Raw genomic sequence first — 55533 nt, 5'->3', positions numbered from 1 at the left:
TCAGCTCCTTCCAGCGCTGCTTCCAGCTTTTGGCGGTCCTGCTCCAGCCCCACGTCGAGCGTGTGCCAGTCCACCCCTGCGTACGGAGCCTGGCTGGTATCCGGGAGGCGGCGGCTGATCCCGGCGAGCTGGAGGCTCCCGGGTTTCCTGGCGAGCTGGCCCTGCAGGTTCCGCAGGAGGGCCGTGCCGGCATTTCCACTGGCCCCGGTGATGACAATCCGCATGAGGGTGCTCCTGACGCAAGGTGGACAGAACTGCGTACCAGACGAGCCTATCGCCGAGAAGGATTGTTTTATAAGCAAGCTTATGATTTGCTGCTTCTAAGTCTTGCCGCAGGCTTTCGGAACCATCCCCGAGGGAACCAACGTCAATGCCAGAATCCTTCTCTCCAGTTGCCGTGGACGCTTCATTCGTCCACAGCCACCAGTCCACGCCGACGCAATCACCCGCTTCCCCCCACGATCCGCACGCCAGGTCGGGGCAGCTGCGGGAGACCTTCGAAAACGATTTGGTCCTGGGCTACCTTGACCTCGCCGAAGCACTGGCCGCGCGCTTCGAAGCCCGCGGCCGCGAGCGGGCGGACTTGAACCAGGTGGCCTACCTGGGACTGGTCAAGGCCGCCCGTGGTTTCGACCGGTCCAAGGGCGAGAGCTTTCCCGCCTACGCCGCCCCCACCATCACCGGGGAGCTGAAGAGGTACCTGCGTGACCGGACCTGGGTGGTCCGCCCGCCGCGGAACATCCAGGACCTGCGCACCCGGATGTTCAGGGCCGAACCGGAACTGACCCAGGCGCTGGGCAGGACTCCCAGTGTGGAAGAGCTCGCCGGTGAACTGGAAACAGATCCGGCGGAGGTACAGGAGGCCATGTCGGCATCCAGCAGCATGCACCCGGACTCCCTGGATGCGGTCAACCCGCATTCGGACGCGCCGTCCATCGGCGAATTGCTCGCCTGCCCGGACACGCCCCTGGAACGGCTGGAGGAACTGGCCTGCCTGCGCGATGCCATGCATGACCTGGACCCGGCGGACAGGGAACTCCTGTACCGCCGCTACTTCTGCGAGGAAACCCAGGTGCAACTGGGCAAGCGGCTTGGAATGTCGCAAATGCAGGTTTCACGGCGGCTGGCCCGCGTGCTGGTGGAACTCCAGCGCCGCCTCGAAAACAGTTCCCGGCTCGACGAACCATCCGCCGAATGCCCCGGCGCTGCGACCTCCGGGGGGCGGGCGCAGACCCAACGCGCCGCCCACTCCCACCGGGAGCCCGCCCGGCGCCGCGGTTTTGGCCGGCCGTCGATGCCGTGACCGGACTGCACTGACTTCCGGCCCGGCCACGGCCGGGCGCGCCACACCACAGATTTCCTATCTTGCCTGTTCAGCGGGCCGGAAACGTTGCTGTCCGACGCCCGGTGCGATGTCGGCCTGTTTAGGAGCAGCAGCAGGAGGGAACAGGACTGACATGGGAAGCCCCGCAACTGCCAAGATCCGCGCCGTGCTGTTCGACAGGGATGGAACCCTGGTGGTCGATGTCCCCTACAACGGGGACCCCGCCCTGGTACGGCCCGTGCCCGGTGCGAGGGAAGTGCTGGACAGCCTGCGGGCGGACGGCATTGCCACGGGCGTGATCAGCAACCAGTCCGGTATTGCCCGCGGACTCATCAGCGAGGACGACGTTGCCAGCGTCAACGCCAGGGTGGAAGAACTGCTTGGCCCCTTCGACGTGTGGGAAGTCTGCCCGCACTCGGACCAGGACAACTGTGACTGCCGCAAACCCGCCCCGGGAATGGTTCACAGTGCCTGCAGGAAGCTGGGTATTGACGCATCCGAAGCGGCCCTGATCGGCGACATCGGCGCCGACGTCCGGGCCGCCGAGGCTGCGGGAGCTACCGGAGTCCTGGTACCCACCCCGGTGACCAGGGCCGAGGAAGTGGCTGCCGCCCGGCTGGTGGCACACGACCTGGCCGGCGCCGTCGTCCTCCTCCGGGAGGCGCCGTAATGGGGCGCGTGCTGGTGGCGCGGCTGGACAGCATGGGCGATGTCCTGCTGGCCGGACCCGCAGTGCGGGCAGTCGCCAACGGCCGCGTTCCGGACGGCAGCGGCGCGAACCATGTGGTGATGCTGTGCGGCCGGCAGGGCGAGGCCGCCGCGGGACTCCTGCCCGGCGCCGCCGAGGTCTACAGTTGGGACAGCCCGTGGATCATGAACCCGGCGCCCAAAATGACGGGCCCCCACGCGGACCGCCTCATCGAGTACGTCCGCAACTCCAGGATTACCGAAGCCGTCATCCTCACCTCGTTCCACCAGTCCCCGCTGCCGCTGGCACTCCTGCTCCGGCTGGCCGGCGTCGAGCGGATCACGGGCGCGTCAACGGACTATGCCGGTTCGCTGCTCGATGTGCGGCTCAAACCCGGCGAGGACTTCCCCGAAGACCAGCCGGAAGCCGAACGTGCGCTGGGCATCGCCGAAGCCGCAGGATTCAGGCTCCCCCAGGGCGACGACGGCAAGCTCCACATCACTCCCGGCCCGGATGTCCGTGACCTCGTCGGCGACGGGCCGTACGTGGTGGTCCACCCGGGCGCGGCTGTGCCGGCAAGGGCGTGGCCCCCGCTCCACCACGCCGCCGCCGTCGAACTCCTCCAGGGCGCCGGCCACCGCGTGGTGGTGACCGGCGGCCCCGGCGAAACCTCGTTGACGGCCACCGTGGCCGGTCCCTCCGCGCTGGACCTCGGCGGCCGGACCGATGTGCACACGCTAGCGGGCGTCATGGCCGGCGCCGATGCTGTGGTCACCGGAAACACCGGCCCCGCCCACCTGGCAGCAGCGGTGGGCACGCCGGTGGCCTGCCTCTTTTCCCCCGTGGTCCCGGCCATCCGCTGGGCACCGTACGGGGTGCCGCTGGAGCTGCTGGGAGACCAGAACGCGGCCTGCCGGATGACCCGCGCCCGCATCTGTCCCGTCCCCGGCCACCCCTGCCTGGACTCCGTATCCCCCGAAGAAGTGGTGGCCGCCGTTGAACGCCTGATCAGCGGCGTGAGCTCCTTCAGCACCCACGTCAGCACCCGTAGAAAGGCCCGCAACAGATGAGAATCCTGCTCTGGCATGTCCACGGATCCTGGACGGACGCCTTCGTCCGCGGCAGGCACGAGTACCTGCTCCCCGTCCTGCCCGAGGGCGGGCCATGGGGCCTGGGCCGCGCCGGGCGCAACTGGCCGGACTTAGTGCGGGAGGTGGACCTGGCGACGCTGGACGCAGGCTCCGTTGACGCCGTCGTGCTTCAACGGCCCGAAGAAATCAGCGAAGTCTCCCGGGTCCTGGGCCGCACCCCCGGAGGGGACCTGCCCGCGGTCTTCGTGGAGCACAACACGCCCAAGGGTGATTTCCCCTTCACCCGGCACCCGCTGGCGGACCAGAACACCATCCCCCTGGTGCACGTAACCCACTTCAACCGGCTCGCCTGGGACAACGGATCAGCCCTGTCCACAGTCATCGAGCACGGCATCCCCGACCCCGGCCAGTTATATACGGGGGAGCTGCCGGACCTGGGCGTGGTGGTCAACGAACCCGTGCGCCGCGGCCGGGTGACGGGCACGGACCTGCTGCCCGCCTTCGCCGACGTGGCGCCCCTGCAGGTGTTCGGGATGAAGACCGAGGGATTGGCAGTTGCCGCCGGCATCGGGACGGACCGGCTCACCCCGCGCGGTGACCTGAAAACGCAGGAACTCCACCGGGAGCTGGCACGCTGCCGTGTCTACCTGCACCCCATGCGCTGGACTTCCCTGGGCCTGTCCCTGCTTGAGGCCATGCACCTGGGCATGCCCGTGGTGGTGCTGGCCGCCACCGAAGCTCCCCGGGCAGTCCCGCCGGAAGCCGGGGTAGTGTCCGCGGACATCGACGAGCTGCTCCGGTGCGCCCGCAGGCTGGTCGCCAACCCGGACGAAGCACGACGGCGGGGCGTCGCCGCGCGCGAGGCCGCACTGGCCCGCTACGGCCTGGGCAAATTCCAGGACAGCTGGGACGGGCTCCTGGCAGATCTCGGACGCAGCCCCTCTGCCCGTCACCGGCCGGACGGGCAGATCCTTGTTCCGGCGCAAGATAGGAAGACCGCATGAAAATCGCGATGATTTCCGAACACGCCAGCCCGCTGGCAGCCCTGGGCGGGGTGGACGCCGGCGGGCAGAACGTCCACGTCGCCGCACTGTCCGAAGCGCTGGCAAGGCGCGGACACCAGGTCACCGTGTACACCCGCAGGGACGCGACAGAGCTTCCCGCCCGCGTAAAGGTGGGGCCCGGTTTCGAAGTGGTCCATGTGGACGCCGGCCCTTCCCGGCACGTTCCCAAGGACGATCTGCTGCCGTTCATGGGTGAACTGGCCGACGGCGTGGCCCAGGACTGGGACCAGCGGCCCCCGGATGTGGTCCACGGACACTTCTGGATGTCCGGCCTGGCCGCCCTCGACGCCGCCCGCCGGGCCGGCCCTGGCTACCGGGTCCCCGTCATCCAGACCTTCCACGCACTGGGCACGGTCAAGCGCCGGCACCAGCGTGCCGAGGACACCAGCCCGCAGGAACGCCGCTGGCTTGAACCGGGCGTCGGGCGGTCCGCGGACCGGATCATCGCCACCTGCTCGGACGAGGTGTTCGAGCTCAAAGCCATGGGCATCGACACGGGAAAGATTTCTGTCGCACCCTGCGGCGTGGACCTGGATGTCTTCGGACCGGATGGTCCGGTGGACCCAAAGCCCAGATCCCACCGCATCCTTTCGGTGGGCCGGCTGGTGCCGCGCAAGGGCGTGGACCTGGTGATCCGCGCCCTGCCGCACTTGCGCGCAGCCGGCTTTGCCGACGTCGAACTCCTCATCGTTGGCGGCGGCGGGGACTCGGGTGCCATTTACTCAGACCCCGAGGTGCGCCGGCTGCTGGACCTCGCCGCAGAACTCGGCGTCCAGGACCAGGTGGTACTGGAAGGCCAGGTGCCCCGCAGGGACATGCCCGGCATCTTCCGCAGTGCCGATGCCGTGGTCTGCGCCCCCTGGTACGAGCCGTTCGGCATCGTCCCCCTCGAAGCCATGGCGTGCGGCGTGCCGGTGGTGGCCGCGGCCGTGGGCGGGTTGCGGGACACCGTGGTGGACCACGCCACCGGCCTGCACGTCCCGCCCCGCGACCCGGAAGCCATCGCGTCGGCCCTGGCCATGCTGTTGGGCAACCCCACCCTGCGGACCGAACTCGGCGATGCCGGCCAGCGCCGCGCCGGTGCCCGCTATTCCTGGGACCGGGTGGCCGCGGAATCCGAAAAGGCCTACAAGCTGGCGGTGGCGGCTGCCGCCGCCCGCCCGGCAGCCATCCCCATGGAAGGAGCGGCGCTGTGACTGCTGAATCATCCCTCCGCGACATCGACCTGGCGCACCTGGCCATGGCACCGGCCCTTCCTGCGGTGCTGCCCGGCGCCGCGTACGTGGATTCCGCCAGCGCCGACGCCGTCAGGCTGCACCTGGACAACGTGGTTCCCGCCCTGGAATCCCTGCGCAGCCAGTCCGGCCGGCTTGCCGCCTGGGGTGTGGAGCTGGCCCAGCGGATGCTCCGCGGGCAGCGGCTGCTGGCCGCCGGAAACGGCGGGTCCGCCGCCGAAGCCCAGCACCTCACCGCCGAACTGGTGGGACGGTTCGACGGCGAGCGGGTCCCGTTCTCCGCCATCTCCCTGCACGCGGAAACATCCGCCATGACGGCCATCGCCAACGACTACGGGTACGACGACGTCTTCGCCCGCCAGGTGCGCGCCCACGGCCGCTCCGGCGACGTGCTGGTCCTGCTGTCCACCAGCGGCAAAAGCCCCAACCTGCTGCGCGCAGCGGAGACCGCATCCCGCCTGAACATCACCACCTGGGCGCTGACCGGTGCAGGGCCGAACCCTTTGGCCAGCGTCTGCGATGAAGCCGTGATGATCGATGCCCTCAACGCGAACGCCCAGGAGGGCCACCTGATCGCCCTGCATGCCGTGTGCCGGGCCTTCGACCTCGAGGTGGCCCGCCACAGCCCCGCCATCCTGCAGCAGGGAGGCCTGCCATGAGGATCGTGGTGGTGGGCGACGTGATGCTGGACGTGGACCTCTCCGGCGAGGCGACCCGGTTGAGCCCGGATGCACCCGTCCCGGTGGTGGACGTCTCCGGGATCCGCAGCCGCGCCGGCGGCGCCGGCCTGGTGGCACGGATGCTGGCCGGGGAAGGCTGGCCCGTCACCCTGGTGACGGTGTTCGGCGATGACGACGCCGGGCGGCAACTTCGCGGCGAACTCGCCGGCGTGCGGCTGGTGTCCGGCCCCAGCGGCCACCCCACACCGGTGAAAACCCGGGTCCGGGCCGGCTCCCATGCAGTGGTCCGGTTCGACCAGGGGTGCGGCAAGCCACCGGTACCGGAGATGTCCCCCGCCATGCTTCGTGCCGTGGAGGAAGCCGGTGCCATCATCGTGGCCGACTACGGGAGGGGAGTGGCGGCCAGCCCGGAGCTGCGCCGCCTGCTTGCCAGGCGCACGGCCGAAGTGCCCGTCATCTGGGACCCGCATCCGTCCGGGCCGGAACCGGTGCCGGGAGTTGCCGTGGTAACGCCCAACCTGGCGGAGGCCACCAAAGCCGCCGCCACTTACGCAAGCCCCGCTTCAGGTGACGGCGCGCCCGGTGACCCGGCCGCCGGCGTCGGACGCATCCTGCTGGAACGCTGGCAGAGCAACGCGGTCCTGGTGACCAAGGGTTCGGACGGGGCCGTGCTGCTGCAGCGGGACAGCGTGTCCCCCCTGGATGTTCCGGCGCCGCGGGTGGAAGCCGGGGATCCCTGCGGGGCCGGCGACCGCCTGGTTGCAGGCCTGGCAGTCCACCTCTTGGCCGGCAGCGCCCTGCCCGAGGCGGCGGGGCTGGCAGTCAACGATGCCGCCGACTTCCTGGGCGCCGGTGGCGTCGCTGCCTTGCCTGACCGGAGCTCGGACCACGGCGTGGTCCGGGACGACGGCGGGGACGCATCGGGACCAACCGGTGCGTCGGTGGAACGGCCGGCGGACGGACCCACACGGCTCCGGCGCGCCACCGAACCGCTGCTGCTGGCCCGCGCGGTCCGCGGCAACGGCGGAACGGTGGTGGCCACCGGCGGCTGCTTCGACCTGCTGCACGCCGGCCACGTGCGCTCGCTGGCCGCCGCCCGCGAACTCGGCGACTGCCTCATTGTCTGCCTCAACTCGGACAGCTCGGTCCGGCGGCTCAAGGGCGCGGAACGCCCCATCATCGGCCAGCAGGACCGGGCTGAACTCCTGCTGGCCATGGAGTGCGTGGACGCCGTGATGGTGTTCGACGAAGATACTCCGGAAGTTGCCCTGGACCGGCTTCGCCCTGACATCTGGGTCAAGGGCGGCGACTACAAAGGTTCCCGGTTGCCCGAAGCGGAGCTCGTGGAGAGCTGGGGCGGCAGGTGCGTCACTGTTCCCTACCACCCGGCACGGTCCACCACCGGCTTGGCCGATGCGCTCGCCAAGGTGAGCTGACTTTCCCTATCCACCCAAATGCCGCACCACACAGATCAATCGCACAACACCCCGACGATTTGATTCCCCATTGAAAGGAACACCATGACTGCAGATGCCAACAACCCCGGACGCGTACTGGTTACCGGAGGCGCCTCCGGACTGGGTGCCGCCGTCGTCGACGCCGTCCTGAAGGCAGGCGGAACGCCCGTGGTCCTGGACCGCGATATCAGCAGCGTGTCCGGCGTCAAGGCGTTCGAAGTGGACGTTGCGGACCGGCTGGCCGTGGAAGCGGCCGTGCGTGAAGCGGCCGAAACGGTGGGCGGCCTGGACGGCGTGGTGACCGCCGCCGGCATCGACCGCTGCGGCAAGCTCGCCGACGTGGACGCCACGGAGTGGGAGAAGGTCATCGGGGTGAACCTGATGGGCACCGTCTCCGTGGTGCGCGCCGCGCTGCCCTACCTGAAGGCCAACCACGGCCGCGTCATCACTGTCGCCTCCACGCTGGGCAAACGCGCCGTGGCCGATGCCACCGCCTACTGCGCCTCCAAATTCGGTGTGGTGGGTTTCAGCCACGCCCTCGCGGCGGAAACCGGAGGCGAGATCGGTGTCACCACCATCATCCCCGGCGGCATGAAGACCCGGTTCTTCGATGACCGCACGGAACAGTACAAGCCGCAGGACGATTCACGCCTGAACGATCCCGCCAACACCGCCCAGGCCATCCTGTTCGCGTTGAACCAGCCCCGTGGCTGCGAAGTCCGCGAAATGCTGATCTGCCACGAGGAAGAAGGGTCCTGGCCCTAAACCGGCCACAGGCCACGTCCGCACACGACGGGAGGAACCCCATGCCCACCACAGCGATCGACACACCAGCAGGCCGGGACACGGCCGAATCCGGCGGCATCACCATCACTGACCCGCGCACCGGCGAGGTCCTTTGGACAGTCCACGAAGCAGGCCCTGAAGCGGTGAACCATGCCGTGGAGGTGGCCCGCAGGGCTGCCCCGGAATGGGCTGCCACCGCGCCCGCGGACCGCGGGGCGGCCCTCAAGGCTGCGGCCCGGGCACTGGACTCCGCCGCGCAGGAGCTGGCCGGGCTCAACGCCAGCGAAACCGGGCGGCCGGTGGAGGAAGCGCTGGCCGGCATCGGAGCGGCCGTTTCCACCCTTGAGCAGTACGCCGAGCTTGCCCCGGTACATCGGGGCCACAGCCTCCGGGGCAACCGGCTCGCCGCCGACTACACCGTGGCCGAGCCGCGCGGGGTCGCGGTCCTCCTGACTCCGTGGAACGACCCCGTGGCAGTGGCCTGCGGCCTGATCGGTGCCGCCCTGGCCACGGGCAACGCCGTCATCCACAAGCCGAGCGAACGCTGCCCGAGGCTGGGCGAGGCGCTCGGAGAGGTCCTGGCGCCGGCCTTCCCGCCCGGAGTGCTCCTCACCGTTTCCGGCGGTGCCGGGGTTGGCGCCCTGCTGTCCCAGGCCGAGGTGGACGTACTGGCGCACGTGGGTTCAAGCGCATCAGGTGCCAGGATTGCCCGTGCGGGCGCCCTGACCGGCGCACACGTGCTGCGCGAAAACGGCGGCAACGATCCGCTCCTGGTGGACCGCTATGTCGATCCCGCCTGGGCGGCGGAGCAGGCCGCCATCGGCGCCTTCAGCAACAGCGGCCAGATCTGCACGGCAGTGGAACGGATCTACGTGCACCGGGACATCGCGGAACCATTCACCGCGGCGCTCCAGGCGGAGGCCGCGCGCCGCAACGGCAACGGATCCGTGGCCCCGCTGGTGGACGGGCGCATGCGCGACGAGGTCCACGCGCAGGTCACCGAAGCCCTCGGGGCCGGCGCCACTGCAGTGGAGGGCGGAGACCTGCCGGACGGGCCGGGATCCTTCTACCCGGCCACCGTGCTGGTTGGCTGCACCGCACAGATGCAGGTGATGACTGAGGAAACCTTCGGCCCGGTTGCCCCGGTGCAGGTGGTGGACTCGTTCCACGACGGCCTGCGGCTCGCGTGCAGCGGCAAGTACGGCCTCGCGGCCACCGTCCTGAGCAGCAACATCGCCCACATCCAGCAGGCCGTGGCGGCGCTGCCGGTGGGCACGGTCAAGGTCAACGCTGTATTCGGCGGAGCCCCGGGCGGCGCAGCGCAGCCCCGCGGCGACAGCGGAGCCGGGTTCGGCTACGGGCCCGAACTGCTGGACGAATTCAGCCAGGTCAAGGTGGTCCACATCTCCGCGCCGCCCGCGCCCGCTGCCGAACAGGCCCGGCCATGAGCCTGCACCCGGACACTGCCGACCTTTCCACCCAGCGGGCGCTCGCCGAATGGCTGCCCGGACGCTTGGCGGCAGAACAGCCGAGCGTGCTGGTGATCGGTGACCTCATGCTGGACGGCTGGTGGAGCGGCACCATCGAGCGGCTCTGCAGGGAAGCTCCGGCGCCGGTGGTGGACATCGCCGTCCGGGACTCTTTTCCGGGCGGTGCGGCAAACACCGCCATGAACCTGGCCGCCCTGGGCGCCCGGGTCTCCGTTGCCGGCATCATCGGCACGGACGACGCCGGTGCGGACCTGCGCCGCCAGCTCGAGACGGCGGGCATCGACGTCCGGCACCTGCACTCGCACCCGGACATGGTGACCACCACCAAGATCCGGATCAGCAGCGGCGGCCAGGTGATGCTCCGCATCGACGACGCCGCCCGGACCGTGCCCGCCGAAGCGCTCGCCGAGCTGGCCTCCTCGGTGCGCGCCGCCGTCGAACGCCAGGATGCCGTGCTGGTGTGCGACTACGGCAACGGCGTGCTCGCGGACCCCGTGCAGGAAAGCCTGGTGGCAGCCCTGGCCAATGCCGGGACTGCCGGGAATGCCGGTAAACGCCGCCCGCTGGTGGTGGTCGATTCCCATGACCCGCGGCCCTGGGCGCCGCTGCGGCCGGACCTGGTCACGCCCAATGCGCAGGAGGCCGCACGGCTCCTCGATGTCCGGCTCCCCGACGGGCCCGACCGGGCGGACACTGTCACCGGGCAGGCACCGGCGCTGCTGGCAGCCACCGGCGCCGCGGCGGTGGTGGTCACCCTGGACCGGGACGGTACCGTGCTCATCAGGCCCGACGGCGCCACCCACCGCACGTGGGCACGCCCGGCGGCCGAAAAGCAGGCCTCCGGGGCGGGCGATACCTTCGTGGCGGCACTGACCCTGGCGCGCTCTGCCGGGCTGCCGCTGACGGCCAGCCTGGACCTCGCCCAGTCGGCCGCCGACGTGGTGGTGCACCAGCCCGGCACCTCGGTATGCAGCACCAGCCAGCTCAGCCGGTACCTGGCAGCCTTCGCGGACACCGCCCTGGGAGCTGACGAGCTGCAACAGCAACTGGACCTGCACCGGTCCGAGGGGCAGCGCATCGTGCTGACCAACGGCTGCTTCGACGTCCTGCACAGCGGCCACACCCGCTACCTGAACCAGGCCAAACAGCTGGGCGACGTCCTGGTGGTGGCGCTGAACAGCGACGACTCCGTCAGCCGCCTCAAGGGGCCGGGGCGGCCCATCAACGCCGTCGCGGACCGCGCGGCTGTGGTGGCGGCCCTGAGCTGCGTGGACTACGTGACTGTTTTCGATACCCCTACCGCCGAACCGCTGATCCGGCAGCTCCGGCCCGACGTCTATGCCAAGGGCGGTGACTACACGCCGGAAATGCTGGCGGAGACACCTGCAGTTGAGGAGTCGGGCGGCCGGGTGGCCATCCTGGACTACGTGGCCGAACGTTCCACCACCGCCGTGGTCAACCGCATCCGCGGCGGCCAGGGAGCTGCCACGGCACTCCAGGGCTCGGGGGAGTAGCCCCGCTGCAGTTCCACTAGGGTTGAATCCATGACTGAGGCGGGGCACGGGTAATGGCGAAACGCGGAAAGTCGGGTGGCCGCGGGCGTGCCGCGGCCGGCGTCGTGGAAAACCCGGGTCCCGGGTCCAAAGGTCCGGTGGAAGGCGTCTACTACGTTGATACCGGTGACTGCGAGCTGATCGCGGACCAGGACAACTCCACCGGCTGGCTCCTGAAAATCAACGGTGTCATGAGCTCGCACATCGACCTCGCAGACCCGCTGTTCCTCGACTTCGAATACATGCGGTGGATCGCCGCGCTCATCGAATCCCGCTGGCCGCCGTCGGACGCTTCGTCCACCCGGGGCGGGGCCGCCGATAACCCGGGGAAGTTGCGCGGCCTCCACCTCGGCGGCGGAGCCTGCTCCCTCGCCAGGTACTTCGCTGCTGCCTACCCGGACGCGCGGCAGGTGGTGGTGGAACTTGACGGCAAGCTCGCCGAGTACGTCCGCGGCTGGTTCGACCTGCCCAAGGCGCCGCTGCTCAGGATCCGGGTGGGGGAGGCCCGGGAGGTCACCGAAACCCTCACCGCGGACACCCGCGACTTCATCATCCGGGACGTCTTCGCCGGCGCTTTAACGCCGCGCCCACTGACCACCGCCGAGTTCAATCAGCATGTCCGCCGGGTCCTTGCCCCGGGCGGCGTGTACGTGGTGAACTCCGGGGACGCCCCGGACCTGAAGAGTGCCCGCGAGGACGCCGCCACGATCGCCGCTTCCTTCGAACACACCCTGATCATCGCCGATCCCGCCATGCTCAAGGGGCGGCGCTACGGAAACATGGTGATGGCCGGCAGCGACGTCCCCTTCGGTGACGATCCCAAACTGGCCCGCAGGCTGCTGGGCGGGGCGGTACCGGCGCACATCTGGGACGACGCCCAGGTCCGCGCCTTCGCGGCCGGCATCCCGGTGCGCCACGACCCCCCGGCACCTCCGGAGGATTAGCCCCTTCCCAGCAGCTTCTCCCGGTGCATCGTCATTTGTTCGCGCAGGGCCTGGACCACGGCGGCAACGGCCGGGCGGCGCATCGAATCGGGCCGCAGGACCATCCAGTAGGGGAGCAGTTCGGCGATCTGGTCCGGGAGCAGCCGGACCAGGTCATCGTGCAGGTCGCCCATGAAGCAGGGAAGGAAGCCGATGCCCGCGCCGGCGCGGGTCGCTTCAACGTGGACAAAGACGTTGGTGGACGTGAGCCCGTCCCGCATGGCCGGAACCAGGCGCCGCGGGGCGTCCAGGAGGTCCACCTGCAGCATGGAATCCACGAAGTAGACCAGCGGATGCCCGTTGAGGTCAGCCACGGTGCCAGGTGTGCCGTGCTCCGCCAGGTATGCGCGCGAGGCATACATCCCCAGCATGTACTCGCCCAGCCGGACCGCCTCCGCGCGGTGCACCTGCGGCTCACCCACCACCACTTCGATATCCAGGCCGGAGCGCTGCTGCAGCGCGCGCCGGGTCATGGTGACAACCTCCACGCTCAGCCCCGGGTGCGCGCGCCGGAGCCGGGCCACCGCGGGTGCGGCAATGTAGGCGCTGAAACCGTCCGTTGCGGTCATGCGTACGACGCCGGTAATGGGGTCGGGTGCGCGGCCGCCGGGTCCCAGCGTGGCCAGGACCTCCTCCACCTGCTCAGCCACGCGCACCGCCCGCTCGCCCAGTTCGGTCAGCTCCCAGCCGCCCGCCGCCCGCGCCAGGACGCGTCCGCCGAGCGACTTCTCCAGCGCGGCGATCCTGCGTGAAACGGTGGTGTGGTTCAAGCCCAAGGCCTGCGCCGCCGTCGTGAATTTCGCCGAACGTGACACCTCGAGGAGGACCAAAAGATCATCGGGGTTGGCATTCATATCTGCAATTGTGCACACAGCGGGTGCCTCTTTGGTCATTGAAGGCGCAAGATTGTGCAGCAATACTCAGGGTAGTCACTTGTGCTGGAGATCACAGCACGTGTCAACGTGGACACTAAAGGAGAAAACCAGTGAGCGTAGGAGAACGCCCGGCCAACCAGGGCGCCGGAACCCCCACAAAGGGTGGAGGACTAAAGAAGATCGTGGCCGCCTCCATGGTGGGCACCGTGGTGGAGTGGTATGAGTTTTTCCTCTATGCCACGGCCGCCACCCTGGTCTTCGGCAAGTACTTCTTCCCCTCCACCGGCAACGAGTTGGACGGCATCATCCAGGCCTTCATCACGTACGCGGTGGGATTCGTGGCCCGTCCGCTGGGCGGCATTGTCTTTGGCCAGATCGGCGACCGGCTGGGCCGCAAGCCCACCCTGCAGCTGACCATCGTGATCATCGGCGTCTCGACGTTCCTGATGGGCTGCCTCCCCGGCTTCGCCGACATCGGCTACCTGGCACCGGCCCTGCTGGTGTTCCTGCGCTTCATCCAGGGCTTTGCCCTCGGTGGTGAATGGGGCGGCGCCGTCCTGCTCGTGGCCGAACACAGCCCCAACAAGACCCGCGCCTTCTGGTCGAGCTGGCCGCAGGCCGCGGTGCCGGTGGGCAACCTGCTGGCCACGCTGGTCCTGTACATCATGTCCTCCACCCTCAGCAGCGAAGCCTTCCTCGGCTGGGGCTGGCGCGTGGCATTCTGGCTCTCCGCCGTGATCGTGTTCGTGGGCTACTACATCCGCCGGCATGTTTCCGAGGCCCCCATCTTCCTCGAAGCCAAGGAGCTCGTGGAGAAGGAAAAGGCCGTCAGCTACGGCGTGGGCGAGGTCATCCGGAAGTACCCCAAGGGCATCCTGCAGGCCATGGGCCTCCGCTTCGCCGAGAACATCATGTACTACCTGGTGGTCAGCTTCGCCATCGTGTATCTGAAGAGCGTCCACAAGTACGACACCTCGTCCCTGCTGCTGGCGCTGCTGATCGCGCACGTCATCCACTTCCTGGTGATCCCGCAGGTGGGCCGCCTGGTGGACCGCTGGGGCCGCAAGCCCGTCTACCTGGTGGGTGCCATCACCGGCGCCACCTGGCCGTTCTTCGCCTTCCCGATGTTCGATACCCGCAATGCCGTGGTCATCGTGCTCGCCGTGACCATCGGCCTGTGCCTGCACGCCTTCATGTACGCCGGCCAGCCCGCCATCATGGCCGAGCTGTTCCCCACCCGGATGCGGTACGCCGGCGTCTCGCTCGGATCCCAGGTGACGTCCATCTTCGCCGGCTCGCTGGCGCCGCTGCTCGCCACCCAGTGGCTCAAGGACACCGGTTCCTGGCTCCCCACAGCCATTTACCTGGTGGTTGCCTGCGCCATCACCGCGTTCGCCGTGCTGAGCCTGCGTGAAACCAAGGGGATTGCGCTGCAGGACGTGGACAAGGCCGACGCCGCCCGCGAGGGTCTGCTCAACGCCTCCGCGCGCTGAGCTGCCACGGCCCCACGACAGTCAGTGCGTACGAAGGGATTTTGAGATGGAACACGAACTGAATGGCCGGAAGGCCCTGGTCACCGGCGGTGCCGGCGGCATCGGTGCGGCCTGTGTCCGGGAACTTGCGGCCCGCGGGGCGAAAGTGGTGGTGGCCGATGTTGACGCAGCAGCGGCTGCCTCCCTCGCCGACGAAGTGGGAGGCACGTCCTGGGCCGTGGATCTGCTGGACGTGGACTCGCTCGCCACCCTGAGCCTGGACTGCGACATCCTGGTCAACAACGCCGGAATCCAGCGGATCAGCCCCATCGAGGAGTTCGATCCGGTGCAGTTCCGCCGGATCCTGGCCCTGATGCTGGAGGCGCCGTTCCTGCTCATCCGGGCCGCGCTGCCGCACATGTACGCCAACAAGTTCGGCCGCATCATCAACCTGTCCTCGGTGCACGGGCTCCGCGCCTCTCCGTTCAAGAGCGCGTACGTATCCGCCAAGCACGGCCTGGAGGGGCTGAGCAAGGTGACTGCGCTTGAGGGCGGGGAACACGGTGTCACGTCCAACTGCGTCAACCCCGGCTACGTCCGGACGCCGCTGGTGGAAAAGCAGATCGCGGACCAGGCGGCGGTTCACGGCATCCCCGAATCCGAAGTGCTGGCCAAGGTGATGCTCACGGAGGCGGCCGTTAAACGCCTGGTGGAGCCGGAGGAAGTGGCGTCCCTGGTGGCATGGCTGGCCTCCGACCATGCCGGCATGGTGACCGGTGCCAGCTACACCATGGACGGCGGCTGGTCTGCCAAGTAGGGCATCCGCTGCCCGCGAACCACCGCGTGAACCACTGAATGCCAGGCTGGGCTGGCCGCTCCGGCGGTCAGTCCAGCCTTCGCAGTTGCCGGTGGTCGTAGAAGAAGAGCCCGCGGACGGTTTTGACGCCAACGGTGGTTCCCTCCTGCGTTACCACTGTCCCTTCGTGCCTGCCGTTGAAGGGGTCGTCCCCCAGCACGGCATCCCCGATCCGGTAGGGGCTGCGGGGGCGCAGTGCCTCAACCGCCCTGCCCCATCCCAGCGCCACCGCCGAGCCAAGGCTGATGGGACGGCCCATGCCGGACAGGTCCTGGACATCACTCGTATCCATGCGTACCAACTCCCAGGCGGCAGCCTGCCGCTCAGTCGCGGTGCCTGGTGCCGGAACGCTCCCCAGCAGAGGATGGTCCTCGTAATCCCGGCATGCACCTTACGCCAAAGCTATGCGCTAATCACACCAGTCACACCAGTAACAGGTACTCAGGTTTGAAAGCAGCACTACCCGGAGGAGGACACGGGAAGGTCACGGAGCCTGGCGGCCCACGGGAGCCGGTTTGTTGGGGCTGCCTGGCAGCCCATGCCGGGGCCTTACCTCAGGTCCTGCCGTTGATGATTTCCTCGGCATTATCGAAGGTCCACGCCACCAGGGGCACCAGCAATGCGCTGAGTTCGTAGCCTTTTTCCGTCAGGCTGTAGTCCACCCGCGGCGGGATGACGGGCTGTGCGTCCCGGCTCACCAGGCCGTCCCGTTCCAGGGTTTTCAGGGTCTGCGCCAGCATCTTCTCACTGATGCCCTCCGCCCTGCGCCGCAGTTTGCTCCACCGTTGCGATCCCTCGGAGAGGGCAATGAGGATCAGGACGCCCCATTTGCTGGTGACGTGGTCCAGAAGCGTCCTGCTGGGGCATCCGGCGGGGAACACGCCGTCGGAAAAACTGAGCGGAAGGGGAGCGGGCTGGAGGGTTGCATCCATGGCACCAGCTTACCGTTGGGGCAGTACCTTACCGGTAGGTGAGTACCTTACTTCAAAGTGCGTACTCTCTTTCGGGAAGCAATCCCCTGAGGACATGGTTGTGACCTTTGACAGAGCAACCATCCCGAAAGGATCCACCCATGAGCATCGTCGTTACCGGAGCCACCGGACACCTGGGCCGCCACGTCCTCGAAGCACTGCTGGAGCGCAACGTTCCCGCAGGTGACATCGTGGCCGCCGGACGTTCCGTGGACAAGCTGGCAGATTTCGCCGCCAAGGGCGTCAGCGTCGTGTCCGTCGATTACTCGGACGCCGCCTCCGTGGCAGCTGCCCTCAAGGGTGCCACCCGCGTCCTGCTGATCTCGGGCAGTGAAGTGGGCCAGCGGGTGGAGCAGCACCGCACCGTCATCGAGGCCGCCAAGGCCGAGGGCGGCGTGGAACTGCTCGCCTACACCAGCATCGCCAACGCCGACACCACCGGCATGAAGCTGGCGGACGAGCACAAGGCAACCGAGGAGCTCCTGCGTGAATCAGGCGTTCCGTTCGCCCTGCTGCGCAACGGCTGGTACCTGGAGAACTACACGGAGCAGCTGCCCGGGACCCTCGCGCAGGGTGCCATTGCCGGCAGCGCGGGTGACGGCAAGGTCAGCGGTGCGTCGCGGCAGGATTACGCGCAGGCGGCCGCAGCCGTGCTGGTGGCCGACGGCCAGGCCGGCAAGGTGTACGAGCTTGGCGGCGACCACGCCTTCAGCATGGCCGACCTCGCCGCGGAAATCACCGCGGCCACGGGCACGGACATCAGCTACAACAACATGACCAGCGGCGAATACGCAGGCCTCCTGGCCCAGGTGGGTGTTCCGCAGGCATTCGCGGAGATCCTGGCAGACTCGGACCTGGGCATCGCCCGGGGCGATCTCCTGGTCAGCACCGGCGATCTGCAGAAGCTGATCGGACGCCCGACGACGTCCCTCGCCGAGGCGGTCCGGTCCGCCGCGGCTTCGGCCTAGCCAACGCAAACGGTGCCCGGTCCCTTTCGAGGGGCCGGGCACCGTTGCGTTCGGTGAGCTGTGTTTGCTGTGCTTCCCTGCGGGGCCGCGGGCGAGTCCTAGGATTTGCTGCCCGTCAGGGCCAGCGTCCCGCCGAGGCCGATCATCAGCGCGCCGCCTGTTGCCTTGACGGTGGAAACCCGGCGCGGCGACCTGGCGAACCATTCCCGGGCGGTTCCGGCGGCAACGGCCCACAGGCTGTCGGAAACCACTGCAATGACGAGGAACACCGCGCCGAGGAACCCCAGCTGCAGGGGAATCGCTCCCGACGGATAGTCGACGAATTGCGGGAGTACCGCCACGAAGAACACTACGGACTTCGGATTGGTGGCACCCACCACCGCCCCTTCCGCCACCAGCCGCCGCGGGCGTGTGGCGGTTGGGCGGCCTTCGGAACCGGCGGGGGCCTTCCGATGCCTGATGGCCTGGACGCCCAGGTAGATAAGGTAGGCAGCCCCGGCGAATTTAACTGCGCTGAAGAGCAGCAGCGACTGAGCCACCAGCACCCCAACCCCCAACGCCACCGCAGCCACCTGCAGCAGCTGGCCGCAGGCATTGCCCAGCACTGTCAGGACGCCGCCCCTCCAGCCCAGGGCCAGGGACCGGCCGATGACGAACAGGACGCTGGGGCCGGGGACGGCGATCAGCACCGCCGAGGCCAGTGCAAACGCCAGGAGGCTGGGGGCAGGAACCATGCCTGATCTTAGCCCCGGAAGGAGCCCACTGACGCTGCTTTGTCCCTCCTAATCCGCCGGGGTGTGCGCGGCTCGCTCCACCACCGGCAGCGGCGACGTTTCGTCCTCGAGGTGGGCCCGCCGTCGTCCGTCACCCTTGACCCACAGGCGGTAGCCGAGGACCAGCAGTCCCAGCCATGCTGCGCCGACGTAGAGGGCGATCCGGGTGTCCTCGAAGGCGCCCAGCACCACGATGACCAGTGCCATGAAGGCGATGGTCAGCACCGATGCCGCCGGCCACCACGGCGAGGGGAACTCCGACGCCGGGAGTCCGCCGTGCTTGATTTCCCGCTTCATTGCCACATGGGAAGCGAGGATCATGACCCACACCCACACGGTGGCGAACGTGGCGATCGAGGCGATGACCAGGAAGACGTCCTCGGGGATGACGGCGTTCAGGACCACGCCCACCAGGAGGATCGCGGTCATCATCACCACCGTCATCCACGGAACTCCGTGCCGGGAGACCTTGCCGAAGGCAGCGGGGGCATGGCCCTGCTGCGAGAGTCCGAAGAGGATGCGTCCGGCACCGAAGATGTCGCTGTTGATTGCCGAAAGCGCTGCGGTGATGACCACGGCGTTCAGGATATGCGGCGCGGCCGGGATGCCCAGCCCGCTGAAGATCTGGACGAAGGGGCTTCCGCTGCTTCCCACCTCGTTCCAGGGGAAGAGGCTCATGAGTACGCCGAGGGTGAGGACGTAGAACAGCAGTACGCGGACGGGAACGGTGTTGACGGCCTTGGGGATGACCTTCTTGGGCTCGGCTGCTTCGCCCGCGGTGATGCCGAGGGTTTCGATGCCGCCGAAGGCGAACATCACCACGGCAAAGGATGCCAGGAGCCCGCCGAATCCGTTGGGGAACAGGCCGCCGTGCTCAACGAGGTTGCCCAGGCCCGGTGCCACGCTGGAGCCGCCGGCCTGGAAGCCGAAGGCGATGATGGCTGCCCCGCCGGCGATCATCGCAACGATGGCTGCCACCTTGATCAGCGAGAACCAGAACTCGAGCTCGCCGAAGACCTTGACGCTGAGGAGGTTCAGGGCGGCCAGGAAGCAGATGATGGCCAGGATCCAGATCCAGCGGTCTACCTGTGGAAACCAGAAGCCCATGTAGATGCTGAACGCCGTGACGTCGGCGATGGCCACGATCGCCATCTCGAACACGTACGTCCAGCCGGTCACGAAGCCGGCCAGCGGGCCACGGTAGCGGCTGGCGTACTGGCCGAAGGAGCCGGATACCGGGTGCCGCACGGCCATCTCGCCCAGCGCCCGCATCACCATGAAGACCGCGGCGCCGCCGATGATGTAGGCCAGCAGGACGGCGGGGCCCGCCTTCTGGATGGCGGACGCGGAGCCATAGAAGAGGCCGGTGCCGATGGCCGAACCCAGGGCCATGAAGCGGATGTGGCGGACGTTCAGCCCGCGGTTCAGGACGCTTCCGACGGCGGCTGCCGGGGTCTGCTGTCCGGCGCGGCTTTCGTTCCGGGTTGGGGATGGTGCTTGTTGCATACACTTACCTTCTCGTCTTTGGGAGGGGAGCCGCTAACCAGCAGACCACTTCCGGGGACGCCGTGATGAGCCTCACGCAGGCTTGGTGTCTTTGATTTCAGACTGTCCGGGCGGCCCTGGTGGTTGGGCCCGGCGCCGGCTGTGTGTCGGTTACCCTCGCCCTTCAGCCGATGCTGTCCGCGCTGCACTTTCGATGGCGGCGCGGTGGCTGGCCCATTCCTCCGGGGTCCGGGACGTCAGGTTGGGATCGCCGGGACGCTGGCCTGCCGTCCCGTCGATCAGTTCGCGAAGGATGTCGGCGTGGCCCAGGTGGTGCGCCCGCTCGGCAACCATGTGCACCAGGATCTGGTGCAGCGTGACCTGGCTTCGCTCCTCCGGCCACCACGGCACGGACCCCGCTGCATCCAGCGGCAGGGCTTCGATGGTGGCATCGCTGTGCTCGCCGGCGAACCGGTGCAGCTCGAGGATGTCCGCGAGGGACTCGTCGGCGGCTGCCCACATGTCCGCATCGGGAAGGGCGTCGGCGTCCAGCCAGGGCAGGTGCCGCCCGCTGGGCCGGCCGAAGACCACGCCAAAATAGTCGAGCTCCACGCTGGCCACGTGCTTAACCAGGCCCAGCAGGTTGGTGCCGGTGGGTGTCAGCGGCCGGCGGGCGTCGTACTCGCTCAGCCCATCGAGCTTACCGAGCAGATTGTCGCGCCGGACGCGAAGGTACCGGTGCAGTGTCTCTTTCTCATCCATGCAAGGCACCCTACCCACATGGTCCGCCTATCGGTTCCGTGTCAGCGCGCCATCACGTCCGGGTCACACAGCGCGGCAGACGAAAACCATGATGGGCGCGTCATCCGTGAAGGGCGTACGCACCCAGTCGCCGTAGGTTGCCTCCACGGCGAAGCCCGCTTCGACAAGGTCATCGGCCATGGAGTTGCGGTCGCGGAATGCCAATAGCTGCGTGTCGTGGACGCGTTCACCGGTGGCGGCAAACGTGGTGGACGCCTGAAGCTTCACGACTCCCGGTTCCGGTGCGGAGACAGTCCTCCGCTCGATCAATGGCCCGTGCAGGCTGTCCCGTCGTTTGTCCACAAATGCCCAGTTGTCCCAGGCGCGCGCCGCCGGATTCCGGCTTTCGAAGGCCAGCGTTCCGCCAGTTGCCATGGCCAGACGGAGGTCGTGAAGTGTCCGGGACCAGTCATCGCCCGGAATGGCCTGGACAACATTTCCGGTCATGATGGCGAAGTCGTAGCCCGTCCCGGGGATGCTCCTGCTGTCGCCCACCACCCAGTCGACGTGTGCAGCGCCCGGCCGGTTGCGGGCGAAGCCGATCATCGCTGCTGACGGGTCAACTCCCACCACAGTGCGTTCTGCCGAGGCAAGGGTGACAGTGAGGATGCCTGTGCCGCACCCCAGATCCACCACGTTCCGGGCAGACACTTCGCTGGCCAGGCCGCGGTAGAAATCATGGTCCGGCCCGTCAGGATTGTCCTGGTCATATAAATCTACGAGCCGCGGGTGGTAGTCGGTCATGCTGGCCAGCCTAGGCCACGCAATACCCGGCCTGCGGATCCCGTTTGTCCGGAATACCAGACAGTCGGCTTCTGAACGGCCACTTTGCTGCCCCGATGGAGATGCATGCTTGAGTATGGGATCCCGGACACGGCCGGATCCCGGTGAAGGGAGTGCGGATGGTTGCCATGGAGGCGATGCCGGGGGCAGCGGAACAGCCGGCGCAGGATGCCAGGCCGGCGTCGAAGGTCCCGGCTGCCGAGAACACGCTCCGGATCCTCAAGCTGCTGGCCTCCCGCCGCGGCCCGATGGCCGCCTCCCAGATCGCCTCGTCGCTGGGCCTGCCGCGCTCCAGTGTCTACCACTTGCTGGGGGTGATGGAGGCGAACGGATTTGTGCTGCACCTGCATGAGGAGCAGCGCTACGGCCTGGGGATCAGCGCCTTCGAGCTGAGCTCCGCGTACTCCAGGCAGGCGCCGCTTTCCCGGCTGGGCCGGCCCCTGCTGGCGTCGCTGGTGGACGCGTTGGGGGAGAGTGCGCACCTGGCTGTCCTCCACGGCCGAGACGTGCTGTACATCGTGGAGGAGCGGGCCAAGAACCGCCCATCGCTGGTGACCGACGTCGGCGTCCGGCTTCCCAGCCACCTCACCGCCAGCGGCCGGGCCATCCTGGCGGCCCTCCCGAAATCCCAGGTCCGCGCTCTGTACCCCAACGCCGCCGCGTTCACCGCGAGGCACGAAACTGAATCGCCCATCATGAAGTACTCGGCGCTTTCCTCGCACCTGGACCAGGTGCGGCAGCGCGGCTACGCCACCGAACATGGCGAGGTGACCCCCGGTTTCGGCTCCATCGCCGCAGCCGTGACCGACCACCTTGGCTGGCCCACCGCCGCTGTGGCTGTCACCTTCCTGGAGGAGAAACTCGCCGCGGACTCCTGGCCAGTCCTGGCCGCCCGGGTGCAAAAGGTGGCCAACGAACTGTCCGTCCGCATCCACGGACGGCCCGCCACCTAGCCCCACTTGCGCCATCACTTCGGGTCCCTAAAGCCGCCTGTCAGGGCCTCGAGGTGATAGGGCAACGGACGACGGCTGGCATGTCTGGAATCCCGGACAGCACCCCCGCGAAACCCCTGTAAGGCCCGTTCCCAAAGGGCTTTAGTAGATACAGAAGCACTTTTCCATCCCGGACTTCCGCAGAACCAGACACACAATGAAAAGGAGCCATCATGGCACCCGCCGATTTCACCACCGGTGCCCGCCCGGTCAAAGCAGCCCGCGGCACTGAGCTCACCGCCAAGTCCTGGCAGACCGAAGCGCCGCTGCGCATGCTGATGAACAACCTGGACCCCGAGGTGGCAGAACGCCCGGATGACCTGGTGGTCTATGGCGGCACGGGCCGCGCCGTCCGTTCCTGGGCCGCGTTCGACGCCATCACCCGCACCCTGGAAACCATGGAAAAGGATGAGACCCTCCTGGTCCAGTCCGGCAAGCCGGTGGGCGTGTTCCGCACCCACGAATGGGCGCCGCGGGTGCTGCTGGCCAACTCCAACCTGGTGGGTGACTGGGCAACCTGGCCCGAGTTCCGCCGCCTCGAGGCCGAAGGCCTGCTGATGTACGGCCAGATGACGGCAGGCTCCTGGATCTACATCGGCACGCAGGGCATCCTGCAGGGCACTTACGAAACCTTCGCCGCCGTCGGACGCAAACTTGCCGACGCCCGGCAGGACACCGCCGGCCACCCCGCGCCGGCAGAGGAAGGGTCCACCGAAGGACCCCTCGCCGGAACCCTGACCCTGACCGGCGGCTGCGGCGGGATGGGCGGCGCCCAGCCGCTGGCCGTCACCCTCAACGACGGCGCATGCCTGATCGTCGACGTCGACGAATCCCGCCTGCGCCGCCGCGCCGGCAAGCGCTACCTGGACGAGGTTGAAACAGACCTCGACGCCGCCATCGCCAAGGTACTAAAGGCCAAGGAAGAGCGCCGCGGCTGGTCTGTGGGCTACGTGGGCAACGCCGCCGAGGTCTTCCCGGAACTGCTCCGCCGCCACCAGGCCGGCGAGTTGACCATCGACGTCGTCACGGACCAGACCAGCGCCCACGATCCCCTGTCTTACCTGCCTGAGGGCATCACGGTGGAGGAATGGCACACCGAGGCGGAGGCCGATCCCGAGGGGTTCACCAAGAAGGCCCAGGCCTCAATGGCGCGCCACGTGCAGGCGATGGTGGAATTCCAGGACGCCGGCGCCGAGGTCTTCGACTACGGAAACTCCATCCGCGATGAAGCCCGCAAGGGTGGCTACGCCCGGGCGTTCGAATTCCCCGGCTTCGTCCCCGCTTACATCCGACCCCTGTTCTGCGAGGGCCTCGGCCCGTTCCGCTGGGTGGCACTGTCCGGTGATCCGGAGGATATCCGCGTCACCGACGAAGCCATCAAGGAACTCTTCCCCGAGAACAAGCACCTCCACAAGTGGATCGATGCCGCCCAGGAGCGCGTCGAGTTCGAAGGCCTGCCCGCCCGCATCTGCTGGCTGGGATACGGCGAGCGCGCCAAGGCCGGGCTGCTGTTCAACAAGCTCGTCAAGGAAGGCAAGGTCAAGGCTCCCATCGTGATCGGCCGTGACCACCTGGACTCCGGCTCCGTCGCCTCCCCGTACCGGGAAACCGAAGCCATGGCCGACGGCTCGGACGCCATCGCCGACTGGCCGCTGCTGAACGCCCTCCTCAACACCTCCTCGGGTGCCACCTGGGTGTCCATCCACCACGGCGGCGGCGTCGGCATCGGCCGCTCCATCCACGCCGGCCAGGTCTCCGTGGCCGACGGCACCGACCTCGCCGCGGAAAAGCTCGAACGCCTCCTCACCAACGATCCCGGCATGGGCGTCATCCGCCACGTCGACGCCGGCTATGACCGCGCCGCCGAGGTCGCCAAGGAACGCGGCGTCCGCATCCCCATGAATGAGAGCAAGTAACCACCATGACTGCAATTACCCACGAACCGCTGACCGTCACCCTCGGATCCGCCGGCGTCACGCCTGAGGATGTGCTCGCCGTCGCGCGCCACAACGCCAAGGTGACCATCTCGCAGGACGCCCTGGACACCGTTGCCAGGGTCCGCGCCCACATTGACGGCCTCGCGGCCAGCGACATCCCGGCCTACGGCATCTCCACCGGCTTCGGAGCGCTGGCCAACCGGCACATCCCCAACGACCTCCGCACCCAGCTGCAGAAGTCGCTGATCCGCAGCCACGCCGCCGGCATGGGCCCGGCCGTTGAGCGGGAGGTGGTGCGCGGCATCATGTTCCTGCGCGCCAAGACCCTGGCATCCGGCCGTACGGGCGTCCGCCCGGTGGTCCTGCAGACTATGGTGGACGTCCTCAACGCCGGCATCACGCCGGTGGTCCGCGAGTTCGGCTCGCTCGGCTGCTCCGGCGACCTCGCGCCCCTCTCGCATTGCGCCCTGGTGCTGATGGGCGAAGGCGAGGCGGAAGGGCCCGACGGCGTCCGCTATGGCGGGCGCGGAGAGGAACCTGTCGCCGGGCTGTTGGCAGAGCACGGCATCGAGCCCGTCATCCTCGCCGAGAAGGAAGGCCTGGCGCTGGTCAACGGCACCGAGGGCATGCTGGGCATGCTGCTGATGGCCATCGCTGACCTCCGCAAACTGCTGACGACGGCGGACATCACCGCCGCGCTCAGCGTCGAGGCGCTGCTGGGCACAGACCAGGTGTTCCTGCCCGAACTGCACGCAGCCCTGCGGCCGCACCCGGGCCAGGCCGCCAGCGCAGACAACATGCTGCGGGTCCTTTCCAACTCCCCGATCGTCGCATCCCACCGGGTGGGGGATACCAAAGTCCAGGACGCCTACTCGCTGCGCTGCGCACCCCAGGTGGCCGGGGCCGTCCGAGACACCGTGGACCACGCCGAGCTGGTGGCATCCCGCGAGCTCGCCGCGGCCATCGACAACCCCGTGGTGCTGCCGGACGGGCGGGTCAGCTCCAACGGCAACTTCCATGGCGCGCCGGTGGCCTACGTCCTGGACTACCTGGCCATCGCCGTGGCGGACCTCAGCTCCATCGCCGAGCGCCGCACGGACCGGATGTTGGACCCGGCGCGTTCGCACGGTCTGCCCGCTTTCCTTGCCGCGGACCCCGGCGTGGACTCGGGCCTGATGATCGCCCAGTACACCCAGGCCGGCCTGGTTTCTGACAACAAGCGGCTGGCAGTGCCCGCCTCCGTTGACTCCATCCCCAGCTCCGCCATGCAGGAGGACCACGTGTCCATGGGCTGGCACGCTGCCCGGAAGCTCCGCAAGGCTGTGGAGAACCTCCGACGGGTCCTGGCCATCGAGCTGGTGACCTCTGCCCGGGCGCTGGACATGCGCACGCAGCTGTCCGGCGGCGCCCTCACGCCGGGGCCGGCGGGCACCGCCGTCGTGGCCGCATTGCGCACCGTGGTGGACGGTCCGGGGACGGACCGCTTCCTTTCGCCGGAACTCGAAGCGGCTGACCGCCTCGTTTCCTCCGGCGACGTGCTCAGGGCAGCCGAATCCGCCGTCGGAACGTTGGCCTGATACCGAAGAATCTTCAGCGTCTGCGCACTCCGCGTCCATCAGTTGGAATTTTGGCCGACACGGCGGCCGGTGGCACGCGGAGTGTAGTAGAACTGAAGGTGTAGTGAAAGTCACACCGAAGACGCTGTGACGGCAGAACGCATACAAAGGGGTAGTAGTTCAAATGAAAGCACGTGGGGCAGTCCTGTCGAGGCGCCATGCCCATTCCGCCGCGGTATCCGACTGGAAATCACTCCAGGTTGGCGACCACGTCGAGATCATGAAGCATGCGCATGTGGTAGCCGCCGGTGAGGTGGAAGAAGTATCCCAGAGCGGAAACGTCCTCTGGCTTGTACCTGCCGGGCCGGCGGAGAAGCAGCTCTTCCTCAAGTCCGACGGCGTGCAGGTGCGCCGCAGCTAGCATTACGGCCCGCACCACGGAACGGACCAAACGGAATCCCCGTCCTGCCTCACGGCAGGGCGGGGATTTTCGCGTTTTTAGGTTGTCTGCCGGTAGCGGCCGCAACGGCGGTGTCAGGCCGCGATGGCCTCGAACGTCTGGCCGAACGGCACCGACTCGTCCAGCGCAACCGTGTAGCGGCCGGGGTACAGGCGGGTCACCAGGATGCCGCAGGAAGCCTCCTGTGCTGCGACGCTGATCAGCTCGGCAACTGCGTCTTCCAGTCCGGCGTGGACTTCACTGGCACTGGAGAATTCCAGGTCGATGGACCGGTGCGCGGGCGCTTCGGCAAGGCCAAAAGCGGCGGGACGGCGTTCCAAGGTAGCTGTACTCATGTGCTGAACTTTCTGTGTTTTTTTGCCTGAAGCTACAACAGTTTACCGGTTGACGGGCCAGATGTCAGATGTCTGTTCTCTAAACGCCGGTCATAAACCGCCAGTTCACGGTGCACGGCAGCAATCCGCGACCATGGAGTGGGGCACGGAGCACCCGGCCCGCAACCCGCCATCAAAGGAGATCCGCCATGAAAATCATGCGCCTGGGCAACGCCGGCGAGGAGCAGCCGGCAGTACTGGTTCCCGCAGCGGACGGCACCGACAGGTACTTCAGCCTGCTGCCGCTCACCTCGGATGTGGACGGCGGATTCCTCGCCGCCGATGGCCTGGACCGGGTGCGGAAAGCCCTGGCGGCAGGGGAACTGCCACTCCTTGAGAATGCCGGGGACCTTCGTGTTGGTGCTCCGCTGGCCCGGCCGGGCTCGGTGGTGGGCATCGGCATGAATTACGCCGCCCACGCGGCCGAATCCGGCTCCGCGCCGCCGGAAATCCCCGTGGTCTTCCTCAAGCCAACCAACACTGTCACAGGACCCTGCGATCCTGCCCCCATTCCGCCGCACGCCCGGAAGTACGACTGGGAAGTGGAACTCGGCATCGTGATCGGCAAGGAGGCCAGCTACCTCACGTCCGAAGAAGAGGCCCGGGAGTGCATCGCCGGATACGTCACGGCCAACGACCTTTCCGAACGCGAATACCAGATCCCCGGAGCGGCGGGCCAGTGGACCAAAGGCAAGTCGCTTCCAGGGTCCACGCCGCTGGGGCCGTGGCTGGTTCCGGCAGGGGATGTTGACGCCGGAAACCTGTCCCTGGGCAGTTGGGTCAACGGGGACGTGCGCCAGGATTCGAACACGGGGGGACTGATCTTCAGCCCGGCCACGCTGGTCCACCACTGCAGCCAGTACATGCGGCTGGAGCCCGGTGATGTGATCATCACCGGGACTCCGGAGGGGGTGGCGCTGAGCGGCCGCTTCCCCTACCTCCAGCCGGGGGATGTGGTGGAGGTGGAGGTGGAAGGGCTGGGCCGCCAGCGCCAGGAGCTGTACCGCGCGGGTGCGTGACACGGTGCCGCCCGCGCCGGCGCCTGACGCCGGTGGGGCTAACCCGCCTTGACGGCCAGGACGGGGCAGTCGGCTTCCAGCAGGATCCGCTGCGAGACGCTGCCCATGATCAGCTTGCCCACCGGGGTCCGGCGGCGCAGGCCGATCACGATCAGCTCGGCGTTGTGCTCCTCGGCCGCGTCGAGGACTTCCGCTGCGGCATCGTGGCCACGGACCGGCTGCTTGATCACGTGGTCGATGCCCTGGGTGGCAAGACGGTCCTCGATGCTTTGGATCTCCTGCTCCTGGGCGTAGCGGTTATCCACCAGGGCGTCACCCTTGGAGGAGTTGATGACCAGCAGGGTGGTGCTGTTCCTGCGGGCCTCGGCGATAGCCTGGGTGAGGGCGGCTTCGCCTTCGGGTGTCGGGACGTATCCCACCACGATGGTCATGGTGTCTCCTTTGGTTTCTTGGACCGCGCTTCGGCGGTTCAGTCGCTGTAGTCTGCTGCGCCGGAGTTCGCCGGGAGCAGCGGGCTGTTCTTCGGACGGTTGCGGCGAATGAGCTTGTAGGCAAACGGCCACAGCAGGATCAGGCCGATGATGACGTAGATCCCGACGGCGATCGGTTCGCTCCACAGGCCGGCAGGATCGCCTGCGCTCAGCTGCAGGGCTTTGCGGAGCTGTCCTTCAATCCGCGGACCGAGGATCACGCCGAGGATCAGCGGCAGCACGGGAAGCCCGAAGCGCCGCATCATGAACCCGAGTGCGCCGAGCACCAGCAGGAGCACCAGGTCGAAGGCCTGCAGGTTCACCGAGTAGGCGCCCAGCGTGGCGAAGAACAGGATGCCGGCGTACAGGTACGGGCGGGGGAGCTGCAGCAGCTTGGCCCACATCGGTGCCAGCGGCAGGTTGATGATCAGCAGCAGGAAGTTGCCGATGAAGAGGCTGGCGATCAGCGCCCAGACCAGGGGTCCCTGGCTGGTGAAGAGCTGCGGGCCCGGCTGGATGCCATAGGACGTGAAGGCGGCCAGCATCACGGCGGCCGTGGCGTTGGTGGGCAGGCCCAGGGCAAGCATGGGGGTCAGGGTGCCGGCAGCGGCTGCGTTGTTGGCCGCTTCCGGACCGGCGACACCTTCAATGGCCCCCTTGCCGAATTCTTCAGGGTGCTTGCTGAGGCGCTTTTCCGTGACGTATGAAAGGAATGTGGGAATTTCGGCTCCGCCGGCAGGGAGTGCACCGAAGGGGAACCCGAAGGCGGTACCGCGCAGCCACGGTTTCCAGGAGCGCTTCCAGTCGGACTTGCCCATCCAGGGCTGCCCCACGGGGATCGCGTGCAGCGGGGTCCGGCGCAGGTGCGCCGCTACCCACAGTGCCTCGCCCACGGCGAAGATCGCTACTGCCACCACCACGATGTCCAGGCCGTCCGCCAGCAGCGGCTGGCCGAAGGTCAGGCGGCGCTGGCCGGTGACGGAGTCCATTCCCACCAGGCCGATGGCCAGGCCGAGGCCCAGCGAAGCGAAACCGCGCAGCCGCGATGAACCGAGCACCGCCGTCACGGCCAGCAGGGCCAGCACCATGATGGCGAAGTAGCTGGGAGCGCCGAGGCTGACGGCGAACTTGACCACGATCGGTGCGCAGACAGCGAGTAGCGCCGTGCCAATGGTGCCGGCGACGAACGAGCCGATGGCCGCCGTCGCTAGCGCCTGCGCAGCCCGGCCCGCTTTGGCCATCTTGTTGCCCTCGATGGCGGTGACCACTGAGGACGATTCGCCGGGGGTGTTGAGCAGGATCGAGGTGGTGGAGCCGCCGTACATGCCGCCGTAGTAGATGCCGGCGAACATGATGAAGGCACTGGTGGGTTCCAGGGCGTAGGTGACCGGGAGCAGCAGGGCGACGGTCATGGCCGGGCCCAGGCCGGGAAGGACGCCGACGGCGGTGCCCAGGATGACGCCGATGACGGCGTACATGAAATTCATGGGAGTCAGGGCGGTGGCAAAGCCGTCCATGAGGGAGGACCAGACGTCCATTTAGAGGATTCCTTCCAGGAGGCCGGCCGGCAGTGCGATGCCCAGGCCGAGGTAGAAGCCGTAGAAGGTCAGCAGTGACAGTGCCACGGAGATCAGTCCGTCCCGCACGTAGTGGCGGCTCCCGAGAGCCAGGACGCTGCCCCAAAACAGGACGGTGCCCGAGATGACCCAGCCGGCCCAGTCAACGAGCAGGATGTTCAGGATGAAGGCGCCCGCCAGCGGCAGGATGGTCTTCCAGTCGGCGGGGTGCTCCAGGTCGACGTCCTCGCCGCCTTCGGCCTCTCCCTTGCCGCCGCGCAGGACGTTGATGGCCAGCAGTACCGCGCAAACCACCAGCATTCCGGCCACGATGAACGGAACGGTCTTGGGCCCTACCGGGTCGGACTTCGAATACGGGGTTACCAGGCCGTTGGCGTCCAGGAAGACCAGGACGCCGGCCGCGCCGAGCAGGAGTGAGACTCCCAGCTCGGCGCGGCCTTTAAGGCCTGTGGTCAGGGATGTCACGCCAACCCAAGCTTGGTGAGGACGTCTGCCACCCGCTTGTCCTGCTCGGTGAGGAAGCTCTTGAACTCGTCACCGGTGATGAACGCATCGGTCCAGCCGTGGGTCTTCAGTGCTTCCTTCCAGCCTTCGGTGCCGTGCATCTTCTCGAGTGCCGCGATCAGGGAGGACTTGTCCTCGTCGCTGATGCCCGGAGGGGCCACGATGCCGCGCCAGTTGGTGAAGACGAGGTCGATGTTGGATTCCTTCAGCGTGGGGGCGTCGACGCCGTCGAGCCGCTTCTCACCGCTCGTGGCCAGTACACGGACCTCGCCGGATTCGATCTGCTTCAGGTACTCGCCGGCGCCGGAAGCCGCGAAACCAAGCTTGTTGCCGAGGATCGCGGGAAGAAGGTCGCCGCCGCCGTCGTAGGAAACGAAGTTGACCTTGGTGGCGTCGATGCCCACGGCACCTGCCAGCTGCATGGGCAGCAGGTGGTCCGGGCCGCCCGGGGAGGAGCCGCCGCCCACGGCGATGGAACCCGGATCTGCCTTCCAGGCCTTCACGAGGTCGTCGATGGTCTTGTAGGGGGAGTCCTTGCTGACCATGATGGCGCCGGGCTCTTCGATGAGCCGTGCCAGCGGAGTGGTCTCGGTCAGCTTCGACTCGGACTTGTTGGTGTAGCTGGCACCCACCACGCCAAGGCCCATCAGCATGGTCAGGTCGCCGTTGCCCTTTTCGTTGACAACGCGGGCCAGGCCCACGGTGCCGCCGGCGCCGGCAAGGTTGAAGACTTCGGTGTTGGTGGAGATCTTCTCGTCGTCGAGGACCTTCGCGGCGGCGCGTGCAGTGGTGTCGTAGCCACCGCCCGGGGTGTTGGGGACCATGATCTGGAGTCCGGTGACGGGCTTGGCAGCGGAGCCGGAGCTCTCGGCGCCGGTGGAGCTTTTGCCGGTGGCACCGCAGCCGGTGGCCATCAGGGCGATGCCGGCAGCGACGGCGGCAATTCGCAATGCGCGGATCTGGCGCATGGGGTTCCTCTTCTCATGAAAAACGATCAGCAAGACTGACTGGTGCAACCGATGCTATGGCCGGCCGTGATGCCGGTCACTCTTATGTACGCAGAGAAAGTTAAGTACATTGCGTTCACGTTTCCGAAGTCCCACTCCGCATTCTTCCGCGCTCCGGTGGCGCCGCAGGTGGGATATAGTTCCCACGTATTGTGGCCGGAACGGTGGCCGCATAAAGCCAAAAAAGGACCAACCACAGTGACTCGACGAAGAGGCATGTCCCTCGCGGGGCAGTACCTGGTGCTGCAGTTGCTGATCGTGTTGGCCGTGCTGGTGGCCGTGGTGGCCATCTCGCTGGCGCAGTCCGCCGCAGCTTTCGAACGTGTGGAGGGCCGCCGGGCATTGTCCGCGGCCGAAGCCCTCGGCGCCAACCCTGCGGTCCGCGAACTGCTTCCGGCGGCCGAACCGCGGGGCGGTGCCGCCCTCCCGGCCGTGGCCGAGTCGGTGCGGATCGTCTCAGGCTCCTCCCAGGTGGCGCTTGCCCGGAAGGACCGGACCGTGGTGACCGCGTCGGATCCCAGCCTGCTGGGACAGCAGCTGGCCCTCGGCGAAAGCCGGGTCATGGAGGGCAGGGCCTGGACCGGGGTGCTGACCACCAACGGAACGGCAGTGCTGTCCGCGCACGTTCCGGTACTGGACGATGACGGCAAGATGATCGGGATCGCCTCCATCAGCCGCAACTATCCCACCACGCTGGAGCGCCTGGGCGACGCCGTCCCCAACCTGCTGACCTACGTGGGGGTGGCCAGCGTCCTCGGTGTGGCAGGGTCCTTCCTGCTGTCCCGCCGGGTCAAACGGCAGACGCTGGGCATGGAACCGAGTGAGATCACGGGCCTGGTGGAGAACCGCGAGGCCATGCTGCACGGGCTGAAGGAAGGCGTGGTGGCGCTCGACCCGAATGAGCGGATTACTGTGGCCAACGACAGCGCCAGGGAATTGCTGGGCCTGCCCGCGGACTGCGTGGGCAGGAAACTGGCGTCCCTTCCGGTGGACCCGGCACTGAAGATTGTGCTCACCCGGGACCAGCCGGACCCGGACCAGCTGGTGCTGGTGGGGGAGCGGCTGGTGGTCCTGAACCGGGTCCCCATCCAGTCGCGGGGCCGTGGGATCGGATCGGTCACCACCCTGCGTGACCGGACGGAGCTGTCCTCGCTCGAGCGGGAACTGGGGGCCACCCGGACCGCCACGGACACCCTCCGCGCGCAGGCGCACGAGTTCGCCAACCAGCTGCACGTCATCTCGGGGCTGATCCAGATTGGCGATTACGATTCCGTGGTCCAGTTCGTCAACGGGGCAACCGTGGAACGGACCCGGCTCAGCGACGAGGTGACGGGCAGGATCAAGGACCCCGCCCTGGCCGCGCTGCTCATCGCTAAGTCCAGCCTCGCCACCGAGCGGGGCGTCGCCCTCCAGCTGGATCCGGCGTCGTCCTTGCTGCCCGTGGACGAGGAACTGTCCCGGGACCTGGTGACCGTGGCGGGGAACCTGGTGGACAACGCGTTCGACGCCGTCTCCGGGCTCCCGCAGGCAACCGTCCGGGTGCTGGTGGAAGACGGGGCGGATCAGGTAGTCGTCACGGTCCGGGACAACGGGCACGGGGTTCCCGCCGACGCTGCGGACCACATCTTCCGGCAGGGCTTCACCACCAAGGATGCCCGGCGGGAAGGCGGCCGCGGCTTCGGCCTGGCCCTCTCCCGCGTGGTGTGCCGCCGGTCCGGCGGGGACCTGTCGGTAGCCAACGACAACGGGGCGGTCTTCACCGCCCGCTTCAACAGAGGTGCACACGCATGATCAAGGTCCTGATCGTCGACGACGACTTCATGGTGGCCAAAGTCCACGCCGGCTTCATCCAGCGCACCGCGGGGTTCACCGTGGTGGGCGCCGCGCACACCGGTGCCCAGGCCGTCGTCGAGACCCAACGCCTCCAGCCGGACCTGGTGCTGCTCGACATCCACCTTCCGGACATCAACGGCCTGGACCTGATGCACCGGTTGCGGGAGGTGGCGCCGGAGCTCGATGTGCTGGTGATCAGCGCCGCCCGCGAGGTCGAAACGGTGCGCAAAGCGCTGCGCGGCGGGATCGTGCACTACCTCATCAAACCCTTCTCCCAGGCTGACCTGCAGGAACGGCTCGACCACTACCGCAGCGCCTACCACGGCCTCGATTCGTCCAAGGACGTGGCCGAGCAGTCGGACGTCAACAAGGTCTTCGGCCTGGACAGCGCTGCCGCCCAGCGGCCGCTGCCCAAGGGGTGCAGCGTGGAGACCTTGCGGTTGGTTGAAGGCGCCTTGAAAGGGGCCGACGGCGACCTGTCGGCTGCCGAGGTAGCCGAACAGTTGGGCACGTCAAGGGTGAGCGCGCGCCGCTACCTGGAGTACCTGCACGACGAAGGGCTGTTGGAAGTCCGGTTGAAATACGGGGTGGGGCGGCCGGAACGCAGGTACCTGCCCAAGGCCTGATCCCGAACCCGGTCTTGGAACGCGGCCCGGCGGGACGGCCGGTCAGCGGAGCAGCGTGTCCACCAGCCGCGCTGCAACGCGGGCGGTGCGGTGGTCAAGGTCGAACTCCGGGTTGAGTTCCGCCACATCGCAGTGCAGGAGCTTCCCGCTCCGGGCAACCTGCCGGCATACCGCGCTGATGACCGGCAACGGAACGCCGTAGGCTGCGGGTGCGCTGACGCCGGGTGCCACGGACGCCGGAAGCACGTCCAGGTCGATGGTCAGGTACAGGACATCGATGCCGTCGAGGAAGGACGCCACGAATGCCTCCACCCGGTCCGCTTCGCAGTCCTCGTCCAGCAGGTAGCGGACCCCCAGACGGTCCGCGGTATCGAACAGGGCCCGGGTGTTGTTCGCTTCGGAAATCCCCACCACGGCGTACCGGAATTCGCGGCCGGCGCCGGCTTCCGCGCGGGCCATCTGGAGGAACGGGGTCCCGGAACTGGGAACGGGTTCGTCGCGCAGGTCGAAGTGGGCATCGAGGTTCAGGACGCCCAGCCGGCGGCCGTTCCGGACGGCACCGGACGCGCTGACGCCGAGGTAGCTGGCGTACGCCGTCTCGTGGCCGCCGCCCAGCACCACTGTCAGGTGGCCGGCGTCGAGCAGGGCCGCTACAGCGCTGCCCAGCCGGTCCTGGCCGCCTTCCAGGTCGGGGCCCGGAACCATGACGTCGCCGGCGTCGTGCACTGACCGGTCCAGGTGGAAAGCCAGTGGGCCCAGTGCTTTCCGGATCGCGGCGGGGGCGGCGGCTGCACCCGGGCGGCCCTTGTTACGCCGGACTCCTTCGTCGCTGCAGAACCCCAGCAGGACCGCCGGACGGCCGTCGGCCAGGACTCCGGCCTGGCCGTTGGTATCGCTGCCCGCCGCGTGCGCGCAGGGTTCTACGGCCTGCCACCAGCGCCGGTGCTCCGGCCCGTCGCCATCGAACCTGCCGGTCCAGGCGCTGGGCGGGGTGTCGACGTCGGGGGTTAAGGAAGCCATGCTCCAAGCTCACCGCATGGCCGCCGCGAAAGCGAGCAGGACCGCCGTCGTCCTGTCTGGAATGCCGGAACCTCCCCCAATGCGAAATGGCACCTCGCGGCAATGTCTGTACAGAAACACTGCCGCGAAATGCCATTCCGCGAATGAAGGGGACTGGTTAGAGCATGCCCAGGGCGGCCTCGATGGGACCGATGGCGAAGAACAGCAGGAACGCTGCGGCCACGGCCCACATCAGGGGATGGATTTCCTTGGCCTTGCCCTGCACGGTACGGATCAGCACGAAGCTGATGAAGCCGGCACCCAGGCCGTTGGCGATCGAGTAGGTGAACGGCATCAAGGTGAAGGTCAGGAACGCCGGGATGGCGATGCCCCAGTCCTGCCAGTCGATCTTGCCCACCTGGGACACCATCATGAAGCCGACCACCACCAGGGCGGGGGCAACTGCCTCGAACGGAACAAGGTTGATGAGCGGGGTAAAGAACATGGCCACCAGGAAGAGCAGGCCGGTGACGATCGAGGCGAAGCCTGTCCGGGCGCCTTCGCCGATGCCCGCGCCGGCTTCAACGTAGATCTGGTTGGAGGACACAGACGCGCCGCCGCCAATGATGGCGCCGAGGGCATCCACCTGCAGGACGCGGTCGACGTCGGGAATGTTGCCGTGCTCGTCCACCGTGCCGGCCTCGTTCGCCAGGCCCACCATGGTGCCCATGGCGTCGAAGAAGATGCTGAGCAGGATGACGAAGGCCAGGAGGGTGGCCGCCACGAAGCCCAGGTGCTCGAAGGCGCCGAACGGGTTGGCCTTGCCGATCAGGGAGAGGTCCGGCGCGGCCCACTCGGAGAACGCGGGGGAAACCAGGGACCAGCCCTGCGGGTTGAACGGCTTGTCAGGCTGCACGCTGGGGCCGATGTGCAGGGTCATTTCCAGGATGACGGCCAGCACGGTGGAGGTGATGATGCCGATCAGGATGGCGCCCTTGACCTTGCGGACCACCAGGGCGATGGTGAGCACCAGGCCGAACACGAACACCGCGGTGGGCCAGCCGAGCAGCTTGCCGTCGAAGCCCAGGCCCACCGGGACGGTGGTGCCGGCGACGTCGGGAATGCGGCGGACGAAGCCCGCGTTCACGAGGCCGATCAGGGCGATGAAGAGGCCGATGCCCACCACAATCGCCGTCTTGAGCCCGTCCGGAACGGCTTTGAAGACCGCGGTGCGGAAGCCCGTGAGGACCAGGATGAGCATGGTCACGCCGGACAACACCACCAGGCCCATCATGTCCGGCCACGTCAGCCCGGGGTTGGTGGCGACGGTGACCGCCACGAACGCGTTGACGCCCAGGCCGGTGGCCAGGGCGAACGGGTGCTTGGCCCACGCCCCCATCAGGATGGTCAGGATGCCCGCCACGAAGGCCGTTACCGCGGCCACGGCGGTGAACCCGAGGGTGTTGCCGCTGGAGTCCGCCCCGGAAAGGATGAGCGGGTTCAGCACCACGATGTAGCTCATGGCGAAGAAGGTGGCGAACCCGCCGCGGATCTCGCGGGAGAGGTTGGAACCGCGTTCGGTGATCTTGAAATACCGGTCCAGGGCAGAGCCTTGCTTAAGCATTAGTCCTCCGGGGGAATGATGTGGGGATACCTGCATCCTATTGGGGAGGCGGCGGGACGGCCGCCAATTTCACCTAGTCTGTAAGGAAGCCAACACAAGGAGCAGTGCACCATGCGTCCCTTCCGCCATTTCCGCGCCCTTCTGCTGGGAGCTGCCGTCCTGGCCGCTTCGCTGGGCCTGGCCGGTCCGGCAGCCGCCCACGACGCCGCAGAATCCAGCAGCCCGGCCCAGGGCGCGTCAGTCCCGGTGCCACCCGGGAAGGTTTCGGTGACCTTCAACAACAAGCCGCTGGGCATCGGGGCGTCAATCTCGGTCAAGGATGCCGCAGGCGCCGAATGGGCTGACGGTGCGGTGGAGATCGTGGACAACGTGGCGTCGCAGAAGCTGCGGCCGGGCGGCCCGGCCGGTGGGTACACAGTGGCGTGGCGGGTGGTCAGCTCCGATTCGCACCCCATCGAGGGGACGTTCACGTTCACTGCTGCCGCGGCGGCGGAAGGGGCCGGAGCACCGGCCACAGGCGGTACGAGTACGACGCCGGGCGGCGCCGTTCCGGGGGCGGGCACCGCCCAGCCCGGAGCCACAGCGCCTGCCGAACCGGCAAGCTCCGGGCAGCCGTTCCAGTGGAGCATCGTCATCTTTGCGGTGGTTGCGGTAGGCCTGCTGGTTGCACTTGCCGTGATCGCCAGGCGCCGCCTATCCGGCGGCGGCGATGAGGAACCGGACGGCGAATAGGAACCCAGTTGCCGGGAGGCTGCTGCCTCCCGGTGCGTTCGGCAGGCCGCTAGCAGGGCAGCATGGCCAGGCTTCCCGTTGCCGGGAAGGCCGTGCTGTCCGGGTTGACCTTGGCGGAGATGGCCTGGCCCACTGTCTTTGCCTGGCGCAACACCTCCTTTGGCGAGGGCGTGATCAGCTCTCCCACGCCCACCAGGTAGATGCCGATGGCACGCATGGCTGCGGCGAGGTTCCGGCCAACAGCGATGCCAAAGTCATTGATCATGCGCCGCAGTTGGCTCTGCGCGCAGCGGGTGAGCACAATATGGTCCGCCATCAGCACACCGGTGGGGGTGTGCACTTCCCACTGCGGGCTTGCTGTGCTTTCCGGGTTGCCGTCTACCTGGGTCAGCTGCACGGCCCGGGTGCTGCGGATATCGACGTCGTGGCTGGCGGCGTAGTTGCGGAGGTGCCGCAGGATCTCGTTGCGTTCCTGGAGCGTCGCGGAATCTGCCGTGTCAATGCGCTGGAGCGAGGTGGTGACCGCTGGCGGCGTGGCCCCGAAGGTGTCCAGGCCGTCAACCACGATGGAGTCGATACCCCTGCGGCGCAGCTCGGCCGCCACAGCGAGTCCGGACAGCCCGGTGCCAATGATCACGGTGGTGGTCTGTTCGGTCCCGGCATTTCCAGGCATGTTTGACACTGCTGTTTCCCTCCTTCGACATTTCTGCAGGTGCTGGCGTCATCGCCGGCGGGCGCGGTCCCGTTGCCCCAAATGCAAGGCCGCACAGTGGTCCCGGGCAGCCGTCGAACGGAAGTTACTGTCGGCGTCCCGGACCAACAATGTCCAGAAGACTACAGAACAAATTCGCCCATGGATAGCCCCAAACGGAAACATTCTTCAGCGGCTGAACACGCTTTCCCAATGGGTGTGGAAAAACTGTGGATAACCTGTGGATCCCGGGCCTGAGCAGGCTTGCTATGGTCCTTCGGACGCGGAATAGTGAGGACTGGAAGTGGTTCTCGCCCGCACAGTTCCGGCAGCGGCCGGGGGTGCACGGAGAGGGGTCCACTTTCTGGCAGAATGGCCGGAACATCAGGCAGTAGCGCAAGGAGGCGGCCCCATGGGCGCACAAGAGTTGCATCCGGACCCGGCGCGGGATGGTGGCACGTCCGCCGCACCCGAAGGAATCGTCGTGGGCGTGGACGGCTCCGACCATGGCCAGTGCGCCCTCGTCTGGGCCGCGCGCGAGGCGCAGCGCCGCCGTCGTCCGCTGCACATCGTGACCGCGTACTCGGTGCCCATCTTTGCTGCCTCCGGCCTGGACGGCGGATACGCCACGGTGGACGATTCCGTCATCCGGGAGGGTGCGGAAGCCATCGTGAAGCAGGCCATGGAGAAGGTTGCGGGCTACGGCATCGATGTCAGCGCCTCAGTGGAGAACGGCGACGCCTCGGGCGTCCTGCTGGACATGTCGGAAACCGCCGAACTCCTGGTCTTCGGGACCCGCGGCCGTGGCGGCTTTGTAGGACGGCTGCTGGGATCCGTGAGCAGCGCCCTGCCCGCGCACGCGAAATGCCCCACCGTTACCGTGCCCCTCATCTGCTCGGACCGGCTGGGTGAAACCACCGAGGACCGGCGCGTCCTGGCCGAGCAGGCCAAGTCCGGGCACCAGCTCGTGGAGAACGTGGTGGTGGTGGGCGTGGACGGCTCCGAACAGGCCCGGGTTGCGGTCCTGGACGCCGCGGACCAGGCCGAACGCCTCGGCGCAAAGCTGCGGGTGGTGTGCGCCGTCCCCCAGTACAGCGGTTCGCTGGCCTGGGTGCCTGCGCCCATGGACCGCAAGGCGCTGTTTGCCGAAATCCAGGTCACGCTGGACGCCGGCATGGCCTGGCTGCGCAGCCACTATCCCGGCCTCGATGCCGAATGCGAGCTGAAGGATGGTTCGCCCGTGGACGTCCTGGTGGGGGAGAGCCGGCACGTCGAACTGGTGGTCGTCGGCACCCGGGGACGCGGCGGGTTCACCGGCATGCTCCTGGGCTCCACATCGGACGGCGTGCTGCACCACGCCAAGGGGCCGGTCATGGTAGTCCCGGACCACGCAGATCCCCGTCTGGCCGACAGGCCCAGGTTCGGACCCATCCTGGGCGACGCCGACGCCGCCTGATCCCGCCGCGGCCGGGCCAGTCAGCTACGGACACGTGGAGGCGCCATCATGCAGCATCCGGAATCTTCCCAAAGCGGCGGGCCCCCTGCCGCGTCCGGCGCGGACCTGGTGGTGGACCTGCGCCGCCTCAGCGCCGGAATGCTCGCGCAGGTAGGTGGCAAGGCCGCCAACCTGGGCGAACTGCTGTCCGCCGGGCTCCCCGTACCGGAGGGCTTCTGCCTCACCACGGACGCTTACCGGCTGGTGACCGGGGCTCCGGACGCGGTAAATCCGGAACTGGCAGCCGTCCACGCGGCCCTGCGGACGGCGCAGGGCGGGGCCGGTCAACCGGACAGCGCAGCCCCGGAAACTCCCGCCAACGGCATTCCCGCCCCGGAAACTTCCACACTGGATAATCCCGCACTTGATATTCCCGCCTTGGCCGCGAAGGCCCGTGCCGCCGTCGTGTCCGCCATGCTGCCGCCGGAGGTGAGCGCCGCCGTCGAACGCGCCTACGGGCAGATGGGGCCGGACGTGCCGGTGGCCGTCCGCTCGTCAGCCACCGCTGAAGACCTGCCTTTTGCCAGTTTCGCCGGGCAGCAGGACACCTACTTGAATGTCGTTGGGGCCGCGGCTGTGCTGGAAGCCGTCCGGAAGTGCTGGGCGTCGCTGTGGACCGACCGGGCAACCACCTATCGGGCAAGCCTGGGGATCGATCCTGCCGAGGTGGCCCTGGCGGTGGTGGTGCAGCGGATGGCGGACGTGGAGACGGCCGGGGTTCTTTTCACCGCCAACCCCATAACGGGCCGCCGGAACGAGGCCGTCATCGATGCCAGCCCGGGCCTGGGGGAAGCCGTGGTGTCCGGCGCAGTCAATCCGGACCACTTTGTGGTGGACCCGGCGGCGGGTCGCGTCCTGGAGCGGCGGCAAGGCGACAAGAAGATCGCCGTCCTCGCCGTGCCCGGCGGCGGCACCCACACTGTGGACGCCACGGACCACGCTGGCTTCTGCCTCACCGACCGGCAAGCCGTGGATCTGGCGCGGCTTGGCCTGAAAGCGGAGCAGCATTTCGGGGCGCCGCAGGACCTCGAGTGGGCCATCAGCCGCGGCGGCGCGCTGTGGCTCACCCAGTCCCGGCCCATCACCACCCTGTACCCCGTCCCCCGCCGCCGGGACGGTGCGCCCGGGACCCGGGCGTACCTTTGCTTCAGCCTCGCCCAGGGCCTGACCCGGCCCATCACTCCGATGGGCCGGGCCGCCATCCGGCAGATCGCTTCGGCCGTGGCACGGACAGCGAAAATTCCCGTCACAGACCCCCGCGAGGGACCGCCGGCGTACGCCGATGCCGGGCAGCGGATCTTCATCGACTTCACTACCCCCATCCGCAGCACCGTAGGCCGGGCAATCCTTCCCCGGGTGTTTGACGTCATGGAAGCCCGCTCCGCGGCGGTGATGCGGCGGCTCTTCGACGACCCCTCGTTCGCCATCACGCTGCGGACGCCACTGCCGCTGCTGCGCCGCGTCCTGCCCGCCGCAGCCCGTGCCGGTGTGCCCGAAGGAGTCCTCCGCGGGATCTTCCGCCCGCAGGCCGCGCTCCGGCGCCTTGACCGGTTCACCCGGGACTTCGAAACCGCCCTCGAACTCGACCTGGGGGCCACGTCGCAAGTAGGGGGCGGGCCCTCAGCCAGGGACCGGTTGGCGCATGCCGAGGGCCTCCTGCAGCGGCGGCTGTTCACCATTGTTCCCGCCATCCTGCCCCTCGCGGCCCTGGGGTTCGGCATGCTGGGAGTGGCGGGCAAGCTGCTCGGCGGAAACCGATGGGATGACCTCCAGGGCGTGCTCCGCGGGCTGCCCAACAACGTCACCACGGACATGGACCTGGAGCTCTGGCGGCTGGCTGCGGCCATCCGGGACGATCCTGGGTCGCGTGCATTCCTGGCAGGGAAGGGCACGGCGGCGCTGGCAGCGGCCCACCGGGAAAGCGGCCTTCCGCCACGGCTGGAGGCCGGGCTCAGCCGGTTCCTCGACAGGTACGGGCACCGCGCCGTTGCCGAGATCGACGTCGGCATGCCCCGCTGGTCCGACGACCCCGCCCACATCCTCGGGGTCCTGGCGAACTACCTCCGGCTGGAGGACCCGGACCTCGCACCAGACGTCCAGTTCAGCAGCGCCGTCGAAGCTGCCGAGGCCCAGGTGGAGCGGCTGGCTGCCGAAGCAGCCACCAAGGGGCGGATCCGGGGAGCCCTGGTCCGCGCCGCCCTGCGCAGGGCCCGGCTATTCGCGGGGCTCCGGGAACTGCCCAAATACCAACTGGTGCTCGGACTGGCAGAGGTACGCCGGCAGCTGCAGCATGTGGGGGCGGACCTTGAAGCGGCAGGCACCCTTGACCAGGCTGAGGACATCTTCTTCCTCGACTTCGCTGAGGTCAGCGAGGCCCTGGACACGGCAACCGGAGCTGGGCCCGCAGGCCCCGGCGCCAGCCAGACGGGGGACCGGCTGCGCGCACTGGTGGCGGAGCGCCGGGCTGACTATGGCAGGGAGCTTGGGCGGCGGCACATCCCCCGGGTGCTGCTCACCGACGGGACCGAGCCGGAGGCGGCACAAACGGCTGCAGCCGGCATCACCGAAGGCACCTTGACCGGCAGCCCGGCCTCCGCCGGGACGGTCACTGGAGTTGCCAGGGTCATCCTGGATCCTGTGGGGGCGCACCTCGAGCCGGGCGAGATCCTGGTGGCGCCGTCCACCGATCCCGGGTGGACCCCGCTGTTCCTCACCGCGGGAGGGCTGGTGATGGAAATGGGGGGCGCCAATTCGCACGGTGCCGTGGTGGCCCGCGAATACGGGATCCCAGCGGTAGTGGGGGTGCCGGACGCCACCGGCAGGATTTCGACCGGGCAGGAAATCACGGTGGACGGCGGCGCTGGAACCATCGTTCCCGCGTAGTCTTCCCGCCCGGTTCCGTCGCAGTACAGCGCCGGTGGCGTCCGTTCCCGGAGCAGGCCCGGATAGCCCGTGTGGCGGGACGCGGACAGGCGTAACCTTGAGCTATGGGCACCGAGACCACGGGATCCGCCACGGGCACCGACTCAACGTTCCAACTGCACGGCAACCGCCGCAGCGGCCGCAACTGGCCGCGATGGTTGCCTGCCCTCGCAGCGCCGGTGGTGATCGCCGCCGCCGCGCTCGCAGGGACCCTGCCTGCAAACGCCGGTGACCCGCTCCCGCAAAAGACGCCCGCAGAGGTGCTGGCCCTGGCGGCCGCGCACCACACCCAGGCCTTCTCCGGAACCATTGAGCAGTCCTCGGACCTTGGGTTGCCCGCCCTGCCCTCCACAGGTGCTTCCTCCGACCCCGCGTCCGCAGGCGGTGCCGCGTCCGTGGTCGAATTCCTTTCCGGACAGCACACCGCCCGCGTCTACAAGGACGGCACCACCAAAGCCCGCATCCAAGTGGTGGACAGGCTTGCCGAGCGCGATATCGTCCGCCGGGACAGCGACGTCTGGTTCTACTCCTCCAAGGACAACTCGGCCGCCCACCTGACCCTGCCGGCCCACGCCGCCGACCTGCCGCTCTCCGCTCCACCGGCACAGGGCGAAGATCCCGCTGCCCTCGCGCAGTCCGGTTCACCGTCGGAATCCATGATGCCGACGCCGGAGGACCTCGCCCGGCAGTTGCTGGAGAAAGTGGACCCCACCACTGCCGTGACAGTGGGAGCCGACGTGGAAGTAGCCGGGCGGGCGGCCTACAACCTGCTGCTTGAACCCCGGTCCGAAGCCACCCTGGTGGGCCAGGTGGCCATCGCCGTGGACGGTGAAACCGGAATGCCCCTCGCCGTCCAGGTCACAGCGCGCGGCGCCGGAACGCCTTCCTTCCGCCTGGGGTTCACCGCCTTGTCCCTGGGCACGCCGGACGATTCCCTGTTCACGTTCTCCCCGCCCCCGGGCAGCACCGTGAAGGAACTGCAGGTGCCTGACCCCGGGCAGAGGACCTACGGCGGTCACATCTCCGGCGATCAGACCCCCGGCGAACACAACTTTGGTGACCATGCCGGCGACGGCATGGGCCCTGGGCATCCGGCCGTCACCGGGCAGGGCTGGGAAACCATACTGCGGCTGCCTGCCGCGGCAGCGGGCGCACCGGCCGCCAATTCCTTCCTGGAGGATCCGTTGCTGGCCCAGGCCGCCGTCGTCGTTCCCGGCGGGCGGCTTGTGTCCACGGCGCTGCTCAACGTGCTCATCACCGATGACGGCCGCGTTTTCGCGGCCATGGTGCCGCCGGACAGGCTGCAGGCCGCCGCTTCGGCGGCCCCGTGAACCCGGGCCCTCGCGACCCGGAAAGAAGCTACGGGCTGACCATTGAGACGCATGGGCTGACCAAGAAGTTCGGCCGCCAAGTGGCCGTGGACGGTGTGGACCTTGCAGTGCCGCCCGGCTCCGTATTCGGCTTCCTGGGACCCAACGGATCCGGGAAGACCACCACCATCCGCATGTTGCTGGGCCTTGCGGCGGCCTCTGCCGGGACGGTGAACCTCCTGGGCATGGAGATGCCGGGCCGGTTCCACGAGGTGCTGCCACGGGTGGGGGCGCTCGTGGAAGGGCCGGCGTTCTACCCGTTCCTGTCCGGGGCCGCGAACCTGCACCGGCTGGACGCTGCCACGCGGCACACGGTGCCGGCAACGCGCCGGGCGCGGGTGGACCGCGCACTCGACCAGGTGGGCCTGGCCCATGCTGCCAGCAAACGGGTGCACGCTTATTCGCTGGGCATGAAGCAACGCCTGGGTATTGCGAACGCACTGCTGTCGCACCGGGACCTGCTGGTGCTGGACGAACCCACCAACGGGCTGGACCCGCAGGGCACCCGGGAAGTCCGGCACCTGGTCCGCTCCCTGGCGAACAGCGGCACCACTGTCTTCGTCTCCAGCCACCTGCTGGCCGAGGTAGACCAGATGTGCACGCATGCCGCCGTCATGAGCACCGGGAAGCTGGTGGCCCAGGGCTCGCTCGCCGAACTCCGCCGGGCCGGCAGCGCCAGGGTCCGCCTCCTCACGCCGGACGGAGCACAGGCGCGGGACGTGCTGGCAGGCCTTGGGTTGGACTGCAAGGCCGGCGATGCCCAGCCCGGAGGGGAGACCCTGCTGGCGGCCCTGATGCCTGCCTCCGGTGCCTCCTCACCGCGGATTGACGGATCCCCGCAGGCCCGGTCCGGGGAAATCCTTGCGGAGGACATCGTGGCGCAGCTGGTGGCGGCCGGGGTCCGGGTCCGGGGATTCGCCGTCGAACGCGAAAGCCTGGAAGACCGTTTTGTCGCACTGACAGGGGAGGGGTTCGACGTTGCCCAGTAGCATCCCGGCGGACATCCCCGGTTCGGCCCGAACACAGAAAGAGGCCGTGCCGCGCTGGTCCGGGCTCTCATTGATGCAGTCCGAACTGAAGGTCCTGTTTGGGCGCCGGCGCACGTGGGCCCTCCTCCTGGCCCTGGCAGCAATTCCCATCCTGATCGCGGTGGCCGTGCGGCTCTCCTCCGGAGTCCCTTCCGGCCGGGGCCCGGCATTCCTGGACCGCATCACGCAAAATGGGCTCTTCGTTGCCTTCACCGCCATGCTGGTCTCCGTGCCATTGTTCCTGCCGCTTACCGTTGGCGTCGTGGCGGGCGACACCATTGCCGGCGAAGCGAACATGGGCACGCTGCGGTACCTGCTGGTGGCTCCCGCAGGGCGCGTGCGGCTGCTGCTGGTCAAGTACGCGGCGGCGCTCGCGTTCTGCATCGTGGCGCCCCTGACCGTGGCGCTGGCCGGTGCCGCGGTCGGGGCCGCCCTGTTCCCGGCGGGGCCTGTCACCCTGCTGTCCGGTGATGTGATCCAGCCGGCGGAGGCCGCGGTGCGGATGCTGCTGATCGCGGCGTACATGGCGGTGTCCCTGGCCGGGTTGTCGGCCATCGGCCTGTTCCTGTCCACGTTGACGGTGGTTCCGGTAGGGGCCATGGCGGCCACGGTAGTGGTTTCCGTGGTGTCGCAGATAGCGGACCAGTTGCCGCAGCTGGAGTGGCTGCACCCGTGGCTGTTCAGCCACTACTGGCTGGGCTTTGGCGACATGCTCCGGCAGCCGGTCCTCTGGGATTCATTCGGCAGCAACGCGCTGCTGCAGGCCGGCTACATTGCCGTGTTCGGTGCGCTCGCCTACGCCCGGTTCACCACCAAGGACGTCCTCAGCTGACCGGGTGACGCCCCGGCATGGGTGCTTAGTACCTCGCCGCGTAGGGGTGCAGCTGCATCCCGGCCATGGAACTGAGCTGGGTGACGCCGATTCCCTCCTGCGGGTTGAGTGCCTGCACCACCTGGCCGTTCCCCAGGTAGATGGCCACATGGTAGAAATCCGGTCCTGAGCCCCACACCAGGAGGTCGCCGCGGCGGGCCTGCGAGAGGGGCACGTGGACGGGAGCGGCAGCGTACTGCTGGCTGGCGGTCCGGGGCAGGTACTTCCCGGCGGCAGCGAATGCTGTCTGCACGAGCCCCGAGCAATCGAAGCCGGTGGGTCCCGTGCCGCCCCACTGGTAGAAGTACGGCGAACCCACCTTGCTGAGGGCCACGGAGATGGCTGTTTCGAGAGTGGCGCCGCCGGTAGTTGGGGGAGCTGGTGCGGGCGCGGGGGCTGGGGCCGGAGCGGGCGCAGGTGCGGGCGCGGGGGCTGGAGCCGGAGCTGGGGCGGGAACAGGAGCAGCGGGGGCCGGTGCCGCAGGAGCCGGAGCGGGGGCCGGAGCCGCCGGTGCAGGGGCCGGTGCAGGTGCCGGCGCCGGGGCAGCTGGAGCCACAACTGCGGTCGCGGCCGCTGATCCGCCCTGGTTGGCCCCGGTTTCACCAGCCCGGGCTTCACTGCCTTGGGAATTTGCCGTGGCTGCCGCTGCGTTGGCCGCGGCCGTCACGGCAGCCAGGCGCGCTTCCTCGCGCTGCCGTTCGAGCCCGTCCACCCGGGCGGATTCGAGCTCCACCGTCGTGTTGCGCAACTGCGCCAGCTGGTCCACCAGGACGGTCCGCCGGGCACGGGCATCCGCCACGGCCGCGGCCTGGGCGGCGTTGGCCTGCTCGGCGCCGGTTTTCCGTGCTTCGGCGGTCCGGGCCGCTTCATCCGCTGCCTTTGTGGCGTCTCCTGCCGCAGCCGTCAGGGTTTGCGATGCGGTGGCGGCAGCGTCGGCCGCCTCGAAGGCGCGGCTGCGGCCGGCCGACAGCGCCTGAAGCGTTGCGGCCTGCTGCAGGCTTTCGCCGGTGCCGCTGACCAGGGTCCCGAGCGTTGGGTTCAGGCCGCCGTTCCGGTAGAGGTCACCGGCCAGCTGTCCCACCTGCTTGCGGGTCTTGTCCTGCTCCGCTTGCGCTGCTGTTGCGCGGGCAGCGGCCACGGACGCGGCCTCCGACCGCTGCTGCAGCTCCACCAGGGCTTCGCTGTAGGAGTTGTTTGCCTGCATTGCCACAGCAAAAGCCGCCTGCTGGGCGTCCGAGGCGTCCCCAAGGATGCGTTCGATCGCGGCGACCTGGTCTGCTGTTGCCGCTTCGCTGGCCTTCGCAGCAGCAATGTCCTCAGGGGAGGGAAGGGCGGGCGAAGCCGGAGCCGGCGCGGCGGGAAGGTGCGCGCCCGGGGCGGCTGCTGCGGGAAGGCCTATGGATCCCAGAAGTACGACGGCGGCGCACAGCGCTGCCGTTTTCCGGCCGGACGCAGCCCGAAGGCCGGGCAAAAGCGATGTAGGCAGAAACCTCGGCATGGACTGGAACCTCGCAGCAGTTGGGGCTGGGAGTGAGGTCCTGGTGGTGACACGGAGGTACGCCTCGGCTGCTCGCCAGCAGTCCGAGGTTACGTCACCCGTTGCACAGAAGCAACAACTGTCACATCAATAACACTAATCACAACAGTGTCATTACGGCCGCAGGTTTTGTGGCGTGTTGTCAGGCGTGCTGGCGTTCCTCGTGTTCGGAGTGGCTGGCCGGCTCAAGCTGGAAGGTGCAGTGGTCGGTGTCAAAGTGGGAGCCCAGGCAGGTGACAAGCTTGTCCAGCAGCTGGTCGGCGCCCCGGGCATTGAGGACGCCGTCCTCCACCACCACATGGGCCGAAAAGACCGGCACTCCGGAGGTGATGGTCCAGATGTGGATGTCGTGTACGTCAGTGACGCCGTCCACCGAAAGGATGTGTTCGCGGATCATCTGCACTTCCACACCCTTGGGGCTGGCCTCCAGCAGCACGTCCACCACGTCCCGGAGCAGGCTCCAGGCCCGCGGCAGGATCATCAGGGCGATCACGACCGAGGCGATCGTATCCGCCGCCTGGTAGCCGGTGAAAATGATGACCACGGCCGCAATGATCACGGCGAAGGAGCCCAGCAGGTCCCCCAGGACTTCCAGGTAGGCGCCGCGGACGTTGAGACTTTCCTGATGGGCGCCGCGGAGGATCAGCAGCGAGACCAGGTTGGCCACGGCGCCGAGGATGGCGGCGAAGAGCATGATGTCGGTGTGGACTTCAGGCACGGATCCGATCCTGCGGATGGCCTCGGTGAAGATCACCACAGAGATGACAATCAGGATCAGCGCGTTGGCCAGGGCGGCAAGGACTTCGGCGCGCTGATACCCGTAGGTCCGCTGGTCGCTGGCGGGCCTGCCCGCTATCCAGGCGGCCAGGAGGGCGATCGTGACGCCAGCGGCATCGGACAGCATGTGGCCTGCGTCCGCCAGCAGGGCGAGTGATCCGGACAGGAAGGCGCCCGCCACCTGGATCAGCACCACGCTCAGCGTAATCGCCAGGACGGCCACCAGCCGTTTGCGGTGCCGCCCGGTGGCGGTGATTCCGTGCGTGTGGCTGTGGTCGTGTCCCATGCCTACAAGGCTAGCCCCAGCCGAGCTCGTGCAGCCGCTCGTCCGAAATGCCGAAATGGTGCGCGATCTCGTGGACCACCGTCACTGCCACCTCGTGGATGACATCCTCGCGCGAATCACAGATTTCGAGAATGGGTTCTCGGAATATCGTGATCCGGTCGGGCAGTGATCCGGCGTCCCACCAGGAATCCCGTTCAGTCAGGGGCACGCCCTCATACAGGCCCAGCAGCACGGTGTCCGGGTCTTCTCCCGGGTGCGGTTCGTAGTCGTCATCAATGAAGACGGCCACATTGTCCATGGCCCGCGCCAGCTTCGTTGGGATGCTGTCCAGGGCGTCGGAGACGGCGGCCTCGAACTCGTCCGGGGACATGGTGAAACCCCGCGGTTCGTGCGGGCCCTCCGGGATGATGGGGAGACCGGGCGGAAGGCTTGCAGGCATACCTCGACTTTAGTCGCGATTGTCCCCCGGGACGGCGGGATTTTGTGATGAAACACCCCCGGCAGCCCCACTGGCGCCGCCGCGGGCAGCCTCACCGGCACCGCCGCGGCGGGTGCGGGTCCGGCGGCGCGTCAGGCTGACGCCCACCAGGCACACCAGCCCGCCCACCAGGCCCCAGGCCGTGGGGATCTCACCCAGCAGGAGCCACGAAATCAGCACCGTCGTTCCCGGAACCAGGTAGGTGGTGGCCGCCAGCTTTCCGGCGTCCACCAGCGACAACGCATAGGCCCAGGTGGTGAAGGCGATTGCTGTGGGAAAGATCCCCAGGTACACCAGCCCCGCGGTTGCCGCGGGCGGTGCGGCCTGCACCTCGGACACCAGCTGCCCGGCGAAGGGGAGGCAGCATACCGCGCCCACCAGGATGCCGAACCACGTGGCCTGGGCCGCGGGAAACTTCCGCAGCACCGGCTTCTGGATGATGACGCTGACTGCGGCGAGCACCGCGGCAAGGAGGCAGAGGAGCACGCCGGCCATGTCCGTCGTCGCGCTTTCCCCTGGCCGGCCGGGTGCACCGGACCCCAGCGCGATGAGGGCGACGCCGGCGAAGGCGATGGTGCTGCCGATGAGCAACCAGCGCGGAAAGCCTTCCTTGAGGAAGATGCCTGCCATGATGGCCACCAGGATGGGATTGACGTTGATGAGCAAGGCGCTGGTACCTGCGTCGAGGACATGCTCGGCAGCGTTCAGCGCCACGTTGTAACCACCGAACCACATGACCCCGTACGCCAGGATGGGCCACCACTCGCGGCCCCGCGGCACGAGGCGGGTCTTCAGTATTTTCGGCAGCGCCACGGCGGCGAGCACGACGGCGGCAATCGCCAGCCTGCCCAGCGTCAGGGAGCCGGGGGAGAAGTGCGGGCCGATGGCGCGGATACCCACGAACGCCGAAGCCCACAGGACCACGGTGACGGCCATGGCAGCGATGCCCAGTGCCTTGACGGGGGCGGCCGCCGATGACGCCGAAGCGGGACTGCTGACAGGGGTAGTGGAAGGCATGAGCCCAATCTAGTCGCGCAGGCCGGGCCCGGGCTGGCGGAAATCGGCCACGTCTGGCCAACTTCCTGCCAAAGTGGAGCTGGGCGTGGGGCGGGGCCACTCCCTGCCTCGGCTAGGATGCGAAACATGGTCTCAAGCCCTGCCCCACCCCGTGATACCGCACGCCTCGTCAGGACAGTGATCTGGATTGTGCTGGCAGCCGCCGTCATCGGTGGAGTGGCCTGGTACGCCGTGTTCGCCGCTAACAAGGAGCAAAATGCGGCTCCGCCCGCGCCGGGATCGGGGTCCGAACAGCTCGTCCGGGAGAACAGCTACCGCCTCACCGCGCCGGCCGTGGAAAAAGCGCAGTTGGTGGAGTTCCTGGATTTCGAATGCCCCGCGTGCGGGTCCATCCATCCCGTGGTGGAGGAACTCAAAGCCGAGTTTGGCGACAGGATTACCTTCGTGAACAGGCACTTCCCGCTGGCGGCCCACGCCAACTCCGGCCAGGCGGCACTCGCTGCCGAGGCGGCAAGCCAGCAGGGCAAGTACCAGGAAATGGCCAACAGGTTGTTCGACGCCCAGCCGCAGTGGGCCGGCCAGCAACAGTCACAGGCCCCCTTGTTCCGCACGTACGCGGAGGAACTCGGATTGGACCTGGCGCAGTTCGATGCAGCCGTGGCTGACCAGGAAACCGAAGAGCGCGTCCTGGCGGACATTGCCGACGGCGAGGCGTTGGGCGTCCACGGGACGCCCACCTTCTTCCTCAACGGGGAGAAACTGACGCTCACCACCAAAGCCGAATTCCGGCAGAAACTCGCCGACGCCGTCAAATAACCGCAGCACGCCACCGCCGCCGACGTCAGGGGGACTGGCAGGGCTTTAGGTGGCCGCCCAGTCAAGGAGCCTGTCCACCGGCCAGGTGGTGATGATCCGCTCCAGCGGCACGTCATTGCGTTCGGCCCGCTCGGCCCCGTACTGGAGGAAATCCAGCTGCCCGGGCGCGTGCGCGTCGCTGTCGATGGAGAACAGGCAGCCTGCTTCCACGGCCAGCTTGATCAGATCATCCGGCGGGTCCTGCCGCTCTGGCCGGGAGTTGATCTCGACGGCAACGTTGTTCTCGGCGCAGGCGGCGAATATTTCCTTGGCATCGAATTCGGACTGGGGGCGGGTGCCGCGCGAGCCTTCCACCAGCCGGCCCGTGCAGTGGCCCAGGATGTTGCTGTGCGGCGCCAGGATGCCGCCGAGCATCCGCGCGGTCATGGTTTTACGGTCTGCCCGGAGCTTCGAGTGGACGCTGGCCACCACGATGTCCAGCCGGTCCAACAGTTCCGGGTCCTGGTCCAGCTCACCGGATTCCAGGATGTCCACTTCGATGCCCGTCAGCAGCCGGACCGTGCCGTCGTGCGCACCACCGTCCTTACTGCCGTCGTTGATGGCGGCCACCACGTCGAGCTGCTTCGCCAGGCGTTCGGCGGAAAGGCCGTTGGCGATGGTCAGGTTGGGGGAGTGGTCGGTCAGGGCCAGGTACTCCCGGCCCAGAACCTCCGCGGCGGCAACCATCACTTCAATGGGGGAGCCGCCGTCGGACCATTCGCTGTGGCTGTGCAGGTCGCCGCGCAAGGCTTTTCGGACGGCGGCTCCGCCGACGGCCAGTGGCTGCGCGCCTTTCTCGCGGAGGTCAGCGAGGTAGTCCGGGACGGATCCGTCCACCGCCTGCTGGATCACCTGGAAAGTCCTGTCACCTATGCCCTTCATTGACTTCAGCCGGCCGTTCCGCGCCCGCGCGGCCACTTCGTCCGGTGGCAGGGCGCTGATGGCGGCAGCGGCCTTGCGGAACGCCTGGACTTTGAAGGTGGCAGCGCGTCCGCGCTCCAGCCAGAAGGCGATCTCGTTGAGCGCTGCGACGGCATCCATAAGTCCATCTTCGCCCGTTCTTCCTGTTCAGGCACGGGTTTTTGGCCGATTTTGGATAATCGCAGAGTAAGCCCTATAGTTGTTGAGTCCAGTTCGGAGAAACGCAAAGGACAAAGACGGAAAGCCTCGCTTTACGCCTTTTATTTTGTTCCGAACGGGTTCTGGCCCCCATCGTCTAGCGGCCTAGGACACCGCCCTTTCACGGCGGCGGCACGGGTTCGAATCCCGTTGGGGGTACGCAAGGAACTGGTCAAACAGACAAAAAATGTCTGGTAGGCTGGAAGCCTTGAAAAAAGCAGTAGAGATACTGTGAAGCAAGAAAATCAAGGCCCTGTAGCGCAGTTGGTTAGCGCGCCGCCCTGTCACGGCGGAGGTCGCGGGTTCAAGTCCCGTCAGGGTCGCTCTGGTTGTCGGAAGAGATTTCGGCGGTCATGGTGACATGTCACCTAGGCTCTGTAGCTCAGTTGGTAGAGCGTTCGACTGAAAATCGAAAGGTCACCGGATCGACGCCGGTCGGAGCCACCACTGGGAAGCATCAGTTCTGCGGAACTGGTGCTTTTCTTCTTTAACCACACTTTTCAACCGCACTTTTGGAACTGGACTTCTGGAGGCCCGGAAGTCGGTCCCGGCCTTGTCCGCACATCAGAGCCTTCAACGGCCGGACCAGCGAACAAGTCCCTGACCTGTCGCTGCCGGAGCGGGCAATGCCCCTCCACATGACTGCTCCCCGGCAGTTGAACCTGGAGATCAGGTCCTCTTGCCGGGGAGCAGTTCACATGCTCAGCGTGGCTGGCTTCCTGCGTCTGTCAGAGGAAATATCCCGAGACGTCGGCGATCAGATGCGTTGTGCCGGTTGAGCTGTTGGTGAGGTTGACCTTGCCGTCCGCTCCCAGGGGAACAGTGACGCTGTTCGGGACAATCTGCCCGGCGGCGTAGTTCACGTTGGAGGCATTCGGCAGGGACGCGCCGGACGGGTAGGCCGTGACGAAGCCGTTCCTGGTCGGATTGGCGACGGTCAGGTTGAAGATGGTCGCCGAGGCCGTTGCCGGAACCCCGCCGACGCTTCCAACCTGGACGGAGATAGTCCCGTTGGCACCCACCGGGTTTCCGCTCCTGGTGTCCAGGAAGCGGTTAGGCGTAATCGCCTGGAACATGCCGGGCAGGCTCACGATGCCCGCCAGGTAGTACCCGGATACGTCTGCGATCAGGTGGGCGGTGCCGGCAGAGTCGTTGTACAGCGAGACCTTGCCGTCGGCACCCACCGGAACCGTGACCCTGTTCGGGACAATCTGTCCCCTGTCGTAGTTCAGGTTCGACGCCGTGGGGACGCTGGTGCCCGAGGCAAACGCTGTGACGACGCCGTTGGACGTCGAGTTGGCGACCGTCAGGTTGAAGGTCACTGCCGAAACGCCTGCCGGAATACCGCTGTTTCCGCCAACCTGGAAGGAAACGGTTCCCTTCGGAGCCACGGGCGTGCCCGTATTCCGCGTGTCAAGGAACCGTGCCGGCGCCACTGCCTTGAACGACCCGTTCGCCACTGCCGTTCCGGCTGCGTAGTAGCCGGAAACGTCGGCAATCAGGTTGGCCGTGCCAGCCGACTCGCTGTAGAGCGTGACCTTGCCGTCGGCACCCACCGGAACCGTGACACTGTTCGGGACTGTTTGCCCGGTGTCATAGTTCAGGTTCGAAGCATTGGGCCGCGTGGTGCCTGACGCGTACGCCGTGACGAATCCGTTGGAGGTGGGGTTGGTGACGGTCAGGTTGAAGGTCACCGCTGCAACGCTTGCCGGGATCCCGCTGGCTCCGCCCACCTGGAACGAAACCGTCCCCCTGGGCGCGACGGGACCGCCACTCGTCCTTGTATCCAGCAGACGCACCGGCGTCATGGGCTGGAAGGCGCCCGGGTCAAGAACCGCCTTTGTCAGGCTGTAGTCGTCCGTCACCAGGGTTCCCGTGCTGACCAGTGTCAAGGACATGCTCATGGCAGTAGCACCGGCAGGAACGGGTGGCGATGTGTACGACACCTGGGTGAAGCTCGCGGACGAAGCAAAGAACGGGCTCGATGTCCAGTACTGCCAGTTGCCCGTACCCAGCCTGTAGTACAGCTCGAACTGGGTCTGGGCCGTCGAGTTGTACCACCCGGACATCGTGTATCTCTGTCCCGGCGTCACCGTCGGCGTGCACTGGCCCGTGTCCAGCGGCGGCAGGATCTTGGCATTCCCGCTCTGGTAGGACGACATGACCAGCTGCTGGGCCGCTGTCCCCGTATGCGCAGCAGCTACTGTGCTGTACGTGTACGTGTTGATCCCGTATCCACCCGGTACCCAGCACGCAGGGGCATCTCCGGCAATGGGGCCCGCCGTTTCAAACCCCGGGTTACGGATGAGGTTTCCCGAGGTGAGGGGTGCCGGCGGCTGTGGTCCGGCGCCGTTGGTCTTCACCGCTCCGCCAATCACCTGGTCAACGGTCTTGACGATCACCCGGCCGGCGCTCTGCTCAGCGGCCAGGAAGTCGATGAGGGCCCGGAAGTTCTCGGTGGTCACGGAAAGAGGTTCAGTGGCCACTCCGATGTGGTGGAACGTGTACTGGATCCAGCCGCCACCCGGCTCGGCCTTGAGGGTCAGGTCTTTGAGGTTCTGGAGTGTCCAGGTGCTGTCGGCCTGGTCCGGCGCCTTGGTGAGGAACGGATCCGCCGGAGGCATGGTCTCCGCCAGCGGGAATGTTTCGCTTCCCGCGATGTGGCTGGCGATGTCACCCAGGCCACGCGCGCTGTTGTACCCGCAGGTGTTGGCAATGTTTTCGATGGCAGGAGTCGATGAGGCATACGGATACGCAAAGCTCGTCACCCGGAAACCAAGGCCCGTCAGGCTGGTGCGGTCGTTGCAGATCTGCCGGGTCACTTCGCCGGTATCTGCAAAGGCCAGGTCGGCGTGGGTGACGCTGTGCCCGCCGATCTCGTTTCCGGCTGTCTGTAGGGCGAGGGCCTGGGCTGTGTTCATGTGCGAAGAATCCGAATTCAAGTAGCCCGATGGCACATAGAACGTACCCTTCAAACCCTTGGAGTTCATGTAGTCCGCCGCCGCTACCTGGTTCAGGTGTGCATCGTCGAACGTCAGGGACACCGTGACGAGTTCCGCAGCGTTGGCCGCAGGTGCCAGGGCCACCGTGCTGATGAAGGTCGACAGGACGAGCAGCGTTGTTCCCGCCGCGGTGGCAGCGGCCCGGCCGGTCTTGAATTTTTCGCGGAGCTGGCGGCCCGCAAACGTGGGAATGCTCCATCGGCTCCTGGCCGGTGGAGGGGCTTTTTGCAGGGGCTGGCCTTTCGGGGCGCGCTGCATTGATCGTTCCATGCGATTAACTCGATTCAGAACAGCGGCTTGCCGGCCCACCCCCTACCCGGAATGGCCCGATCGAAACCGGAACGGGCGTTTGCTGTCTGCCATCCCAGCCTCTGGCTGGCCGACTGCTCCCAAAATATATTCGCTGGGTTAATGCGGCATGAGTGCCCGCTACCTGTCTTTGCCGCCGAACCACTCTATTGACCCTCGTCCTGCCCGGCCCGTCGGGGCAGCCGTTTCCGCTGTGACAGGGGAACCGCAAAATGGATTTGTCAGACATCTGAAACATTTGACTGTGAAAAATCGTTGTGGCACGCGCGCGCCTTGAATTGCGTAAGCGCTTGCACAAATGAGTCGAACTAGGTTTTCGAGTGCCGACACACGTTTTGTCATGTGCTCCAGGCCCTGCCTAGCGTTGACACCGGCCCGGACATCGCCACGATGTCGCCGGGGCCCGCTTCGGGACTCCACCCAAGTCCCGGCCCCCGTTACAAAGGCGTCCCTGACGACGCCTGCCGTGTCGCCGGGGGATCCGCCGGAGTGCGGGGAACCAGGGCATCCGCCCGTCTTCCACGAACAGTTTGAACTCCGCGAGAAGAGCAAAAATGCACAAGCACCCCCAATCACCCCGGAAGCTGCGGTGGCGGACCGCCGCCGCAGCCCTGGCGGCGTCCGTTGCGGCCTCGGCCTTCTTGGCCGTCCCCTCGGCACAGGCCAACGAACCCGCTGACCCGCCGGCCGCCCAGCAGCTCCCGTCGCCCACGCCCGGCTTCGCCCTCCCC

General features: G+C 67.7%; 51 protein-coding genes and 3 tRNA genes (2 of these 54 only partly in view). 32 read left to right on the top strand and 22 right to left on the bottom strand.

Translation table 11 applies throughout. From position 1 onward, the window contains the following. Nucleotides 1-224, bottom strand: partial view of an NAD-dependent epimerase/dehydratase family protein gene (locus tag AC1DBN_RS11130; protein WP_477723194.1) — the 5' end (the start) only. Its footprint begins 820 nt before the window's first position; only the first 224 of its 1044 coding nucleotides appear in the window; it begins with the start codon at nucleotides 222-224; its stop codon lies off the left edge, out of view. A 146-nt stretch (nucleotides 225-370) separates the two neighbouring features. On the opposite strand from AC1DBN_RS11130, the gene AC1DBN_RS11125 reads away from it, so the two are divergent. The 11 genes from AC1DBN_RS11125 (at nucleotide 371) to AC1DBN_RS11075 (ending at nucleotide 12312) form a co-directional block, all read left to right on the top strand. Beyond that, nucleotides 371-1303 (top strand): sigma-70 family RNA polymerase sigma factor, encoded by a 933-nt coding sequence (locus tag AC1DBN_RS11125; RefSeq protein ID WP_477723193.1) that lies wholly within the window; start codon nucleotides 371-373, stop codon nucleotides 1301-1303. 154 nt (nucleotides 1304-1457) lie between these two features. Next, nucleotides 1458-1994, top strand: coding sequence for a D-glycero-alpha-D-manno-heptose-1,7-bisphosphate 7-phosphatase (locus tag AC1DBN_RS11120; RefSeq protein ID WP_477723192.1), 537 nt, complete (start codon nucleotides 1458-1460; stop codon nucleotides 1992-1994). Continuing rightward, the gene (locus AC1DBN_RS11115) at nucleotides 1994-3082 is read left to right on the top strand and encodes a glycosyltransferase family 9 protein (protein ID WP_477723191.1); all 1089 of its coding nucleotides are present in this window, start codon (nucleotides 1994-1996) and stop codon (nucleotides 3080-3082) included. The genes AC1DBN_RS11120 and AC1DBN_RS11115 overlap by 1 nt, the downstream gene beginning before the upstream one ends. Continuing rightward, nucleotides 3079-4107, top strand: a complete 1029-nt coding sequence (locus tag AC1DBN_RS11110) for a glycosyltransferase (RefSeq protein ID WP_477723190.1) — start codon at nucleotides 3079-3081, stop codon at nucleotides 4105-4107. Before AC1DBN_RS11115 ends, AC1DBN_RS11110 begins: the two co-directional genes overlap by 4 nt. Beyond that, nucleotides 4104-5363, top strand: a complete 1260-nt coding sequence (locus AC1DBN_RS11105; RefSeq protein WP_477723189.1) for a glycosyltransferase — start codon at nucleotides 4104-4106, stop codon at nucleotides 5361-5363. The genes AC1DBN_RS11110 and AC1DBN_RS11105 overlap by 4 nt, the downstream gene beginning before the upstream one ends. Continuing rightward, nucleotides 5360-6061, top strand: a complete 702-nt coding sequence (locus AC1DBN_RS11100) for a D-sedoheptulose-7-phosphate isomerase (RefSeq protein ID WP_477723188.1) — start codon at nucleotides 5360-5362, stop codon at nucleotides 6059-6061. The genes AC1DBN_RS11105 and AC1DBN_RS11100 overlap by 4 nt, the downstream gene beginning before the upstream one ends. After that, the gene (locus tag AC1DBN_RS11095; protein WP_477723187.1) at nucleotides 6058-7518 is read left to right on the top strand and encodes a PfkB family carbohydrate kinase; all 1461 of its coding nucleotides are present in this window, start codon (nucleotides 6058-6060) and stop codon (nucleotides 7516-7518) included. The genes AC1DBN_RS11100 and AC1DBN_RS11095 overlap by 4 nt, the downstream gene beginning before the upstream one ends. A gap of 84 nt (nucleotides 7519-7602) precedes the next feature. Then, on the top strand, nucleotides 7603-8304 hold the full coding sequence (locus tag AC1DBN_RS11090) for an SDR family oxidoreductase (RefSeq protein ID WP_091717834.1): 702 nt from the start codon (nucleotides 7603-7605) through the stop codon (nucleotides 8302-8304). 41 nt (nucleotides 8305-8345) lie between these two features. After that, complete coding sequence (locus AC1DBN_RS11085) at nucleotides 8346-9773, top strand: aldehyde dehydrogenase family protein (RefSeq protein WP_477723186.1); 1428 nt, start codon at nucleotides 8346-8348, stop codon at nucleotides 9771-9773. Then, on the top strand, nucleotides 9770-11329 hold the full coding sequence (gene rfaE2, locus AC1DBN_RS11080) for a D-glycero-beta-D-manno-heptose 1-phosphate adenylyltransferase (protein ID WP_477723185.1): 1560 nt from the start codon (nucleotides 9770-9772) through the stop codon (nucleotides 11327-11329). The genes AC1DBN_RS11085 and rfaE2 overlap by 4 nt, the downstream gene beginning before the upstream one ends. A 53-nt stretch (nucleotides 11330-11382) precedes the next feature. Next, nucleotides 11383-12312, top strand: a complete 930-nt coding sequence (locus tag AC1DBN_RS11075; RefSeq protein ID WP_477723184.1) for a spermidine synthase — start codon at nucleotides 11383-11385, stop codon at nucleotides 12310-12312. Here AC1DBN_RS11075 and AC1DBN_RS11070 read toward each other — a convergent pair. Next, on the bottom strand, nucleotides 12309-13205 hold the full coding sequence (locus tag AC1DBN_RS11070) for a LysR family transcriptional regulator (RefSeq protein WP_477723183.1): 897 nt from the start codon (nucleotides 13203-13205) through the stop codon (nucleotides 12309-12311). The two genes, AC1DBN_RS11075 and AC1DBN_RS11070, sit on opposite strands and share 4 nt — an antisense overlap. A 131-nt stretch (nucleotides 13206-13336) precedes the next feature. Here AC1DBN_RS11070 and AC1DBN_RS11065 point away from each other — a divergent pair, with 131 nt between their 5' ends. Both AC1DBN_RS11065 and AC1DBN_RS11060 read left to right on the top strand, forming a co-directional pair. Further along, nucleotides 13337-14719: an MFS transporter gene (locus AC1DBN_RS11065; RefSeq protein WP_477723182.1), complete on the top strand. Its 1383-nt coding sequence runs from the start codon at nucleotides 13337-13339 to the stop codon at nucleotides 14717-14719. Between the two features lie 46 nt (nucleotides 14720-14765). Next, nucleotides 14766-15515, top strand: a complete 750-nt coding sequence (locus tag AC1DBN_RS11060; protein ID WP_477723181.1) for a 3-hydroxybutyrate dehydrogenase — start codon at nucleotides 14766-14768, stop codon at nucleotides 15513-15515. Between the two features lie 67 nt (nucleotides 15516-15582). On the opposite strand, the gene AC1DBN_RS11055 is transcribed toward AC1DBN_RS11060, so the two are convergent. Both AC1DBN_RS11055 and AC1DBN_RS11050 read right to left on the bottom strand, forming a co-directional pair. Further along, nucleotides 15583-15846, bottom strand: a complete 264-nt coding sequence (locus AC1DBN_RS11055; RefSeq protein ID WP_091717848.1) for a hypothetical protein — start codon at nucleotides 15844-15846, stop codon at nucleotides 15583-15585. A 262-nt stretch (nucleotides 15847-16108) separates the two neighbouring features. After that, a complete protein-coding gene (locus tag AC1DBN_RS11050; protein WP_477723180.1) occupies nucleotides 16109-16486 on the bottom strand; it encodes a winged helix-turn-helix transcriptional regulator in 378 nt (125 codons plus the stop codon). A gap of 140 nt (nucleotides 16487-16626) precedes the next feature. Between AC1DBN_RS11050 and AC1DBN_RS11045 the strand changes: the two genes are divergently transcribed. Continuing rightward, nucleotides 16627-17493 (top strand): SDR family oxidoreductase, encoded by an 867-nt coding sequence (locus AC1DBN_RS11045; RefSeq protein WP_477723179.1) that lies wholly within the window; start codon nucleotides 16627-16629, stop codon nucleotides 17491-17493. Between the two features lie 98 nt (nucleotides 17494-17591). Here AC1DBN_RS11045 and AC1DBN_RS11040 read toward each other — a convergent pair whose 3' ends face one another. From AC1DBN_RS11040 to AC1DBN_RS11025, 4 genes are all read right to left on the bottom strand, one after another. Continuing rightward, nucleotides 17592-18227, bottom strand: a complete 636-nt coding sequence (locus AC1DBN_RS11040; RefSeq protein ID WP_477723178.1) for a LysE family translocator — start codon at nucleotides 18225-18227, stop codon at nucleotides 17592-17594. A gap of 48 nt (nucleotides 18228-18275) precedes the next feature. Then, the gene (locus AC1DBN_RS11035; protein ID WP_477723177.1) at nucleotides 18276-19772 is read right to left on the bottom strand and encodes an amino acid permease; all 1497 of its coding nucleotides are present in this window, start codon (nucleotides 19770-19772) and stop codon (nucleotides 18276-18278) included. Nucleotides 19773-19922: 150 nt separating this feature from the next. Continuing rightward, entirely contained in the window at nucleotides 19923-20513 is a 591-nt protein-coding gene (locus tag AC1DBN_RS11030; RefSeq protein ID WP_477723176.1) for a DinB family protein, read from the bottom strand. Nucleotides 20514-20576: 63 nt separating this feature from the next. Next, on the bottom strand, nucleotides 20577-21296 hold the full coding sequence (locus AC1DBN_RS11025; protein WP_477723175.1) for a class I SAM-dependent methyltransferase: 720 nt from the start codon (nucleotides 21294-21296) through the stop codon (nucleotides 20577-20579). 167 nt (nucleotides 21297-21463) lie between these two features. Between AC1DBN_RS11025 and AC1DBN_RS11020 the strand changes: the two genes are divergently transcribed. The 4 genes from AC1DBN_RS11020 to AC1DBN_RS11005 all read left to right on the top strand — a co-directional run bounded on the left by AC1DBN_RS11020 (nucleotide 21464) and on the right by AC1DBN_RS11005 (nucleotide 26241). After that, nucleotides 21464-22288 carry an IclR family transcriptional regulator gene (locus AC1DBN_RS11020; RefSeq protein ID WP_477723202.1) on the top strand — a complete coding sequence of 275 codons (825 nt, stop codon included), beginning with the start codon at nucleotides 21464-21466 and terminating at the stop codon, nucleotides 22286-22288. A 212-nt stretch (nucleotides 22289-22500) separates the two neighbouring features. Beyond that, the gene (locus AC1DBN_RS11015) at nucleotides 22501-24243 is read left to right on the top strand and encodes a urocanate hydratase (RefSeq protein ID WP_477723174.1); all 1743 of its coding nucleotides are present in this window, start codon (nucleotides 22501-22503) and stop codon (nucleotides 24241-24243) included. 5 nt (nucleotides 24244-24248) lie between these two features. Beyond that, on the top strand, nucleotides 24249-25841 hold the full coding sequence (gene hutH / locus AC1DBN_RS11010; protein ID WP_314216498.1) for a histidine ammonia-lyase: 1593 nt from the start codon (nucleotides 24249-24251) through the stop codon (nucleotides 25839-25841). 163 nt (nucleotides 25842-26004) lie between these two features. Continuing rightward, nucleotides 26005-26241, top strand: coding sequence for a hypothetical protein (locus AC1DBN_RS11005; RefSeq protein ID WP_045732783.1), 237 nt, complete (start codon nucleotides 26005-26007; stop codon nucleotides 26239-26241). 113 nt (nucleotides 26242-26354) lie between these two features. Here the strand turns inward: AC1DBN_RS11005 and AC1DBN_RS11000 are convergent, their stop codons facing one another. Further along, entirely contained in the window at nucleotides 26355-26615 is a 261-nt protein-coding gene (locus AC1DBN_RS11000; RefSeq protein ID WP_477723173.1) for a hypothetical protein, read from the bottom strand. A gap of 188 nt (nucleotides 26616-26803) precedes the next feature. On the opposite strand from AC1DBN_RS11000, the gene AC1DBN_RS10995 reads away from it, so the two are divergent. Then, nucleotides 26804-27673: a fumarylacetoacetate hydrolase family protein gene (locus AC1DBN_RS10995; protein ID WP_477723172.1), complete on the top strand. Its 870-nt coding sequence runs from the start codon at nucleotides 26804-26806 to the stop codon at nucleotides 27671-27673. Nucleotides 27674-27711: 38 nt separating this feature from the next. On the opposite strand, the gene AC1DBN_RS10990 is transcribed toward AC1DBN_RS10995, so the two are convergent. The 4 genes from AC1DBN_RS10990 to AC1DBN_RS10975 are packed head-to-tail and all read right to left on the bottom strand — an operon-like array spanning nucleotide 27712 to nucleotide 31192. After that, nucleotides 27712-28104: a universal stress protein gene (locus tag AC1DBN_RS10990; RefSeq protein ID WP_091717866.1), complete on the bottom strand. Its 393-nt coding sequence runs from the start codon at nucleotides 28102-28104 to the stop codon at nucleotides 27712-27714. A 38-nt stretch (nucleotides 28105-28142) separates the two neighbouring features. Further along, a complete protein-coding gene (locus AC1DBN_RS10985) occupies nucleotides 28143-29681 on the bottom strand; it encodes a tripartite tricarboxylate transporter permease (protein ID WP_091717868.1) in 1539 nt (512 codons plus the stop codon). Continuing rightward, nucleotides 29682-30185, bottom strand: coding sequence for a tripartite tricarboxylate transporter TctB family protein (locus tag AC1DBN_RS10980; RefSeq protein ID WP_091717869.1), 504 nt, complete (start codon nucleotides 30183-30185; stop codon nucleotides 29682-29684). After that, nucleotides 30182-31192, bottom strand: a complete 1011-nt coding sequence (locus tag AC1DBN_RS10975) for a Bug family tripartite tricarboxylate transporter substrate binding protein (RefSeq protein WP_091717871.1) — start codon at nucleotides 31190-31192, stop codon at nucleotides 30182-30184. Before AC1DBN_RS10975 ends, AC1DBN_RS10980 begins: the two co-directional genes overlap by 4 nt. 255 nt (nucleotides 31193-31447) lie before the next feature. On the opposite strand from AC1DBN_RS10975, the gene AC1DBN_RS10970 reads away from it, so the two are divergent. Together AC1DBN_RS10970 and AC1DBN_RS10965 are read left to right on the top strand one after the other, a co-directional pair. Beyond that, entirely contained in the window at nucleotides 31448-33022 is a 1575-nt protein-coding gene (locus AC1DBN_RS10970) for a sensor histidine kinase (protein WP_477723201.1), read from the top strand. After that, entirely contained in the window at nucleotides 33019-33690 is a 672-nt protein-coding gene (locus tag AC1DBN_RS10965; protein WP_091717875.1) for a response regulator, read from the top strand. Before AC1DBN_RS10970 ends, AC1DBN_RS10965 begins: the two co-directional genes overlap by 4 nt. A gap of 42 nt (nucleotides 33691-33732) precedes the next feature. On the opposite strand, the gene hutG is transcribed toward AC1DBN_RS10965, so the two are convergent. Then, nucleotides 33733-34710, bottom strand: coding sequence for a formimidoylglutamase (gene hutG, locus AC1DBN_RS10960; RefSeq protein WP_314216477.1), 978 nt, complete (start codon nucleotides 34708-34710; stop codon nucleotides 33733-33735). Nucleotides 34711-34867: 157 nt separating this feature from the next. Further along, nucleotides 34868-36313, bottom strand: coding sequence for an NCS2 family permease (locus AC1DBN_RS10955; protein ID WP_091717879.1), 1446 nt, complete (start codon nucleotides 36311-36313; stop codon nucleotides 34868-34870). Between the two features lie 111 nt (nucleotides 36314-36424). Here AC1DBN_RS10955 and AC1DBN_RS10950 point away from each other — a divergent pair, with 111 nt between their 5' ends. Next, a complete protein-coding gene (locus AC1DBN_RS10950) occupies nucleotides 36425-37045 on the top strand; it encodes a copper resistance CopC family protein (RefSeq protein ID WP_477723171.1) in 621 nt (206 codons plus the stop codon). Nucleotides 37046-37094: 49 nt separating this feature from the next. Here the strand turns inward: AC1DBN_RS10950 and AC1DBN_RS10945 are convergent, their stop codons facing one another. Then, nucleotides 37095-37718, bottom strand: a complete 624-nt coding sequence (locus AC1DBN_RS10945; RefSeq protein ID WP_477723200.1) for an FAD-dependent monooxygenase — start codon at nucleotides 37716-37718, stop codon at nucleotides 37095-37097. A gap of 430 nt (nucleotides 37719-38148) precedes the next feature. On the opposite strand from AC1DBN_RS10945, the gene AC1DBN_RS10940 reads away from it, so the two are divergent. The 5 genes from AC1DBN_RS10940 (at nucleotide 38149) to AC1DBN_RS10920 (ending at nucleotide 45383) form a co-directional block, all read left to right on the top strand. After that, entirely contained in the window at nucleotides 38149-39192 is a 1044-nt protein-coding gene (locus tag AC1DBN_RS10940; protein WP_477723170.1) for a universal stress protein, read from the top strand. Nucleotides 39193-39240: 48 nt separating this feature from the next. Beyond that, nucleotides 39241-42114 (top strand): PEP/pyruvate-binding domain-containing protein, encoded by a 2874-nt coding sequence (locus AC1DBN_RS10935; RefSeq protein ID WP_477723169.1) that lies wholly within the window; start codon nucleotides 39241-39243, stop codon nucleotides 42112-42114. Nucleotides 42115-42218: 104 nt separating this feature from the next. Next, nucleotides 42219-43484: a LolA family protein gene (locus AC1DBN_RS10930; RefSeq protein WP_477723168.1), complete on the top strand. Its 1266-nt coding sequence runs from the start codon at nucleotides 42219-42221 to the stop codon at nucleotides 43482-43484. Next, complete coding sequence (locus AC1DBN_RS10925; RefSeq protein WP_477723167.1) at nucleotides 43481-44512, top strand: ABC transporter ATP-binding protein; 1032 nt, start codon at nucleotides 43481-43483, stop codon at nucleotides 44510-44512. Before AC1DBN_RS10930 ends, AC1DBN_RS10925 begins: the two co-directional genes overlap by 4 nt. Nucleotides 44513-44585: 73 nt before the next feature. Then, a complete protein-coding gene (locus AC1DBN_RS10920) occupies nucleotides 44586-45383 on the top strand; it encodes an ABC transporter permease (RefSeq protein ID WP_477723199.1) in 798 nt (265 codons plus the stop codon). A 25-nt stretch (nucleotides 45384-45408) separates the two neighbouring features. Here the strand turns inward: AC1DBN_RS10920 and AC1DBN_RS10915 are convergent, their stop codons facing one another. From AC1DBN_RS10915 to AC1DBN_RS10900, 4 genes are all read right to left on the bottom strand, one after another. Further along, entirely contained in the window at nucleotides 45409-46920 is a 1512-nt protein-coding gene (locus tag AC1DBN_RS10915) for a C40 family peptidase (protein ID WP_477723166.1), read from the bottom strand. Nucleotides 46921-47101: 181 nt separating this feature from the next. Beyond that, nucleotides 47102-48022 (bottom strand): cation diffusion facilitator family transporter, encoded by a 921-nt coding sequence (locus AC1DBN_RS10910; RefSeq protein WP_091717894.1) that lies wholly within the window; start codon nucleotides 48020-48022, stop codon nucleotides 47102-47104. A gap of 10 nt (nucleotides 48023-48032) precedes the next feature. Beyond that, a complete protein-coding gene (locus AC1DBN_RS10905; RefSeq protein WP_091717896.1) occupies nucleotides 48033-48461 on the bottom strand; it encodes a metallopeptidase family protein in 429 nt (142 codons plus the stop codon). 9 nt (nucleotides 48462-48470) lie between these two features. Next, entirely contained in the window at nucleotides 48471-49517 is a 1047-nt protein-coding gene (locus AC1DBN_RS10900; RefSeq protein WP_091717899.1) for a DMT family transporter, read from the bottom strand. 126 nt (nucleotides 49518-49643) lie between these two features. On the opposite strand from AC1DBN_RS10900, the gene AC1DBN_RS10895 reads away from it, so the two are divergent. Beyond that, a complete protein-coding gene (locus AC1DBN_RS10895) occupies nucleotides 49644-50333 on the top strand; it encodes a DsbA family protein (RefSeq protein WP_091717901.1) in 690 nt (229 codons plus the stop codon). A 45-nt stretch (nucleotides 50334-50378) separates the two neighbouring features. On the opposite strand, the gene AC1DBN_RS10890 is transcribed toward AC1DBN_RS10895, so the two are convergent. Beyond that, complete coding sequence (locus tag AC1DBN_RS10890) at nucleotides 50379-51413, bottom strand: PHP domain-containing protein (protein WP_314216470.1); 1035 nt, start codon at nucleotides 51411-51413, stop codon at nucleotides 50379-50381. Nucleotides 51414-51577: 164 nt separating this feature from the next. Here AC1DBN_RS10890 and AC1DBN_RS10885 point away from each other — a divergent pair. The 3 genes from AC1DBN_RS10885 (at nucleotide 51578) to AC1DBN_RS10875 (ending at nucleotide 51938) form a co-directional block, all read left to right on the top strand. Then, nucleotides 51578-51650, top strand: a tRNA-Glu gene (locus tag AC1DBN_RS10885). A gap of 90 nt (nucleotides 51651-51740) precedes the next feature. Then, nucleotides 51741-51814: transfer RNA gene (locus AC1DBN_RS10880), tRNA-Asp, on the top strand. Nucleotides 51815-51862: 48 nt separating this feature from the next. Continuing rightward, nucleotides 51863-51938, top strand: a tRNA-Phe gene (locus AC1DBN_RS10875). A 281-nt stretch (nucleotides 51939-52219) separates the two neighbouring features. On the opposite strand, the gene AC1DBN_RS10870 is transcribed toward AC1DBN_RS10875, so the two are convergent. After that, nucleotides 52220-54763: a polysaccharide deacetylase family protein gene (locus AC1DBN_RS10870; protein WP_091717905.1), complete on the bottom strand. Its 2544-nt coding sequence runs from the start codon at nucleotides 54761-54763 to the stop codon at nucleotides 52220-52222. 593 nt (nucleotides 54764-55356) lie between these two features. On the opposite strand from AC1DBN_RS10870, the gene AC1DBN_RS10865 reads away from it, so the two are divergent. Further along, nucleotides 55357-55533: the start of a glycoside hydrolase family 68 protein gene (locus AC1DBN_RS10865; RefSeq protein ID WP_477723165.1), read on the top strand. 1422 nt of this gene lie beyond the right edge of the window; 177 of the gene's 1599 nt are visible here — the first part of the coding sequence; it begins with the start codon at nucleotides 55357-55359; the stop codon falls past the right edge of the window.

Source organism: Pseudarthrobacter sp. 10T415 (genome assembly GCF_056394175.1).
The sequence above is the reverse complement of the archived record's forward strand: the minus strand, read 5'-3'. Positions and strand labels throughout refer to the sequence as shown.

What these genes read in the sequence shown, in the direction of transcription:
- AC1DBN_RS11125 (WP_477723193.1), top strand. Translation starts at nt 371, where the DNA reads ATGCCAGAATCCTTCTCTCCAGTTGCCGTGGACGCTTCATTCGTCCAC.
- AC1DBN_RS11120 (WP_477723192.1), top strand. Translation starts at nt 1,458, where the DNA reads ATGGGAAGCCCCGCAACTGCCAAGATCCGCGCCGTGCTGTTCGACAGG.
- AC1DBN_RS11115 (WP_477723191.1), top strand. Translation starts at nt 1,994, where the DNA reads ATGGGGCGCGTGCTGGTGGCGCGGCTGGACAGCATGGGCGATGTCCTG.
- AC1DBN_RS11110 (WP_477723190.1), top strand. Translation starts at nt 3,079, where the DNA reads ATGAGAATCCTGCTCTGGCATGTCCACGGATCCTGGACGGACGCCTTC.
- AC1DBN_RS11105 (WP_477723189.1), top strand. Translation starts at nt 4,104, where the DNA reads ATGAAAATCGCGATGATTTCCGAACACGCCAGCCCGCTGGCAGCCCTG.
- AC1DBN_RS11095 (WP_477723187.1), top strand. Translation starts at nt 6,058, where the DNA reads ATGAGGATCGTGGTGGTGGGCGACGTGATGCTGGACGTGGACCTCTCC.
- AC1DBN_RS11090 (WP_091717834.1), top strand. Translation starts at nt 7,603, where the DNA reads ATGACTGCAGATGCCAACAACCCCGGACGCGTACTGGTTACCGGAGGC.
- AC1DBN_RS11085 (WP_477723186.1), top strand. Translation starts at nt 8,346, where the DNA reads ATGCCCACCACAGCGATCGACACACCAGCAGGCCGGGACACGGCCGAA.
- rfaE2 (WP_477723185.1), top strand. Translation starts at nt 9,770, where the DNA reads ATGAGCCTGCACCCGGACACTGCCGACCTTTCCACCCAGCGGGCGCTC.
- AC1DBN_RS11075 (WP_477723184.1), top strand. Translation starts at nt 11,383, where the DNA reads ATGGCGAAACGCGGAAAGTCGGGTGGCCGCGGGCGTGCCGCGGCCGGC.
- AC1DBN_RS11070 (WP_477723183.1), bottom strand. Translation starts at nt 13,205, where the DNA reads ATGAATGCCAACCCCGATGATCTTTTGGTCCTCCTCGAGGTGTCACGT.
- AC1DBN_RS11060 (WP_477723181.1), top strand. Translation starts at nt 14,766, where the DNA reads ATGGAACACGAACTGAATGGCCGGAAGGCCCTGGTCACCGGCGGTGCC.
- AC1DBN_RS11055 (WP_091717848.1), bottom strand. Translation starts at nt 15,846, where the DNA reads ATGGATACGAGTGATGTCCAGGACCTGTCCGGCATGGGCCGTCCCATC.
- AC1DBN_RS11050 (WP_477723180.1), bottom strand. Translation starts at nt 16,486, where the DNA reads ATGGATGCAACCCTCCAGCCCGCTCCCCTTCCGCTCAGTTTTTCCGAC.
- AC1DBN_RS11045 (WP_477723179.1), top strand. Translation starts at nt 16,627, where the DNA reads ATGAGCATCGTCGTTACCGGAGCCACCGGACACCTGGGCCGCCACGTC.
- AC1DBN_RS11040 (WP_477723178.1), bottom strand. Translation starts at nt 18,227, where the DNA reads ATGGTTCCTGCCCCCAGCCTCCTGGCGTTTGCACTGGCCTCGGCGGTG.
- AC1DBN_RS11035 (WP_477723177.1), bottom strand. Translation starts at nt 19,772, where the DNA reads ATGCAACAAGCACCATCCCCAACCCGGAACGAAAGCCGCGCCGGACAG.
- AC1DBN_RS11030 (WP_477723176.1), bottom strand. Translation starts at nt 20,513, where the DNA reads ATGGATGAGAAAGAGACACTGCACCGGTACCTTCGCGTCCGGCGCGAC.
- AC1DBN_RS11025 (WP_477723175.1), bottom strand. Translation starts at nt 21,296, where the DNA reads ATGACCGACTACCACCCGCGGCTCGTAGATTTATATGACCAGGACAAT.
- AC1DBN_RS11020 (WP_477723202.1), top strand. Translation starts at nt 21,464, where the DNA reads ATGGAGGCGATGCCGGGGGCAGCGGAACAGCCGGCGCAGGATGCCAGG.
- AC1DBN_RS11015 (WP_477723174.1), top strand. Translation starts at nt 22,501, where the DNA reads ATGGCACCCGCCGATTTCACCACCGGTGCCCGCCCGGTCAAAGCAGCC.
- hutH (WP_314216498.1), top strand. Translation starts at nt 24,249, where the DNA reads ATGACTGCAATTACCCACGAACCGCTGACCGTCACCCTCGGATCCGCC.
- AC1DBN_RS11005 (WP_045732783.1), top strand. Translation starts at nt 26,005, where the DNA reads ATGAAAGCACGTGGGGCAGTCCTGTCGAGGCGCCATGCCCATTCCGCC.
- AC1DBN_RS11000 (WP_477723173.1), bottom strand. Translation starts at nt 26,615, where the DNA reads ATGAGTACAGCTACCTTGGAACGCCGTCCCGCCGCTTTTGGCCTTGCC.
- AC1DBN_RS10995 (WP_477723172.1), top strand. Translation starts at nt 26,804, where the DNA reads ATGAAAATCATGCGCCTGGGCAACGCCGGCGAGGAGCAGCCGGCAGTA.
- AC1DBN_RS10990 (WP_091717866.1), bottom strand. Translation starts at nt 28,104, where the DNA reads ATGACCATCGTGGTGGGATACGTCCCGACACCCGAAGGCGAAGCCGCC.
- AC1DBN_RS10985 (WP_091717868.1), bottom strand. Translation starts at nt 29,681, where the DNA reads ATGGACGTCTGGTCCTCCCTCATGGACGGCTTTGCCACCGCCCTGACT.
- AC1DBN_RS10975 (WP_091717871.1), bottom strand. Translation starts at nt 31,192, where the DNA reads ATGCGCCAGATCCGCGCATTGCGAATTGCCGCCGTCGCTGCCGGCATC.
- AC1DBN_RS10970 (WP_477723201.1), top strand. Translation starts at nt 31,448, where the DNA reads ATGTCCCTCGCGGGGCAGTACCTGGTGCTGCAGTTGCTGATCGTGTTG.
- AC1DBN_RS10965 (WP_091717875.1), top strand. Translation starts at nt 33,019, where the DNA reads ATGATCAAGGTCCTGATCGTCGACGACGACTTCATGGTGGCCAAAGTC.
- hutG (WP_314216477.1), bottom strand. Translation starts at nt 34,710, where the DNA reads ATGGCTTCCTTAACCCCCGACGTCGACACCCCGCCCAGCGCCTGGACC.
- AC1DBN_RS10955 (WP_091717879.1), bottom strand. Translation starts at nt 36,313, where the DNA reads ATGCTTAAGCAAGGCTCTGCCCTGGACCGGTATTTCAAGATCACCGAA.
- AC1DBN_RS10950 (WP_477723171.1), top strand. Translation starts at nt 36,425, where the DNA reads ATGCGTCCCTTCCGCCATTTCCGCGCCCTTCTGCTGGGAGCTGCCGTC.
- AC1DBN_RS10945 (WP_477723200.1), bottom strand. Translation starts at nt 37,718, where the DNA reads ATGCCTGGAAATGCCGGGACCGAACAGACCACCACCGTGATCATTGGC.
- AC1DBN_RS10940 (WP_477723170.1), top strand. Translation starts at nt 38,149, where the DNA reads ATGGGCGCACAAGAGTTGCATCCGGACCCGGCGCGGGATGGTGGCACG.
- AC1DBN_RS10935 (WP_477723169.1), top strand. Translation starts at nt 39,241, where the DNA reads ATGCAGCATCCGGAATCTTCCCAAAGCGGCGGGCCCCCTGCCGCGTCC.
- AC1DBN_RS10930 (WP_477723168.1), top strand. Translation starts at nt 42,219, where the DNA reads ATGGGCACCGAGACCACGGGATCCGCCACGGGCACCGACTCAACGTTC.
- AC1DBN_RS10920 (WP_477723199.1), top strand. Translation starts at nt 44,586, where the DNA reads ATGCAGTCCGAACTGAAGGTCCTGTTTGGGCGCCGGCGCACGTGGGCC.
- AC1DBN_RS10915 (WP_477723166.1), bottom strand. Translation starts at nt 46,920, where the DNA reads ATGCCGAGGTTTCTGCCTACATCGCTTTTGCCCGGCCTTCGGGCTGCG.
- AC1DBN_RS10910 (WP_091717894.1), bottom strand. Translation starts at nt 48,022, where the DNA reads ATGGGACACGACCACAGCCACACGCACGGAATCACCGCCACCGGGCGG.
- AC1DBN_RS10905 (WP_091717896.1), bottom strand. Translation starts at nt 48,461, where the DNA reads ATGCCTGCAAGCCTTCCGCCCGGTCTCCCCATCATCCCGGAGGGCCCG.
- AC1DBN_RS10900 (WP_091717899.1), bottom strand. Translation starts at nt 49,517, where the DNA reads ATGCCTTCCACTACCCCTGTCAGCAGTCCCGCTTCGGCGTCATCGGCG.
- AC1DBN_RS10895 (WP_091717901.1), top strand. Translation starts at nt 49,644, where the DNA reads ATGGTCTCAAGCCCTGCCCCACCCCGTGATACCGCACGCCTCGTCAGG.
- AC1DBN_RS10890 (WP_314216470.1), bottom strand. Translation starts at nt 51,413, where the DNA reads ATGGATGCCGTCGCAGCGCTCAACGAGATCGCCTTCTGGCTGGAGCGC.
- AC1DBN_RS10870 (WP_091717905.1), bottom strand. Translation starts at nt 54,763, where the DNA reads ATGGAACGATCAATGCAGCGCGCCCCGAAAGGCCAGCCCCTGCAAAAA.